Below are 57,671 nucleotides of genomic sequence, written 5' to 3'. Positions count from 1 at the left end.
GCCATACAGTATGCCAAGGCCAAAGGCGCCTATGTATACACAACCACCAGCACCAAAAACGTCCACTGGGTAAAATCACTCGGTGCCGACCGTGTAATCGACTATAAAAAGGAAGACTATAAATCCATCGTTTCAGACCTCGACCTCGTCTTCGACACACTGGGTGGCGACTATACGCTAGATGCCTTTCAGGTGATCAAAGAAGGTGGCAAAGTAACCAGCATTGCGGGGGTTCCAGATGAGGAAACTGCCGCCATGATGGGCATAAAAGGCTACGAATTACCAGAAAACCTCGCTCGTTTGATCAAAGAAAAGTCGGCCAATTACAAACTGACTTGGATGCAGCCCAATGGGGAGCAACTCGATGAAATTTCTGTGATGGTGAAAGAAGGTAGAATCAAACCGATCATCGACAAAGTCTATCCTTTCGCTGAAGGCATTGAAGCCTACTTATACCTGGCCACAGGAAGAGCCAAGGGAAAGGTGATTATAAGCATGTCCTAAGCGCTTGCCCTTGTTGGTGTTGTCACCAACAAGCCTCCTTTCTCTCTATTCTCTAATGTATAATTCAAGATTTCTGGTTCAGAATATGCTTTTCAAATTTATAAAACTCTATGGGGCTGTTTGGATGATTTTTCGATTGAAAAACAACTATGACAGTTTGAATAATCTTAACAGTTTGTTGGTGACAACACCAACAAAGGCAGATTATTAATCTCTAAAGTAAAAATCACATGACTGACAAAAAACAAAACATATTAATAGCCGGAGCAAACGGCACAACAGGTAAAATTATTGTTGAATTACTCCAAGCATCGGACCGCTATCGGCCCATCGCAATGGTTAGAAAAGAAGCGCAAAAAGAAGCTTTTGAGAAAGATGGAGTAGCAGCAGTGCTGGCCGATCTGGAAAAAGATTTGAGCCATGCGGTAACTGGAGTGGATAAAGTAATTTTCGCTGCGGGTTCCAAAGGCAAAAAGGTAATTGCGGTAGACCAAGAGGGAGCCAAAAACTTAACAGATGCCGCTAAAAAAGCAGGAGTCGGAAAGTTTGTAATGCTCAGCTCCATGGGCGCAGATAATCCTTCGGTAAGTGATGACCTTGAAGAGTATTTGAAAGCGAAGCAAAATGCGGACAATCATCTACTTAATAGCGGTTTGGAGTATAGCATTGTACGGCCGGGTGGCCTCACTGATAAAGACGGAACAGGCAAAATTCAGCTCAAAGAAAAATTAGACAAGCAGGGAAGTATTTCAAGGGCCGATGTGGCCAAAACCTTGGTGGAAGTATTGGAAGACGGTGTAAAACAAAACCAGACTTTCGAAATTTTAGCCGGTGAAACGCCTGTTGAAAAAGCAGTGCATTAATATTAATTTAAAACCATGAAGAAACAGGATAACTACCCGAGGTCATTCTCGCACATAGGCATTACGGTGCCAGACATTCATAAAGCAGTCGAATTCTATTCAGAAGTGATGGGTTGGTATATCATAATGAAGCCGTCTAAAGTGAAGAAAGAAAAGGAAACCGCCATTGGTCAAATGTGCATTGACGTTTTTGGCGATGATTGGGAAGAGTTTGAAATTGCGCATTTAGCCACCTCAGATGGAATTGGAATTGAACTGTTCTCTTTCCCTCACGGAGTTAAAGAAGCGCCAGCGTTTAACCCTTTCAATACGGGGCTTTTCCATTTCTGTGTGCAAGATCCCAATATTGAGGAGCTTATTGATAAGATTTTGGCCCACGGTGGTAAGCAGAGAATGCCCATCAGGGAATACTACCCAAAGGACAAACCTTTCAAAATGTGTTATGTAGAAGATCCATTCGGAATTGTGTTTGAAATCTATACGCACAGTTATGAGTTAACCTATTCTTCTGGCGCTTATTCGGAGTAAAAGCGGTTAAATACTCGCCCCTGTTATTGGTGCTACCAACAGGCCCTTTCGGCTTAAAGAAAAGGCTTAGCCCATGAAACAAATCCCGGAGGGATTAAACCTTTATAACTCAAAGTATGAAAAATAAGGTGCGACCCCATCGGGGTCGTATAAAAATCTATCTATACATTTTTGCCCTTGTTGGTGTTGTCACCAACAAGCCACCTTTCGGTTTATTCTCTAATGTATAATTCTAGATTTCTGGTTCAGAATGTGCTTTTCAAACTCCTAAAATACTATACGGAGTTGTTTGGATAACTTTTCGGTTGAAAAATAACTATGACAGTTTGAATAACCTTAACAGTTTGTTGGTGACAACACCTACAAAGGCCGAAAGGGTGAGGATATAGATTTGTTGGTGACAACACCAACAAAGGTAAAACAAGCCACCTTTCGGTTTATTCTCTAATGTATAATTCTAGATTTTGTAGAGAGAATGTGTTTAAACTCACCGGGGGTGATTAATTCATATTCTTTAAATTTCTTAGTGAAGTAACTGGGGTTATTAAAGCCTGATAGGTAGGCTATTTCAGAAATTTGATGATTCGTACTTTTTATAAGCTTCTTAGAAAGCTTAATGCGTTCACAGGTAATATAATCTATGGGGGATATGCCCAATGTGTTTTTGAAAATCTTGAAAAAATGGGACTTGCTCATACAAGCTTTATCCACCAATTTATCAATAGAAATGTTCTCCGTAAGATGCGCCTTGATATAACCAATCGCATAGGCAATTCGATGGTCGCTCAAGAAGTTTTCAGTGCTTTCTAACAAGGAGTTCCTGGCTTTTGATTGCAGTAACCTAATAATCAACTCTTTGATAATGCCATCAATAAAGATATCCTTGGAAGTATGATCTTCAGTAAATGTATACACCAACCTATCTACCAACTGTTGGATTCCCTTATGGTTATCTAAATGAAATGAATTTTCTGTCAGATTCCAGTTGCCATTCTCCTGCAAATCAATAATTGTCATTTCATTAAATGAATCTACCACTTCATTTATTTTGCTCGGATCAATAGTAAGTGCCAAACATTGGGTAGGTGTTTTCCTCGTAGCTTCAGGAAAATCGATCAGCATCTTTTTACCACTCGGAATCACGACAGATTCGCCTGGAAAAAAATCGAAGGACGTCATATCTTCAAGGTGCATTACCTTCTTACCCGTAAGCATACTGGCCAAAACAGGGTAATCAAATGTTAAACTAACCTTTTCAGCCGCTTGGTGGGTTTCAAAAATATTAAGTTCTGAATAGGCCGAATTATATACCGTATAGTTCTCAACCAGAGTGGTCAATTTTCTTTCCCGCTTATGCTTTTGGAGTAGTCTTTCCATGGTTTAAGGTAGAATCAGATTTTCATTTCATTATCTAAGACTATCGTCTTATCAGAGTTTATTGTTTTAAACGAGCTTGGGTTTCTAAACAGTGTTATAAATCTAAAGAAAAACAATATGAGTTACAGTAAACCAAAATTTAAGGAAAAATATGGGAATTTCATTAACGGCAAGTTCGTTGCCCCAGTCGATGGCGAATATTTCGACAACACCTCCCCTGTCGACAACTCCCTAATAGCAAAGTACCCGCGGTCTAAGCAAGCCGATGTAGAAAACGCGGTAGCCGCGGCCAATGCAGCCAAAGAGACATGGGGCAATACCTCAGCAGCCGCTAGGGCAGCATTACTCAACAAAGTAGCCGATATTATTGAAGCCAACCTTGAAGAGTTTGCACTGGTAGAAACTTGCGATAACGGCAAGCCCATCAGAGAAACTCTAAATGCTGATGTCCCCTTGGCTGTTGATCATTGGAGATATTTCGCAGCAGTAATTAGAGCAGAAGAAGGTTCGGCTACGGAGTTAGACGAAAATACGCTTTCAATGAATATCAAGGAGCCGCTGGGCGTTGTAGCGCAAATTATTCCTTGGAATTTCCCACTCCTAATGTTGTCTTGGAAACTTCCTCCTGCACTCGCTGCCGGTAACTGCGTGGTATTAAAACCTGCAGAACAAACACCCTCTACGGCTACGCTATTAATGGAGAAAATTGCCGAGGTATTCCCTCCTGGTGTAGTAAATGTAATTCACGGTTTTGGTCCAGAAGCAGGAAAGCCCTTGGCATCTAGCTCAGAAGTGGACAAAGTAGCTTTTACTGGCGAAACCACTACGGGACAGCTCATAATGCAGTATGCTTCTAAAAACCTCAATCCTGTGACCATGGAGTTGGGTGGCAAGTCGCCTAATATTTTCTTTAATAGTGTAATGGATGAAGATGATGCATTCCTAGACAAAGCCATTGAAGGAGCTGTATTGTTTGCCTTCAACCAAGGAGAAGTTTGTACCTGCCCTTCAAGGTTATTGGTGCAAGAAGACATTTACGATAAATTCATGGAGCGTGTAATCGCCAGAACCGAAGCGATTGTACAATCAAACCCGTATAATACTGCTTGTATGGTGGGTGCTCAGGCCTCCAACGACCAATTCGAGAAAATTTTATCTTATATCAAAATTGGAAAAGAAGAAGGCGCCAAGGTATTGACTGGCGGTGAAGCTTGTAAATTGGATGGAGAACTTGGTAACGGATTCTACGTACAACCTACCATTTTGGAAGGCCACAATAAAATGAGGGTATTCCAAGAGGAGATCTTTGGCCCTGTGGTTTGTGTTACCAAATTCAAAGATGAAGCCGAAGCATTGGAAATCGCAAACGATACGCTCTATGGTTTAGGCGCTGGCGTTTGGACAAGAGATGCACATCAATTGTATCAAATTCCAAGAGCAATTAAAGCGGGTAGAGTTTGGGTGAATTGTTACCATGCATACCCTGCACACGCACCTTTTGGTGGGTATAAAAAATCAGGTTTCGGTAGAGAGAACCATCTAATGATGATGAATTACTATCGTCAAACTAAGAACATGTTGATTTCTTACGACAAGAATAAATTGGGCTTCTTTTAGTAGATCCTCAACATTATAATCTAGGGCAAGCCAAATTTGGCTTGCCTTTTTATTAGCTAAATTGAACATTATGAAACTAGAAAGAGTAGCCATAACAGAAAAAGCCGCAGCACTTGTAAAGCAGCTTCAAGAAAAACACGGTGAACTTATTTTTCATCAAAGCGGAGGTTGTTGCGATGGTTCTTCACCCATGATCTTCGAAAAAGAAGACATGTATCTAGATGATAGTGACGTGCTATTAGGTCAAATCGCTGGCGTAAATTACTACATGAACAAAGACCAATTTGACTATTGGAAGCACACCCACCTCACTGTTGACATTACTGAAGGCAGAGGCTCAAGTTTCTCCTTGGAAATCCCCATGGGTTTCCGTTTCATTATTCAATCGAGATTATTCAGCGATGAAGAAAATGCTGTATTGAATAACTCTTCGGTTGGCGAATAACCATGACAGCTTGTTGGTGACAACACCAACAAAGGCGCTCCCCCTACTCCTTTAACAACTCCAGCACATTCGCGCGGTAAAGTTTGCCAATAGGGACAGTATGGCCTGCTACTTGAATTCTGTTGCCTTCAACACTAACAATATGTGTTTTAGCGACAACAAAGGATTTATGCACTTGGATAAAATCGGAGGAAGCAAGTCGCACTAATAAATCTGAGATCTTCTCTCTAACAAATAAGGTGTTATCTCTTAAAACGACCTTGACATAATTTCCTGCGGCTTCAATATAGAGCACGTCTGCTACCTTCACTTGAACATGCTTTTTGTCACTATAAAGAAAGATATGTTCGGGTTGCGTGTTTTCTGCTCGCGGAGTGATTGGAGGAGCACTTGCTTTCACCTGAGTAGCTTTGTTTACGGCCTTTAAAAAGCGTTCAAAACCAAAAGGCTTTAATAGGTAATCAGCAATTTCTAACTCATAACCTTCCAGCGCATATTCCTTATAAGCAGTCGTAACAATCACTTTGGGTGGATGGGTAAGCGTTTTTAGAAATTCGAAGCCCTTCAATTTGGGCATATTCAAATCCAGAAAAATTAAGTCCACTGTATTTTCCCTCATGCAATCGAGGGCTTCTAAAGCATCATAGCAATGTTTGACCAACTCCATATTCGGCAGCATGTCACAATACCCCTTGATAATTTCATGGGCCATGTGCTCATCGTCTATGATCAGGTATTTAATCATTTTCGCAATTGCAGTTGTGCCTTGAAAACCGAGTTTTCATTGGTAAATATGAGCTCATGCTTTTTAACATAAGCCAATTCGAGTCTGCGTTTTAGGTTTTTCAAACCAATTCCACTTTGCTCCGGAAGTTCGGCAGCATCAAAATTATTCTCTATTTCAAAATCAATCACGTCCCTATTCGAGTTTAACTTAATCTTGATAAAGGCATTCTCTCTGAGGTTTTCCACTCCGTGTTTGAACGCATTCTCTAATAAAATAATGAAGATTAAAGGCATTACTTTGGTCTCTTCGTCATCAATATTGGTATTGAATTGTATGTCAATGCTTTTATGATAACGCATTTTATGAAGTTCAATATAGTTCTTTAAATAAGCTACTTCCTCCTTGAGTGACACCAAACGCTTTTCCCCTTCATAAATGCTGTAACGCATTAAATCGGACAGTTTTAGAATCAGCTGTTTAGATTTATCGATGTCTTTGTCCACCATGCCATAGAGGTTGTTCAACATGTTAAAAAAGAAGTGTGGATTTACCTGACTTTGCAAATGGAGTAACTCGTTTTTTGTGTTTTCATGCTTCAACTTCAATACAGATTTCACCTGCATGATGATCCAAATGATTCCAGCCACGAGCAGAATGGCGTAGTAAATGATCACAATAAGGCTCAAAGCAGGTGGGTAATCACCCAGAAAAATTACCGACTCCTTCCCACCTATTGTCAATTCGTAGGCCGTGATTCCCAAAGGAATGGCCACCGTAATGAAGATTATAATTTTAGCTAAGAGCCAGTTATTCCGTTTCAGCATTGAAATCATTTTGAAAAATAAGCAGGTTAAAAGAAAACCGCGCTAAAATGTGATGAACATTCATTTTTCAGGGGCATACAACCAACGAAGCACAAATAACACCTATGTATCAACCACAGAACATTACATCCCCAAATCCACGACACTGATCACATAAATTTAAGTGTCACACATCTTCAATAGATATTCACCGATCAAAAACTCAATATCTATTAAAACTTACCAAGATGAAAAAAAGAATTTTCCGCTATTTAAAGCACTTATCCCTCACCTTTCTAGTACTCGCACTCCTCGCCATTGCATTTGGCTTATACCATGGCGCAAGTGCTAGTTTTGGCCATAATCCATTGAGCATGTCTTTTGATGGTGAAGGCCCTTATGTTTTTTATAAAAACGATAGTACCCTGAATGTTAAATACATAAAAGGAAATAAAAACGATGGTTTTTATCTAGACCAAGCCGATTACTCAACCGCTGAAGCAATCCCTGTCCGTTCCTTTTTCGCATTGGACGCTACAACATTCAATTTCACGGTCACGGCCGATTTTGCAACCCCAAAAAGCACTTATAACGATGGCAATCCCATTCTGGCTGTCTCAGATCTAGAGAGTGGCTACAAAACCTTTCGCGACTTCCTCATCAACAACAAGGTCATCGACCATAATCTCAACTGGACATTTGGGAAAGGACATTTGGTATTGGTAGGCGATTTTGTAGACAGAGGTTTCTCTACCACGCAGTTACTTTGGTTCATCTATAAACTAGAGCAAGACGCTGAAAAACAGGGTGGCAATGTGCATTTCATTATAGGTAACCATGAGTTAAAAAACATGCATGGCGACTATGAGGCCACAGAACTTAAATACACCTATGTGGCGGCTATGTTAGGGAAAACACAAGCCAATTTATATGATTCAAATTCCGTTTTGGGGAAATGGATGGCCAGTAAAAATGTGATCGAATCGATTAACGGGAACCTCTTTGCGCATGGCGGCTTGCACCCAGACATCGCCAACCTCGACATGTCTTTAGATGAAATCAATGACTTGCTGAGGTCCAATTACTATACCGCCCCTTACCCGAAAGCCAACAAAACTAAAACTGACCTTTTGCTCTCTACAAAAACAGGGGTTTGCTGGTACCGTGGTTACTTCAAAGATGATTTAACGCAAGAAGAAGTCGAAAAACCATTGACTCAATTCAATGCCAAAGCCATTGTCGTTGGCCATACGCTTCAGTCGAAAGTAAAAAGTTTCTATAATGGAAAAGTCATTGGGATTGATGTGAAACACTCCAAAGATTACCATAAAAACTGGCCTGGTAAAGACTCTGAAGGATTACTTATAGAGGGCAATCAGTATTACCGAGTATTTGACAATGGTGAAAAGGAAGGCTTATAAGCCTTCCACTTTCAATCAAATCATAAACTTACTAGATTGGTCTCAAATTATTGGGTGAATAAAAAACCCTTAACTCTGGTCAAGTGATTTAAATGAAAGCATTTACAAAACTCAAATACGGTGGCCCCGAAGTTCTTCAATTAGAGGAAATTGAAAAGCCAACGATTAAAGAGGGTCATATTCTAGTCCGCGTTTTAGCGAATTCTGCTAACCCTGCCGATTGGCATATCTTACGGGGAAAGCCATTTTTTGCACGATTCACATTCGGACTGCTAAAACCAAAAGATAAAGTGTTGGGTGCTGACTTTTCTGGTATTGTAGAAGAAGTGGGCAGTAATGTAAGTCGTTTTAAGGTCGGTGACCATGTATTTGGAGAGAAAACACTAGGAGGTGCATTTGCCGAATACATTTGTGTATCCGATGCTTTTTGTGCAAAAATGCCCAAGGAAATTGGCTTTCCTGAAATGGCTGCCGTGCCAATAGCGGGATTAACGGCTTTGCAAGCCCTTATTACGCATGGTCAACTTAAAGCGGGAGAATCGGTTTTAATCAATGGTTCTTCTGGTGGCGTTGGCCATTTTGCAGTACAAATTGCTAAAGCTAATGGCGCTAAAGTAACAGCAGTTTGCTCAAGTAAAAGTGTCGAATTCGTGAAGTCATTAGGTGCTGATGAAGTCATAGCATATGATCAGGTGGATATTCATCAGTATAAAGGCAAATACGACTTAGTTGTAGATACACACGGCAACCTCACACACAAAGACTATAAACGATTAGGGCAAAGAGGAGTAGTTGTGGGTTTTACCAGTATGAAACATATGATCTCACTTCTTTTGAGTTCAGCATTTAGTAAATTCAACCTAGGCCAATTTACAGCTAGCCCAAACCCAATAGATCTAGAGAAATTAGCTTCTCTAATTCAAACGGGAAGCATTAGGCCACATATCGAGAGGACTTATATGTACCATGAAACTCCTGAGGCCATAGGCTATATTGAAGCCATGCACACCAAAGGAAAAGTGGTCATGGTTTGGCAAGATGGCGGTGATAAATTAAGCTAAAATCGTAAACCACTTACGCTAACCAAAAAAGCTTTTACTTTAAAAAATGAAGAACCTAATTAGCTTCAAAACAGCCACAAAACTAAGTCTGGTAATATTCAGCCTGCTGGCTCTTTTTCATCTCGCCATTATCATTGGTATCGTTCTTTTCGACTACGCACCCATTGAGTATTTATGGGGTGGAAGAATGGAAACAAAGAACCAACTTTTGGGCTTCGAGTTCATTTCCTTTCTCATTACATTTTTATCTATTATCGTAGTACTTATCCATACTGAAAGACTAAATAAGCCTCGGTTTAAAAAGGCCGCCCACATTTTTATTTGGATATTGTCCGTAATATTTGTGTTGAACACGGTCGGAAACATTGTGGCTGAAACAAACTTCGAAAAGTCATTCTCTGTTGTAACACTTATGCTTGCCATACTCTGCTTAAGAATGGCCTTAGAGAAAAAGAAGAATTAAAAAATCAAGAAAATGATAAACTCTGAAGCCTTGCAAGTCCAGTTTATAATTAAATTCAAATGACCGTGCTCGATAATTTTGACGAATACTACCTGAATAAAGAAGAGCCGAACAAAAGCTGTTTATTGGCTTTGCGAAGTCTCATTCTCAACCTGGGCGATGACGTTACAGAAACAAAAAAGTACGGAATGCCTTGTTTCTGCTTCAAAAAGAAAATGTTCTGCTATTTATGGACCGATAAAAAAACGGACGAGCCCTATATTCTCTTTGTAGAAGGGAAACTATTAGATCACCCAAAACTGGAAACCGGCACACGGTCTAGGATGAAAATCTTCAGGGTAAACCCCAATGCAGATTTACCTAAAGACACCATAGAAATGCTTCTTCAGAGTGCATTGGATTTATATAGAAAAGGAATCATCAAGACCAAATAAGTCCTAAATCGATCTTTCAATTCTTTCAACTTTGAAATCATAACAATTTGATAAATAGCACACTTCGAAAACCACACATTATTTACTTAAATTTTAGAGATACTTTATTCTTTCTTGCGTTCAGCACGTATGAAATGAATAGAAGACAATTTTTATCATCTAAAATTTAAGACAATGAAAAAAATATTATTCCTCACCGGAGACTTCACAGAAGATTACGAAACAATGGTCCCTTTTCAGATGCTTGAAATGGTAGGCTACGAAGTGCATACTGTTTGTCCCGATAAGAAAAAAGGAGATATCGTTAAAACAGCCATCCACGATTTTGAAGGAGATCAAACCTATACTGAAAAGCCTGGACACAATTTCGCTTTGAACTATAGCTTTGATGAGGTGAATGTTGAGGACTACCAAGGCTTAGTAATCGCTGGCGGTAGAGCACCTGAGTATTTGAGATTGAATAAGAGAATTATAGAAATCACAAAGTACTTTTTCGCTAATAACAAACCTGTTGCGGCAATTTGCCACGGCATCCAGATTTTAACCGCTGCCGATGTTGTCAAAGGAAGAAAACTCACCGCTTACCCAGCTGTTGGTCCTGAAGTGACTTTAGCGGGAGGAGAGTTTCAATCCATTCCTGCAGACGGTGTTTTTGTAGATGGAAATCTAGTTACCTCTCCAGCCTGGCCTGCACACCCAAGCTTTATCAGAGAATTCCTAAAAGTAATGGGCGCTAAAATCGAAATATAAGCTGGTTTCAAAGTAGGAATCAACTATACATCAAATGTCCGATAATGGCTTAGCCAAGCTGTTATTGGACATTATTTTTTTGAGAACTCAAAAGAGCAACCTCATTATTTACCTCCTCCATTCTTCACTTTAATTACCTCTGCCATTACGCTTAAAGCAATTTCTCTAGGTAATTTGGAACCAATATCGATTCCTATTGGGGCATGAATACTGTTAATTTCTTCAGAACTAAACCCATATTCCTTTAACCTCTCCACCCGCTTAGCATGTGTTTTCCGGCTACCTAAAGCACCAATATAGGCCACCTCAGATTTTAGCAGAATCTTCAAAGCCTCGTCATCTATTTTGGGGTCGTGAGAGAGAATTACGGCATAAGTATCCTTATCCAATTTCAAGTGAGGCAACACTTCCTGAGGCCATTCTACATGGATGGTTTGAGGTTTTACTCTGTATTGGGTTTTGCTGGCAAAAGTAGCCCTTGGGTCAATTAAAATGGTTTCGAAACCAAACATATGCGCCAGCTCCGTCAGCTCTACGGTAATATGTGCAGAACCGACTAGCAGCATGACAGGCTTTTTCGGAAACACCTGCACAAAATGATTTCCTGAGCTTAGTACTTTGCTGTCCCCTTCATGGAAGGCTTGCTCTAATTCAGGCAAAAGTGATTTCTCAAATGTTGCTCCAGTGGTTTTTCCATTGGCTTTTATGATAGAATATTGAGGATTATCTTCCAAAGTAGACAAGAGCATAAAGCCTTCATCTTGATTTAAAAGCTCATCCATAGTAGTCCAGATGGCTTCTGGATAAAATGGCTGTACAAAGACATCCAACGCCCCTCCACAGCTCAACCCTACTTCCCAAGCGTCATCATCGGTAATGCCAAAATGAACTACTTCTGCTTTTCCACTTTTAATAATTTCGACTGCCTTTTTCACTACAGCACCTTCCACACATCCACCGCTCACAGAGCCCGTCATTTCTCCATTTTCAGAAATGATCAATGCAGAACCTATGGGTCTTGGCGAACTTTTCCATGTATTGATTACCGTAGCAATAGCAAGAGTTTGCCCTTCTCTGTTTAATTTGCGTATACTTGAAACTATATCAATCATTACTGCACATTATTCACCCTAAAAACGAAGATACACTTGCTTTACGATAATCACGGTAGACAACTCAGATATTTGAGATTGGGAGTAACCGATAGGTGCAACCTGCGCTGCTTTTATTGTATGCCCGAAGATGGATTGAATTTCAGCCATCGGAGCCAAATTCTTTCTTTTGAAGAAATGGAAAGGCTGACGCGTATTCTGGCAGAAATGGGTATCAATAAGGTGAGAATTACAGGGGGTGAACCTTTCGTACGGAAGAATATTATGGAGTTGATTGAAAACATCAGCACCATTGACGGCATTAATTCCGTCAATATTACCACCAACGGAACCAGCTTGATTGAGCATTTACCCAAACTCAAAGCCATTGGGATTGATGCGATCAACCTTAGCCTTGACTGCTTGGATAGGGAGCGTTTTTTGAAAATCACCAGAAGGGATGAATTTGATCAGGTAATGGATTCGTTTCATGCGCTGATGGACTCGGGAATTACGACCAAAATCAATATGGTGGTAATGGAAGAGCATAATATTGAAGATATCATTCCCATGTGCGAACTTACTTTACAGCATAAAGTCAGCGTTCGTTTTATTGAAGAAATGCCTTTCAACGGGGGTGGCAAGAAGTTCACACCAATCACATGGAATGCCCGACAAATTCTCGCGCATATTCAAGGCCATTACCCTAATGTTGAAAAACTTCCTGACCCAGAAAGTTCTACTTCGCTAAATTATCAATTACCGAATGCCAAAGGAAGTTTCGGAATCATTCCAGCCTATACACGTACCATTTGCCATTCCTGCGACAGAATAAGGTTAACGCCAAAAGGTGAACTAAAAACCTGCCTTTACGATGGTGGCAGCTTCAGTTTTAGAGACTTTATGCGGGCTGGTGCTACGGACGAAGAAATTAGAAATCAGTTCCGAACGCTATTCAATAACAGAGCAAAAGACGGCTTTGAAGCCCAACAAAAATCATCAAATCCTTTTGAATCAATGGCCACCATTGGCGGATAAAATCACCTTATGGAATTCATTCAGTTTACAGAAGCACTTAATATAGTTACAAGCCACCCTTTTATTCCCTTGGTTGAAAAAAGAGAATTGAAGGACTGTGTAGGTCTAATTTTAAACGAAGACCTCAAAGCCGATCGTCCCTTCCCTCCTTTTGACCGGGTGACAATGGACGGAATCACCATTGCATTTTCCGAGTTTGAAAAAGGGCAGCGCAGCTTTAAAATCGAAAAAACTATTCCGGCAGGCACACCACAATACACAGTCAAGAATGTGGCTAAATGTGTACAGATTATGACTGGCGCCATGATGCCCATTGGCATGGATACGGTGATCCGCTATGAAGATTTAACGATTGTGGATGATACTGCAACCGTTAATATTGAAACGGTTCAGGCTCAACAGAACGTCCATTTTAAGGGAATGGATAAACAATTAGGTGATACCCTTCTTAAAAAAGGAATTAAGCTGGGCGCTCCTGAAATGAATATTGCTGCGGCCATTGGAAAGGCCGAGCTTTCTGTGCTTATACCTCCCAAAGCTGTGATAATCACCAATGGCGATGAATTAGTACCCATTGAAACCACGCCTGAAGCACACCAAATCAGAAGGTCAGGGAACTACGGAATCCAGGCCTTGCTCAATCAATATGGAGTAGAAACCTCCATGCATCACATGAATGACAACAAGGCTTTGATGAAAGAAGGTTTGGCAGCGTTAATCGAGACATATCAATGCATTGTGTTAACTGGAGGAGTGTCGAAAGGCAAGTTTGACTACCTCCCTGAAATTTTAGATGAGCTCGGTGTTCAGAAGCATTTTCACAAAGTAAATCAACGGCCAGGAAAGCCCTTTTGGTTTGGTACTGCAACCAATGGAAGTACCATTTTCGCTTTGCCAGGCAATCCAGTTTCTTCCTTTATGTGTGCCTCGGTGTATATTCAAGCCTGGGTAAATACTTCGCTAAAGATTGAACCGAAAACCATCAAAGTAAAACTTGACAAAGAGGTCAGTTTCCCACGGCCACTCACCTACTTTTTAGAATGCGCCATTGCTTTTGACGAAAATGGAACACTAATGGCCTCCCCCTTTATCGGGCATGGATCGGGAGATTTTGCTAATCTTGCTGTGGCCGATGGTTTCGTAATTCTTCCTGCTGAAAAGTCGGTTTTCAAAGCAGGGGAAGTCTATGATTTTGTACCTTTTAGAAATCTGTTTTAAATCATGAGCAAAGAATTCACCCATATAGATCAGAACAAGCCCACCATGGTAGATGTTGGTGACAAGGCCGAAACCAAACGCACCGCCATTGCCCAAAGCATTGTCCAACTTCCAGAAGAAATGAAGGCCCATATTGCTGAAGGTGAAATCAAAACTTTGAAAGGCCCTGTTTTTCAAACGGCCATTATTGCCGGCATTCAAGGAGCCAAAAGAACTTCTGAATTGATTCCACTTTGTCATAACCTGCCTTTGAGCAAAGTTGAAATCGACATCAAACTTCTAGAAAATCTTCGGGTTGAAATTACTTGCGAAGCCAGAACTTTTGGGAAAACAGGCGTTGAAATGGAAGCCTTGACTGGTGCATCGGTGGCCGCCTTAACGGTTTATGATATGTGTAAGGCATTTTCTCAGGACATCGAAATTCAAAACACCCGCTTGATAAAAAAGACAGGTGGAAAAAGTGATTTTAGCCAAGCCTAATACTCGGTTTAATTCCTCCAAATTTTAATAGCTTTGAGCTTATGCCTCATGTAATGTTTACATCTGCCCTCAAAACCTTCTTCCCAAACTTAAAGGAAGAATATATTGAAGCGGACAGCATTGAAGCACTTCTTTCGGAACTCGAGAAAAAACATCATGGAATACAAGGCTATTTGGTTGACGAAAAAGGTCAGATTAGAGAACACGTAAAGTTCTATATTGACAATGAACCTTATGATATTAAGGTGCATACCGAATTGAAGAAATCGGCTCAAATCCACATTATACAAGCCATATCGGGAGGATAATGAGATTAGCAGTAGGCACAGACAAAGGATTGCTTATTTATAAGCAAACAGAACACAACGAGTGGGTATTGGCCGACATTCACTTTATAGGAATGCCTATTGGTGCTTTTCATACCGATAAGAACCAACACTGGTGGGTAGCGATCAACCATAAACATTGGGGGCCAAAGGTTTATGTTTCAGCAAACATGGGCGAAACCTTTACTGAAGTAAGCAGTCCTAAATTCTCTACAGAAAGCCCCTTTACGCTCAAATCCATTTGGACGATTGAATCTCAAAATATTGGCAATATTCAACGTCTCTATATAGGCACCGAACCCGCTGCCCTATTCTACTCTGACGACTTAGGTGAAAGTTGGAATGAAATAAACGGGCTCAGCAACCATCCTTCTCGATCCAGTTGGCAAGGCGGTGGAAAAGGAAGTAATTCTCCATTTTTGCATACCGTTCTTTCCAGTTCAGAAAATGAAAACCATTTAATCGTGGGCATTAGTTGTGCGGGCGTTTTCCAAACTTATGATGGCGGAATAACTTGGCAGCCAACCAATACGGGGCTCAAGGCCTTTTTTTTACCCAATACAGAAAGTGTTGTTGGCCACGATCCACATACGATTTGCCAATCGAAAACAAATCCCAACGTGCTTTGGCAACAGAACCACTGTGGTATCTACCGCTCCGAGGACCTAGGGAAAACATGGCGAGACGTTACTGACAAGAGAGGAAAAGCAGTTTATGGTTTTGCAATGGCCATTGCGGAAGACAATGATTCAGAGGCTTGGGTAATTCCAGCACAAAGCGATCATTTGAGAATTCCCCATCAACAAAAGCTAGCAGTGTATTACACAAAAGATGCAGGGCAAAACTGGGAGTCGCTCGAAAATGGACTTCCAAAACCAGCCTTTGATTTGATACTGCGCGATGCAATGGACATCAAGGGTAATGATTTGGTCTTCGGCACAAACAATGGCAACCTCTATACTTCAATAGACAAAGGCGAGCATTGGACGACAATAAGTCAGAATTTGAGTACGGTACGGTGTGTGACTTTTATTTCTGAATAGAATCCGGTTTAGGCGCCTTGAATTTGGCAATTCTGATCTTTCAACAATTCTTCAATGTGATCTAGGTCTAAACTGTCGACAGTGTTTTTGAAGTTAGCCTTGTACTCTTGCACTAGCTCTTTTCGTTTCATTGCCTCTAAGAACCGCCTCATGTCTTCTCTGGTTTCAAGTGTCAAGCCCGGAACTGGTATTGCTTTTTTAGAAGTCGCATCCAAACGCACCATTGTAAAGTAAGAAGAATTCGTATGTCTAATTTCTCCAGTAATGATACTCTCCGCCTCTACCCTTATCCCTACGGTAACCGAAGAAGTGCCTACGTGATTTACGGAAGCATGTAAATGAACTAGATCACCTACCTCAACGGGTGCTAAAAAATCAACCACATTCATTGAAGCCGTAACGCAATAGCCTCCAGCGTGTTTAGCAGAGCAGGCATAAGCCACTTTATCCATTAAAGACAGAATAGTACCTCCGTGAATTTTACCACCAAAATTGGCATAAGAAGGTATCATTAATTCAGTGATCAGAGTTTTGGAATAATTAACAGAACGGTAAACTGATTCATTCATATGGAGAGTTTCTGGATTAGGCTAAAGATGACAAAACTTTTTAAGTTGACCGATATCTATTTTAATGCTTTTAGGGTTTGAAGCACTAAAGTGAAGCTTATCTATTTTTAAAAAACCTTTCAACATAACAATTTATTTATTCTTAATTAATTCTATTGGGCATTATATTCTGTAAAATGCGATACTCTTCGTATATTGCGGCATATCTGCGCCAATGAAACTCCTAAAATTTATCCCATTCTGTTTTTTCCTAGTCCTGTGTGTTGGCTGTAAGGCTCAAGACAACAAGGCTGATCAAATAAAAATGGCATTACTAGCTGCTCCTGTTGAAGTGAGAGACGGTGCTCATGTTTATGGGTTTGATAATGACGGAAAGTTCATCACACTGCGTGAAGGAACAAACGGTTTTATTGTTCGCTCAGATGACCCAAACCAAGAAGGGTTTGAAGTAGTATGTTACGGAGTCGATGCTGAACCCTTTATGGCCCGTGGACGAGAGTTAAAATCCAAAGGTAAAGGAAGAGCAGATGTACTCACAATGAGAGAAGCCGAAGCTGAAGCTGGCACGTTAAAAATGCCTAACTACGGCTCTGTACTTCATATCTATTATGGCCAAAATGCCAAATACAATCCTGAAACCGAGGAAATTGAAGGAGCAAGTTATAGATATGTGATCTATACACCTCAAGCTACTCAAGCCTCGACAGGATTACCTCTAAGACCAAATGGCCCTGGCCATCCGTGGTTGATGTTTCCTGGAACACACCGGGCTCATATAATGATTACCCCACCGGAGGGAAATTAAAATCTATTAGAATTTACATAAAGTGGGATTCGATCAACAAACATCAATCCTGCCTTTTTGAATATATTGTTTAATTGAACGGATTTCTAATCCAAAAATGAAGTTATGACAGCAGAATCTAAAGGTTCAAAGTACGATGAGAAAATTGAAGAAGTAATTAGTAAGCTTTTGCGTAGAGGTTTTACAGACATAAAAGCAACTATTGAACCTTATGAAGTACCTGCAAGTATCGTAGGCCAAAATCACGAATCTGAATTGATTCCTGACATTACTGCTGAGAAATGGGGCGGAAAAGGATACTTCGAAATCTCTAAGAAAGATGTAGACCCAAGTGAATTGGCCAGTAAATGGAAAGTGCTTGAGCTATTGGCTAAAATGAAAAGTGGTGAATTTCAAATTTATGTTCCCCATGGTAGCATGCAGTTCACACAGCGTATCATAGACAAGTACAGCATTCAAGCAGAGCTTGTTAAAATCTAATTTGAGTTTTCAATCATAACTCAAAAGAGCTTCTGAGGAATCAGGAGCTCTTTTTTTGTGCCTAATGAATCTATGCTCAAGATTTCCCTGCTACAAAACCAGTACTCCAAGCGGCTTGAAAGTTAAAACCTCCCGTGACGCCATCCACATCAATCACTTCTCCCGCAAAGAATAAACCTGAGCATTTCCTGCTTTCCATGGTATTGAAATCAACATCGGCCAAGACCACACCCCCAGAGGTCACAAACTCTTCCTTAAAGGTCGTTTTTCCTTTTACCTCATAGGTATCGTTCAAAAGAAGATTGATTAATCTATTGAGATTCTTCTTACCGATTTCAGCCCAAATGCCTTCACCGTCAACCTCTACTTTCTCCAGAAAGAAGTCCCAAAGTCGATTGGGTAAATCCAACGGATTCTTATTTCTGATTTTCCTTTTCCCAATGGATTGAAGGGAATTGACAAACCAAGTTCTCAGCTCTTCCTCATTCATTGCTCCTAACCAATTCACCTGGATCTTGAAATTGTAACCAAGGTCAGCCAATACCCTAGCCCCCCAAGCGGAAGTTTTTAATATGGCTGGGCCGCTCATTCCCCAGTGAGTAATGAGCAATGGCCCCGATTGCTGAAGTTTAGTGCCCTGAACGCGCACAGTAGCATTTGGAACCGACAGTCCCATTAAGTTCTTGATAGGCTCCTTGGGCATATTGAAAGTGAAGAGAGAAGGCACAGGAGTAATAATCTCGTGCCCCAAATCCTTCAGCCAATCAAAGCCTTGTGCTTTTGGGCTTCCGCCTGAAGCAACAATCACTTTATCGAAGTGCTGAATTTTTTCTCCAATTTGTAAATCAAAACCAGAACCTTTAGGCTGAATGGAATTTACATTAGCGTTGAGTACCACTTGAATTCCTAACTTATCTGTTTCTCTTAAAAAGCAGTCAATAATCGTTTGAGAGCTGTCGGTGGTCGGGAACATTCGGTTATCAGCTTCGGCTTTCAACTCCACTCCTCTTTCTTCAAACCATGCCACGGTATCGGTTGTCGTAAACTGCCCGAACACCTTTTTAAGCTGCTTTCCTCCTCTTGGGTAGAATTTAACTAAGTCATTATTATTAAAGCAAGCATGCGTCACATTACAGCGCCCGCCTCCAGAAACCTTTACTTTAGAAAGTAACTTCCCAGTTTTCTCAAAAATGGTGACACTAGCATCGGGTAAGTGAACTTTACAAGAAAAGGCGGCAAAAAATCCTGCCGCCCCTCCTCCAATAACTGCTATATTTTGGGGCATAGCCCAAAGATAGAAAGACTAATTCAATGCCTTACTCTATCCTTAAAGTTTCAACTGGGTTTGAACTAGCCACGCGATAGGACTGTAGACTCACTGTCAGTAGTGCAATCAGCCAAGAACCAATACCCACCATCAGAAAAATACCGATGCCTATACCAATACTGTTGGCATAACTCGCTAACCATTGGTCCATCATATAATAAGTGATTGGCGCTGAGATGATGAATGCAATTAACACCAAAGCGGTGAATTTCTTGGAAAGGATCATTACTATTTGGCTTACTGAAGCACCCAACACCTTTCTAATTCCCATTTCTTTCAAACGTTGCTTAACAGTAAAGGAAGCCAAGCCGAAGAGTCCAAGGGAAGCAATGATAATGGCCAAAACAGACAGTATACTGATCACCTTTGTCAGCTGTTGCTCCGACTGGTACATCTTATCGATGTGGTCATCCAAAAACTGATACTCAAACGGACGCTGAGGGTATAGTGTAGACCATACTGCTTCAATTTCAGCAAGGCCTTCTTGTAATTTATCTGCTCTAAGTTTCACATCTACTTCGCTCCAACCCCATGGTTGTTGACTCATGAAAAGTGGCTCTACTTTCAAATTGAGCTTATTGTAGCTAAAGTCCTTTACAATCCCAACTATGGCTCCAAGCGTGTCGTTTCCGCCAAAATGGAATGGCATCCCCAGTACTTCTCGATCTCCTGCTCCTAACTCTTTGGCCAAGGTTTCATTCACAACAAAACTCAACCCTGCTTTATCATTAGCATATTGATCACTCAAAGCCCTGCCCTCCAAAATTTCCATTTCAAAGAAGTCCATGAAATTGTTGTCTACCACGACAAACGAACTAGATCCATTAATCAAAGCGGTGTCAGCCCTGTATTGAATGCTTGTCTGGTGTAGGTTATTACCCAATCGTTGCGTAGTAGCGGTTACATCGGTAATGTTAGATTGATTCCTCAATTCCGTTTTGAATAATTCGTATTTCGAATTGGTATCATTATACATGTTGACAGTAACCACCAAGTCCTTTTTGAAGCCCAAATCGAGGTTCTGCATATAATTAAGCTGCTGAGTAGCCAACACAGTACCAATGATAATAGCGATAGCAATAGCATATTGAAACACGACCAACGCATTTCTGAAAAAGGATTTACCAGACTTCATTCCGCTGCCCTTCAAAGCCATTACAGTATTGAAACCAGACATCACCAAAGCGGGATATACCCCAGATAAGAAACCAATGACTATAGCAATAGCCAAAACCAGAATAAGGTGGAGTGGTTGGAAGAAAAACGATAGCTCAAGATTTCTATCTATAATTCCGTTCAGAGGCCCAATGGCGACAAAACTCAATAAAAAAGCAATAATGAGCGCCATGAATGAAAGCATGATCGACTCCATCATAAACTGCCCCGTAATCTGTCCTTTATAGGCCCCTATTGACTTTCTAACACCGACCTCTCTAGATCGAGTAGCTGCTCTTGCAGTAGAAAGGTTCATGAAGTTGATACTGGCAATGAGCAGAACAAAAAATGCCAAAATCAGAAATATGTTTACTGAGCTACGCGCAAATTTCTTGTGGTTATTGTAGTCGTGCGTAATGTCCATGGAGCCCAAATGAACATCGGACAAAGGTTGAAGAAATAGGGAGTAAAACTCCAACACCTCTTCGCCCATATATTTTACTAAAAAGTCATCAAACTTGGCTTCAAGCTTTTCTACATCTGTGTTATTCGCCAGCTGCAAATAGGTATTGAGGTAATTCGATCCCCATCCATTTCTTCTTTGTTCTGAATCCCAAAGTTTAGTGCTCGTCAAAGCATCGAATTGTAAATGAGAATTATCAGGCACATCTGCGAACACGCCTGTGACCTTTATTTGATTCTCATCTCCCTCTCCAGTTCTAATAATTTGGCCAATTGGGTTTTCGTCTCCAAAAATCCGCTTGGCCAATGTTTCGCTTAAAATCAGATTGTTAGGTTCATCAAATACGGAATACCTGTTTCCTTCTATCATCTGAAAATCGAACATCTTCAAAAAGGAAGTATCCACTCGAACAAGGTTTTCGGTATAGTGCGATTGATCTTTGTATTGAACCAATGTCCTGCCCAATGTCCAATAGCGAGTAAAATCCGTGATTTCAGGATAATCAGCTAATAGGTTCGGCCCCATGGGATACATAGATAAGGCTACCTTCTGTTCTGAAACAGCACCAAAGCTCTGCACCTCGTCTAGTCGATAGATATTGTCCTTCTTTTCATGAAAACCATCGAAACTGAGTTCGTTGTTGACAAAAAGAAGAATGAGTAGGCAAGAAGCCATACCCAAAGCAAGCCCGAAAATATTAATGAATGAATAGCCCTTGTATTTGAGCAAATTTCGGAAGGTGATTTTGAAATAGTTTTTGTACATGACCAGTGGATTATAAAATGTGAGTTTTCGTTTTAAACCAAAATTGCGGAGTGAGCAAAGGACATCAATAAAATAGCGCCATTTGGCCCTTTTCATGCTCATTTCATGTAATCGCTCTTGAAAAAGTTCGGCTAAATCTCCCTCTACTTCATCGTAGATTTCCGGAGCTATTATCCGTTTCAGTAATTTCCTTAATAGTACAGGAGGCTGTTGTTGTTTCATTTTTGAGTTGATAACTGTGGAATTACATTCCAAAAGGACTGACGCAATGATTGGGCTTCTCTCAAGGATTTAAAGCCGTAAGCGGTGACCTTAAAAAAACGCTTACTCTTCCCTCCTCTTGTTTTTGTAGCCCCTCCAACGCTGGATTCCAAAAAGCCCTTTTCCTCCAACCTATATAAGGCGGTATGAATGGCACTGATGTTCACTTTACGATCGGCCTTCTCTTCTATTTCGCTTTTCACCACCACAGCATAAGCGTTATCATTAAGTGCGGCAACCGCCAAAAGTACAAGCTCTTCGAATTCTCCTAGGTGTGTCCCTCTCATTGAATTAACATTATCATCACTTTTGTAAACAATATACTCAAGACTCGTTAAAAGGTTACAAAGGTTAGCTTTTATTTATACCCACATGACCAACAACATGTGTAATGAAATCCATGCTTTGTAGAAAAGTCACACGTAAACATAAGTTTCATATTTAGAAAAAAAACACTCAACACTCTATTTAACAGACACTTAAACATAACACATAAATAACGGAATGGCTGTTGCAACTATGGAGGTATCACTAAAATTTAAAAATCATGAGTGCAACAACAGATAAAATCAAAGGAAATTGGAATCAATTAAAAGGTAAAGTGAAGCAAAAGTATGGCAGCCTTACCGATGACGATTTAACTTATGCTGAAGGTCAGGAAGATGAACTTCTTGGTAGAATTCAGGAAAAAACGGGTGAATCTAAAGAAGCAGTGAAGAAATTCATTGATTCCCTATAAAAACCCAAAATCATAAAGGGTGGCTTGATGAGGAATAATCTTGACGGCATGTTTTGGTTGAAAACCTACTTTGGGTCACCTTTTTGTCTATACTTCGCAAAGTATAACCATCCTTGATTCGCTTTCTTGAATCAAATTGATCAATAGGTCCCTCAGCCGACCTCCTTATGCTCATCTACTTGGCTTATTCTAACGAATAAGCTTAAACTGTTTACAAAAACATAAATACATTATGAACAAAATAGATTTCAAATCGCTAAAGGCATTGTTTATCAATTGTACCCTTAAAAAATCACCAGAGGTAAGCCATACCCATGGACTCATGAAAGTCTCCATGGACATTATGGAAAAGGAAGGAGTCATTGTTGACCATATGCGATTGGTTGACCATGAAGTGGCTTTGGGTGTTTATCCTGATATGACCGAGCATGGTTGGGAAAAAGACGAATGGCCTGAACTGGTGAAGCGAGTTTTAGACGCTGATATTCTTATTGTGGGTACACCTATTTGGTTAGGTGAAAAATCATCGGTAGCTCAAAAGCTGATTGAACGACTTTATGCCATGAGTGGCATGCAAAACGACAAAGGTCAATACCTCTTCTATGGCAAAGTGGGTGGCTGCGTAATTACCGGAAATGAAGATGGTGTGAAACATAATGCCATGTCAATTCTTTACGCTCTACAACACATTGGATACTCGGTAGCTCCTCAATCTGATTGTGGATGGCTAGGCGAAATAGGTCCTGGACCAAGTTATTTAGACAAAGAGTCTAATGCCAGCCAAAATGACTTCACTAATAGAAACACCACCTTTATGACTTACAACCTAATGCATTTGGGCAAAATGTTAAAAGAAGCGGGGGGGTATTCAGCTTATGGAAATTCCAGAAAAGATTGGGATAATGGTAACAGATGGAGCTTTGAAAACCCAGAATATAGATAAAAACTTCGCTAAATAGTGAGCCAAAAAATGATGTCTACCCTCCTATTCATGCGCCTTCCGTAATTAGTGGAGTTGTCGTAGGTAGGGTTAAAGAGTCCAAAATCCTTGATTTCAATGGACTCTTTTTTAATGTCTTCCTTTTTTAAAAGCAACTTAATCACCGATTGACTTCGCGCTTCGGAAAGTAACTCATTGTATTCGCTTCCGCCTACATCATCTGTGTGGCTATGTACGGTAATCAGGAAATTATGTACGTTTGGAATGGAATCAAGAAAAGCCAGTAACTGTTTAGATTCCTGAGAACTAACATAAGAACTTCCTCCTCTAAAAAAGACACTCCGAATATAAGAGGGGTCTCCAACACCTTGGGCATTGGTAGACAGACAACCGAAAATCAATATGGCGACAAAGAGGCTCTTCACTACCCTTAATTTATAGCATAAAAATGATTTATACATCTTTAATAAAACCAAAGGTAACGCGCAACCCATATTTTTCTGATATTCGGTAATTTTAGAAAGCAAAATGAAGAGATTAATCGTGATCATGGGTATTTCAGGGGCAGGAAAAACCATTGTTGGAGAAGCCATTTCCAAATCTTTACATATCCCATTTCTCGATGCTGATGACTTTCAACCCAAGGGGAATATCAGAAAAATAAGCAGTGGAATTTCATTGAATGATGACGACCATTGGACTTGGTTAGCTTCAATAGTAGAACATATACTTAATGCTCACAGGTCTGAATTTATTTTGTCTTGCTCAGCTTTAAAACAATCGTATCGCGATTACTTATCTCAGCGCTTAACCATTGACTTGGTCTACTTAAAGACTTCAGAAGAAGAGGCCTTAAGACATTTGGCAGATAGAAAACCTCAAACATTACAGCAACTCCTAGTTCAATCACAGTTGGCTATTTTGGAAGAACCAAAAGATGCAATAATTGTAAATACTGAAAACAGTGTAGATAAGATCTTAGAAGAAATTGAAGGTCGGCTAAAGAGTAGATGATATGAATTTATGGTTAAAGGATTTTAGTCAAAACCATCATTATTCGCAGACTTTAGGTATTTTCACAAAGCACAAATGAGTCCTTATGGAAGAGAGTATTAAAGAAATCATGAATAACCCCACCATTAGTAATTTGGTGCTCATTTTTTTAGGCATTACGGTCATTTGGATCCTTATCAAGTTTATCCAAAACAAGTTCATAGGAAAAATCAAAGCAGCCGATAATCGACACAGAACTAAAAAACTAACGAGTTTCATAGGCTATTTCCTGACTGTTATTCTTATTATCACAGTGTACAGCGATAGTTTAGGCGGTTTTGGTGTTGCCCTAGGTGTGGCGGGTGCGGGTATTGCTTTTGCCTTGCAAGAAGTAATCACCAGCGTAGCGGGTTGGCTGGCCATCGTATTTGGCAATTTCTATAAAACTGGCGACCGTGTTCAGTTGGGTGGAATTAAAGGTGATGTAATGGACATTGGCGTTTTACGCACCACCCTAATGGAAGTAGGGCAATGGGTAAATGGCGATCTTTACAATGGTAGAATCGTAAGAATTTCGAACAGCTTTGTATTTAAAGAGCCTGTTTTTAACTATTCCGCTGACTTTCCCTTTTTATGGGATGAAATGAGAATCCCTCTTAAAACCGAATCGGATTATAAATACGCTAAAGATACTTTTCTCACCATTATGGAGGAATCTTTGGGTGATTTTACTAAAAATTCTCAAAACGCTTGGAATAAAATGACCCAAAGTCTCTACGTAGAAAATGCACAAATCACCCCCATGGTAAGTATGTCGTTTGATGAAAGTTGGATGACCTTTACCCTACGATACATTGTAAACTATAAAATGCGTAGAACAACAAAAGACATGCTCTACATTAAGATTTTGGAAGCCATTAAGGCTAGCAATGGCAAATTAAAAATAGCTTCAGCTGCAATAGAAGTCACCAATATGAATAAAAATTAAGATTTTGATTCAATGGAAATAAGCATCTTCAAAAACCCTGAAACTACCGCAAAAGCCTTTGCCGATCACCTGTGTAAAAAACAGCACGATGTCAATCGCTTGAATATTGGGCTTTCTGGAGGGTCAACACCTAAGCTATTATTCGAGATTCTTGTTCAGAAATATTCAGACAAAATTGACTGGTCTAAACTTCATTTCTATTGGGGAGATGAACGCTGTGTGCCTCCTACCTCTGGGGAGAGTACCTACGGCATGACACATGAATACCTTTTTCAACATTTAGAGATTCCTGAAGAAAATATTCATCGTGTTTTAGGTGAAAACAACCCAGATAAAGAAGCCATACGTTACAGCCGATTGATCACAGAAAACTTGCCTTCAATCAACGGCCTTCCACAATTCGATTTGATAATGCTTGGTTTGGGTGAAGATGGTCACACCGCTTCAATTTTTCCTCATCAAATGGAGTTGCTTACTTCAAAGCAAATTTGTTCTGTAGCGGAACATCCAACCTCTGGTCAGAAAAGAATTACGCTCACGGGTTCCGTAATTAACAATGCCAAGGAAGTTTGCTTTTTGGTGGTAGGTGAAGCCAAAGCTGAAAAAGTAAATGAGATTATAAATATCACTGGCCATTGTGAACTTTACCCGGCCTCCTACATCAAGCCAACGCATGGTGAACTAATTCGGTTTTTAGATAAAGCAGCCGCTGGAAAATTACAGCTTTAGTCTTCGTATTCTCCATTCAGCCCAAAGCAAATTAGGTACCCAGCAAAGCCAAGCGATGATCACATAAGCGGAGATAAAGTCCATTCCAAAACCTACTTGAAACATTGGCAACCAAATGCGAAGCGTAACTGCCGCAAAAGTAACTGCATAGCTCCTGATCATCCATTTCTCATGAAGGGAAACCTCCCCTTTTCGTATCGTCCTATACCCCTGAACAGTAGTGTACAACCAAGCACAAGCCAAGCCGAGAAAGCCCAGTTTCGAAACCCATCCCCCTTCAGCATAGAAAGCGATATAAAGCCCTGTTAAACCACTTATCAATACAGCGATCACATATACTTTACCCAGATTTCTATGAAAATTGAGGTACTTATTTCTGAATTTCTTCATGAATTGAGACCAGCCTATCAACAAAGAAAATCCCCCAAGATAAATGTGGATATTGAACAACACCCTCCATAATTGACCGGATTTAACAGCTTCTGACTTTTGGGAAAGCAGACCGAATTGCTCTAGATTTTCTGTGAATATGTAGCCCAAAGGGTACAAGCCAACACCTATGGCAAAAAAGACTATAATAAACCAGCCAAACTTTTTCATCATAAATCATTTAAAAAATATCTTCCCACAATTATTGGGCAGACCTAATGTCAGTCAAAAAATAGGCTTGCTCACGCTACAAGATAAGACCTCTAGAATGAAAATAAAAGTGACATTCAAAAGGGAAATCTACTGTAATCAAGATGATATATTGAATTCATCAATCTCTCAATCGAGCCTTAATCCACATCTCCCACTTTAGATTTAAGAGCAATGCCAAACCGATTTGTGACCAACAAGATATTGACAAGAAATACAAAATTAAATCTTATCAACCCTACATAAATAGAAAGGTAATAATTACATTTATACCCAATAAAAACACACTCCATGAAAAAGCTAACTTCTTTGATTTTTGTACTTCTCGTTTTCAGTGCATGCACGGACACATCTCCTGATATAGAGTACACCGATCAGAGTGCATACATCGAGAATGAAACTTCCGACACTATATACATCTCTTACTCTACTGAAAACCAAGTATTTGAAGACAGCAATAGTAATCAATTAAAGATCTTGAGTTCCATAAAAAGCGATTCCGTTTCACTAGGAAAACATAATAATGATTGGTATGGTGGGCCTGACCATAAGATTCTAGACCACGTTTCTTTGGGTAGTCAAATAGCAATGACCAGCGATGAACTCAACTCAAAGATTCACTATTTGAATATCTACAAAATAGTGGATGGAAATATTTTGAAAGCCAATATTGATTTAACTGCCTACAAGGCTTGGAACAAAACGAGGCCATGGGATGACAATAGAAGAGCACGTACACGTAAGTTCTATTTTTATGTAACCGATGAGCTCTTTGAATAGAGACCTTGAACTCACCACATTTTAGATCAACTCTTTCCCGCAAAAAAAACCAAGCGTAAATACAAAATTAATATCTCAGACCTTAGTTATTCCTAAAATCTGAGATGAAAACCAATGTTACTCGCTCCTTAATGTGTCTACTGGATTTTTATGGGCAGCCCTAAGCGACTGATAACTAATCGTTGCAATGGCAATGGCCAAGGTGCCTAATGTAGACACCGCAAACACCCAAATATGGATAGGTGTACGGTTAGCAAAATCACTCAACCACTGATCAACTAAGAAGTAAGCAATGGGTGATGCCAGTACCATGGCAATCAAAAATAGTTTGGTGAACTCAGAAGAGAACAGCAGCACCAGTTCCGAAACTCTGGCTCCCAAAACTTTGCGGATGCCCAGTTCCTTCAGTCTTTGTTCGGCAGAGAAAGCTGCTAAACCGAATAGGCCCAAACAGGCAATGATTAAGGCCATTACAGTGAAAATATTGAGTACTAAACTCATTCGGCTTTCTTCTTGAAATGTATTTTTAAAGTCATCATCCAGGAAACTGTATTCGAAAGGAATGGTAGCATCCACTGCCTTAATACTTGCTTCGACTCGATCTAGTACAGCCTGTAAATCTTCTGAATTAGCTACAACTTGAGGGTTCAAACGCATGGAATAGAAAGAAAGGCCAGCGCCATAATCCCACACCTTGTCGTTATCAACATTAATGAAAATCAGGGGAGCAATTGCTTCGCGTACACTCGTAAAATTAAAATCCTTCACCACGCCAATGACTTCGAATTTATCCTCGCTGCCCGATGCCAAAGCCACAAATTGACCTACGGCACTAGTCGGATCATCTCCTCCCCAACCCAATACCTTCACAGCTTCTTCATTTAGAATCACTTTGTATTGATCGGTAGTCAGTGCTTGATCGAAGTTACGACCTGCCAAAAACTCTAATCCCAATACATCCAGGTAATCCGCTTCTACACGTAAGTTGCTCAAAGCCACCACAGGCGCCTCTGGCTCCGTAGATCTATACCGATCACCCGAGTCAACATAAGGCGGTACACCAAAGGATTTTCCTACTTTGGTAAAGGCTGGCATAGTGGCCAACTCAGTCTTTAGGCGTTCGGTATCGAAGCCCATTTGCTCAATATTGCCGATTTGTAAAACATTCTCTTTGGCAAAACCCAAATCTAAATTGGAAGTATAGTTCAGCTGTTTCTGAACAAAGAAGGTGCAAATAATCAGCGTCATGGAAATGGTGAATTGAAAAACCACCAAACCATTTCGTATGCCTTTCCCTTTAAAGCCTGCACTCATTTTACCTTTCAATACCTGAATCGGTTTGAAGGAAGACAGGTAGAAAGCTGGGTAACTTCCTGAGATAAAACCCAAGAGTAAAACGAAAACCAGTAGCACCGCAATAAAAGTTGGTTGGCTTAAATAAGGCGTAAGTAATAACTCTTTCCCCGAAATGGCATTGAACCAGCCCAAAGATGAATTGACAATAAAGAGTGCCGCCACTGTGCTTACCGCCACAAACAAGGTAGACTCAAAGATGAATTGCTTAATCAAAGTACCTCTTTCGGAACCTAGCACTTTTCTGATGCCCACCTCCTTGGCGCGATTGGAAGAACGGGCTGTAGAAAGGTTCATAAAGTTGATGCAGGAAAGCACCAAGACCAGAATCCCAATGGCCATAAACACCTTGACAAACTGCGGATTACCCACTGGGCCAAAAGCATTATAAGGAGGTTCTTCCGACAAATAAATCTCTTTCACAGGCTGTAAGGTCAATTTCCAAGGATTACCAGCCGTGAACTCTTCAAAACTCTGGTTGAAAATTCGTTCCGTGGTTGCAGGGGCATATTTAGGGGGAATGGCCTGAATCTTATCGCTCAAGGCAGCCATATTATTACCGCCATTCACCTTTGCATAAGTAGCAAAAGCCGTCCAGATCCATTTCCAACCGTCACGGTCCATTTGGGCCTGGTAGCTGTTCAGCGACACTAAAACATCAAACTGTAGGTGAGATTTACTTGGTACATCCACCAAAACACCCGTCACCACAAAGCTTTGCCAGGTATTATCCCATTGTTTTACTTCAAGCGTTTTTCCTATGGCGCTTTCATAACCAAAATAGCGCTCGGCAGTGCTTTGAGTTATTACCATACTATTGGGTGCTTCAATGGCTGTTTTTGGGTTTCCTTCAGAAAACTCAAAAGGAAAAACTTCGAAAAAGTTGTTTTCCACAGCGAAAAAGGCGCTTTCTTCAAAGGACTTGTCCTTTTTAGCCTCGGCTTTATAATTGGTGATTTGTGAGCCTAGGAACATCATTCGTGTGACTTCCTCGAATTCTGGTACTTCTTCTCGCAAAGCCACGGCCACATTTGGCCCAGTGTTCGACATTTGGGTGGTCCAATCAGACCATATGTTGGGCTGGTTAACACGGTACACCCGATCTACCTCGGGTAGAAACGTATCGTAGGTAGTTTCATGGTGAATGAAAAGACCAATCGTAAGCGAAATGCTAATTCCAATCATTAAACCGAGCAGATTGAGCACGGTAAATTGCTTTTGCCTGATGGCATTCCGCCAGGCAATTTTGAACATGTTTTTGATCATCATGGTGTTATTACTTTGAGTTTTGAAAAGTGAAAAAGAAGAGAATCCTATAAGCAAATGGAGGGCATCGATCCAATACATGAACCGCGCATACCGCTTGCCTTTGACCAGCATTCTGTCTTCGTAAATTTCTTGTAAGTCCCCTAAAAACTCTTCCAAGTACATTTTATTGATGCACTTAGCCGCCAACCAATTGGCGAGTTTAGGCGTATTGAATTTCTTCTTAGGCATTAGTGACCTGCATTAAGTTGCGGAATCAATTGCCACATTTTTTGGCGAACATCTTGAGCGGCTTCTAATTGGCGCATGCCCGAAGGAGTGACTTCAAATAGGCGTTTGCGTCTATCGCCTCGTTTTTCGGTGTTGCCGCCCATTTCAGATTTGAGCAAACCTTTATCTTGCAAACGGTAGAGAGTAATGTGTACCGCGCCTAAAAGTATGGAGCGACCGCTATGCTTTTCTACTTCCTGTTTTACATTAATGCCATAAGCCTCCCCTTTTAAAATACAGACTGCCAAAAGCACCAACTCTTCGAACTCACCAAGCCCCTTGTTTTTCATTAGTTATACATTGTATGTTATACAAAGTTATAAGTAATAGATTGATTTTGCAATAGCGACTATGAAATTGACTGATAGTTCTAACCACAAAGGACGCGGAGCTTCGCAAAGATTACAAAATGTATACACTGCGAATTGAACTGCGTACATATAGCTTATTAAAGAGATTGCTTCTGAATTCTTGCCTAGCGGCTGCTAATTCATCGCAATGACGGTGACCGATGGTTTACTGCAAAACTCAACCCTAAACAGAACAAATACCTACTCAACGTCATTGCGAACCTTATACAGTTTATTGGAGTGAATAGGCTTACGTGAAGCAATCTCAATGATGGATTAACCGCAAAGGGCGCGGAGTTGTGCAAAGATTACAAAATGTATACGCTGCGAATTGAGCTGCGTACATATAGCTTATTAAAGAGATTGCTTCTGAATTCTTGCCTAGCGGCTGCTAATTCATCGCAATGACGGTGACCGATGCCTCACCGCAAAACCCTAACATTCGCGCCACAAACGCCAACTGAACCATCATTGCGAACCTGCCAATGCTTATCGAAGTGAAAGAGCATACGTGAAGCAATCTCACAGTTTACTTAACCGCAAAGGGCACGGAGTTTCGCAAAAGCACAGTAGTTAAATGACACTTAGGAGTTTAACTCTAAACTTGTTTTGGCACCCTTTAATCTACCCTCCCTAAATCCTGGTATTTAATGTTATTTCATAAGTCATTCCGTAGGAATCTTTTCACGTGATTTAAGTCAATCACTTCTGTGTTTCTAAAATCAATATTTAGCACAAGTCCCCCACCTACTGCCCCACCTCGCTTTGCCGTAGCCTCGCAAAGGTAAGAAGGGCGGACATCCGTGCGAGTTTTAAAGTTCTGATGTTTTCAATAGTAGCAAACGGGCCCTGAAACGAGTTCAGGATGACTGTCCAAAAAAGCTTATTCGGAGCGTCATGCCGAACTTGTTTCGGTATCCCTCAAAGAACGCCTCAAGTCACCTCAAGTCACCTCTACGTTACTTAACGTTCATTGCGGTTTAATAAAAGTCGTTAATACCCCCAAGGGGCACTTGGAGTACTCACCTCTTTAGTAAGGCCAAACTTTACTGAGAATACGCGATCACTTCCTATTCTTTTTAGGTTGTAGGTAAAGCTTTTGTCATCTACTGTCACCCACCAAACATTGTTAGAGGCATAAGGTATTAGGTCTGAAGTTTCTTGATCTGCAGGGAAAAACTGAATGTTATCCAAACCTGTATTGGAGCTTAGACCACCATATTGTGTGACTTCATCTTCGGTACCGTCTTCATGTCTATGGTCGTGTTTTAAACGAATGAGCTTATCTTCTGTCATCGTAAAAACCCAAGTACGAGATTTATCTTCGCCCACAAAAAATGGAATTCTGATTTTGTTTTCTTCGCAAGAACGCACATGCATCACGAGTTTCTCTCCCATAAAACCATCGCCTTCTACTCCTCCGGCAGTGATTTCACCTTCATAGGATTTTCCGCAATGCGTTTGTAATGTATTCCAAAACTTTACAGAACCTGGGAGATCTTGTGCCATGATCTGGATAGGCAACAAGATTAAAATCAACAACTTTTTCATGCGCTATGGTTTATATATTAAACAATGATATGGGTATTATTTGAATTTAAGGCATGTCTTCTTTTTAAATTAGACAATGTCATTGCGAAGCTATAAATGTATATCGAAGCGAAAGAGCATACCTGAAGCAATCTCACGGATTACTTAACCGCAAAGCGCGCAGAGTTTCGCAAAGAGCTAGTAATGAAAAACGCGAGAAATAGCGTTAACTAGTCCCTTAGGAATGACCTATTTGTAGCAATAAAGTTTCGTTGAATATTAAGCTTCGTAGGTACGGCATCTTGATATCCTTTTCAGATAAGATTGCTTCTGAATTCTTGCCTAGCGGCTGCTAATTCATCGCAATGACAGTGACCGATTGCTCACCATAAAACCTATACACTTGTACCACAAACGCCAACTGAACCGTCATTGCGAACCTGTAAATGCATATCGAAGTGAAAGAGCATACGTGAAGCAATCTCACTGATTACTTAACCGCAATCTCGTACAGACTCTCACGGTTTCGCTCTTCAAGCGCAACCTCAGAGTGACGGTGAATTGTACTCTCTGCGTTACTTAGCGTTCTTTGCGGTTTAATAACGGTTACACAATCCCATCCAAAGCCTGATTCAAATCCTCAATGAGGTCTTGAGCATTTTCGAGGCCAACAGAAATCCGCATATCTCCCAAAGAGATCCCGAGGGCTTCAAACTGATCGGGACTGAGTTCTTTTAAATAACTGATGGCAGGCGCATAAATCAAGCTCTCATGTCCGCCCCAACTTACCCCTATTTGAAATAACTCAAGTGAATTCACAAATTTTTTAATGCTCGGCAGGTCGGTAGTTTTCAACTGAAAGCCCATCAATCCTGTAAAGCCTGTCATTTGCTGATGCGCCAACTCCTTCTGATCGAAATGATCGAGCCCGGGATAGCGCACCAATTCTATTTTTGGATGTTGGTCTAAAAATTCGGCTACCACTTTTGCGTTGGCTTGGTGCTGCTTTACTCTAACAGTGAACGTGCGTAAACTGCGCAGCAACAACCATGCTTCGAAAGGCGCCATTTTAGCCCCAATCCATTCGTATTCTCGCAGTGAAATGGAATCAATCAATTCGGCCTTGCCAATCAATACGCCCGCCACCACATCGCTATGGCCGCCAATGTATTTGGAGCAAGAGTGCATTTCCAGGTCGATGCCCATGGCCAAAGGCTTTTGGAACAATGGCGTGGCCCAAGTATTGTCGATTATGGTTTTAATGCCTTTCGACTTGGCCAATGCTGCCACAGCTGAAATATTCTGCAATGAAAAAACTGCAGAAGAAGGGCTTTCAAGAAAAATGAGACTGGTATTACTTTGAATTGCGTTTTCAAACTCAGCCACTGCCTTGCCTTCAACAAAAGTGATTTCGAGATTGAACTTGGGTTTCAAATATGCCGTGAGGAAGTTATTGGCTGGTCCGTACAAGTTCTTCACCGCCACCACATGATCTCCAGCCTTAATGCAGTGCATTACCGCAGCCGAAATGGCCCCCATTCCCGAAGGAAACAGTTGCGCCTTCTCCCCTCCTGCCAGTGCAGCCAGTTTCTCCTCCACCATTTTCACCGTTGGGTTTTTACCACGCGTATAGATAAAACTATCCAATCGATGATCGAAGGCATGATCGATATCGTCCCAGCTTTCGAAAGTAAAAAGTGAGTTTTGAAAAATTGGAGGCACAACAGCTCCATTGGGATGCCTTTCCGCATCGTGTGCCAATAATGTTTCGGGTTGAATGGGTTGTTTATTTTTCATCTGATTTACCTTCTTTCACTTCATTATAAAAGCATCCTTTTCCTGTAATGGCGAGCAATGGCGCTATGATTAAATTGATCAACGTCATGAGTTGCCAATGCCAATAATCGCCCACAGCCACGCCTAAGGTAGCGGCTAAAAACACGCCCGTGGTCGTCCAAGGAATAATATTTTCGAGCATGGTGCCGTAATCTTCAATCGAACGAGAAAGCACCTTTCGAGGGATTTTATACTGGTCGTATTTCTTACCAAAAGCATCGCCAATAATAAAGCTGGTCGCACTTTGGTTAGAGGTGGTCGCGTTCGTAAAGCCAGCCGCAAATAAGGACGAAATAATGACCGAAGACCTTGTTTTAGCAAAGGAGAAAATACGGTTGACCAGACGTGGCATGGCATCAATCATATCGATAGAGCCCACATAAGTAAAAATGACAAAGGAGAGCATTATGGCAAAACTCAGTTCGTACAGTCCACCTCGGGTAAAGAGCGTCACAATGTTTTCGGGCACTGTGGTCATCCAAGTCGCCATCGAAGTATCAAAACCCTTGTTGAGCGTATTGATCACATCGTCCATAGTATACTGTTGGAAGATGAGCGCCAAAATTGCGGCCACCATAGAAGAAGCCAATAGCGTGGGCAAGGTGCCCTTTTTGGTGATAGAACCGTAAAGCACAATCAACGGAGGAATAAACAAGAACACATTAAAATTGAACATGGATTCAATGGCAACAAGGGTAGCTGTGATTTGCACCGTATCCACTTGACCATCGCCCACAGGCTTTACAAAGCCCATCACAAAGTAGATGATTGCGGCAATAAGTGCAGAGGGCAATGTCGTGTACATCATGGATCGAATGTGATCATACAAATCCGTTTCGGCTGCCATGGCCGCCAAATTGGTGGTATCGGAAAGCGGAGAGATTTTATCGCCAAAATAAGCGCCCCCTACTATCGCGCCAGCCGTAATGGCTAAATCGGCATTGACAGCGCCTGCCATTCCAATCAGCACCACGCCAATTGTACCCACCGAGCCCCAAGAGGTTCCCGTAAGGGTGGAGAAAATAATGGGAATCAGAAAGGACAGCACATAGATGTAATCGGTATTGATCATTTTAATGCCGTAATAAATCAGCATTGGAATGGTGCCACTAATGATCCACGAGCCGATGATTACCCCAATGGCAAAAAGGATAAGGATGGCAGGTAAGCCTTTGGCAAGTTTCTTCACAATCGCCTTGAGAATATCATCCCAAGCAAAACCCATAATGAGCAATTGGGAAATGGAAAAAACCGAAGCCAATAAGAACACGATTTCAAGCGGAAAAGCTTCTTGATTTAGGAATTGTGGCCGAAGAATCAAGCCGTAGCCAATCATGATGGACAGAAAGGCCACCGGCAATACGGCATGGTAAAATTTTACTTCAACATTCTTTTGCTCCTTCATAGTCTAAAAAATATGGATAAGATAAGGAGGCTCTTTTGATGCGCAATGATCAATGCGGAAAAATCTCCTTACTACTGTTGAGCCATTTGTAAAATTCGCTTCAATTCCCTCACCATTTCTATGCTGGTAGTGCTCTCGTTTTTCGGAATGGCTGCACTGTGATATTCCGTAGCGCCCGTCTCAAATAAGCGTTCCAAATTGTTAGGCCTCACGCCTCCGCCCGGCATAATAATCATTTCACCTTCGGCTTCTTCAATCAACTCACCTATCATGTCAAGCCCTTCTAAAGCGTTTGGGGCGGTTCCCGAAGTCAATATACGCTGAATCCCGATTTCCTTCAATGTTTCCAGCGCCTCGAAAGGGTTGGGAACTTGGTCGAAAGCCTTGTGGAAAGTAACGTCTAGAAAACTGGCACATTCCAGCAGTTCTGCCGTCTGATAATCATTAATAGTTCTATCCTCATTGAGGCAACCAATCACCACGCCATCGCAGCGCATTTCGGCACAATGGCGAATGTCTTCTTTCATGAGTTCCATTTCCATATTGGAGTACACAAAATTTCCAGCACGTGGCCTGATCAATACAAATACAGGAATTTGAAGCAGTTCTCTGGTCAGTTTAATCAAACCGTGGCTGGGCGTGAGTCCATCGGCTTCTAGGTGCGAACAGAGTTCGATTCTATCGGCTCCACCGTTTTGGGCGTTGAGGGCAGATTCTATGGAATTGGCACAAATTTCAAGTAGCATAGGGCAAATATGGAAATAGCTTTGGCAATAAACCCGCTGATGAAACAATTTTCTTAAACACCCTTTTATATTTGTGCTTAGGATAGAAAAATCAAACATAGGTTATGAAAAATATATCAGTAATTGGTTCAGGTACAATGGGCAACGGAATCGCTCATGTTTATGCGCAAAGCGGCTTTGCTGTAAATTTGGTAGACATTTCTGCTGACGCTTTGGCAAGGGCCGTAAAGACCATTGAAAAGAATTTAGATCGAATGGTGGCCAAAGAAAGAATTGACGAAGCCACTAAAAATTCGACTTTAGCGAATATTACCACCCACACCGACCTTAAAACTGGCGTAGCTAATGCAGATTTGGTGATTGAAGCGGCTACCGAAAACGTAGACATCAAACTTAAAATCTTCCGTGATTTAGACGCCTTCACCAAGCCTGAATGTATTTTGGCTTCCAACACTTCTTCTATTCCAATTACTAAAATTGGTGCGGCCACCAACAGACCTGACAAGGTGATTGGAATGCACTTTATGAATCCTGTTCCGGTAATGAAATTGGTAGAGGTCATCAATGGTTATGCTACTTCGGCTGAAGTAACGGCTTTGGTGATGGAAACTTCAAAGAAATTGGGCAAAGTGCCTGTGGAAGTAAATGATTACCCTGGCTTTGTGGCCAACCGTATTTTGATGCCGATGATCAATGAAGCCATCATTTCTTTGTTTGAAGGCGTGGCGGGTGTTGAAGAAATTGACACGGTAATGAAACTAGGCATGGCGCATCCGATGGGGCCATTGCAACTGGCTGACTTTATTGGGCTAGACGTTTGCCTTTCTATTATGAATGTGCTTTACGAAGGCTTCGGTAACCCGAAATACGCTCCTTGTCCGCTATTGGTGAACATGGTAACCGCTGGTTATTTAGGCGTAAAATCTGGCGAAGGTTTCTATTCTTGGAACCACGGCACCAAAGAGCTGATTGTTTCAAAGCAGTTTAAGAAATAAGGAAATCACTTTCCAACATTAGAAATTGAGAGTGTCTGAAAAGGCACTCTTTTTTTTTGTTTCAATAGTACTGCTTTCCGCTAGGCAGGCAAGCACCAGTTACCGCTGTGGGCAAGTGAGCGCTAGGGGCTAATCCTCGTTTGCAACGAGGATTAGCGTGGGAATTTACTTTTTTGACAATAACACTTCTGGCTTAAAATCACGCCACTTTAAAGGTAATCTATCAATAAGTCCAAAAGCTTCCGCCTGATTTAGTATCAGTGATATTGCCTGATAATAACCAAACAATTTACCCTTTTCAAATTCATCGTTACTATTTGCCTTGATCTCATAGGCTTCTTCGACTAATTGATTTATTAAATCCTCTAAATAGTTCTCCATAATAAATTAATTACTCACTAGTTCGCACTTGTAGTACAGACTGATCTTATGCCTCTTCTCAACGCTTAATATATAAAAAACCAGCCTTGTTTCTAAAGCTGGTCTTTCGGTTTTGTTCTAAATTATGCACTCAAATTGCATAACAAAATAGGTACTCGCCAAAGGCAAGCACCAGTTACCGAAGTGGGTAAGTGAGCGTGAGAGGGTAGATTGTATAATATTTCTTCCCCATTCACCTGAATTGAATGCATAAGACTCAAAAACCTCATTTTCCATATGGTTCCCTTCTTAGATAATGAAGGTAAGCAAGTGGATCATCGGGCATTGAGGGATCAAATTCTTTGAGAGCCATTTCATCTCTAGAAATAGAGCTTATTAGATAATATCTGTTGCCCAACAACAAAGCATCTCCATTCTGGGAGTATTTAAATTCCCTGACAGGGTCATTAAGGTCCGTTCCTCTACCATTTGTTTCGAGACTAAAATACATCGATGAACTATACTTTTTACCAAGAAAATTAAGTGAATCTCCTTCAACGGTGGTCTTTCTGTATGCTTTCCAAGTCCCCACAATATCGGTGGAAATTTCGTTTTTAGAATTAATTTGACAACTAGCTGTTAAGCCAATTATTAATCCAACAAGTATGTAGTACTTAGTCATCTTTATTATCTTCAACAATACCATTATAAATAATCTTATAGAGTTTGAAAACTCTCACTAGTTCGCATTTGTAGTACGGACTGGACTTTCTAAGATAATACACTTTAGTTATGAACTAACAAAGTGAGCGCCATAGATGGGAACATTTCAGGTTTTTGTTTCTAGTTAAAAAATTTGATCTTAAATCTCGAATCTATGATATACCAAACTAAGTAGAAAGACAAATTGACCCCATGAGCAAAAGAGATGATTTTGGACTTCTATTACTGTTTTCTTAGGAGCTATTTCGTTTACTTCCTATGGTCTCTGGATGATAATTAATAATAAAGTCGGAATTGGCACTCATCGATTGACCCAACAGCAGACTGGCTCGGGTGGAGAGTTACTCATTTTGATTGGTATATTATTTTTGGTGGTGACATACTTCACTTTACCCCCTTTCAGCCTGATTCGCAAATTCATTGATAAGCTATTTTCCCGAAAGAAACGAAAGGCAAAAAAGTGAGTACCGAAAGGCTCTAAATAGTAAACGGATCCTGAAACTTGTTCAGGATGACTGTCTAAAATAAGCCTATTCGGAGGGTCATGCCGAACTAGTTTCGGTATCCCTCGAATTAACCTGTGCATTATTTTCTCTCATTGTTCACCACCGTAGTGCGGACTGATCTTTCTAAGTTAATACACTTTAATTATGGTCTAACTATAAAATGATAGCCCGAAAAAAAACAAAGCGATTGAGGCTAAAGATCGATATCGTCTGGGTTTTTATAGGTATTCCTGAAGCGAACCAAGGTGATTGTTCCTTCTTCCACTTGATAGAAAAGTGTGATTTGCTTTCTGATCACTGCCCTTCTAATATTCTTATAGTTACTTAATGGAAAAGCTTCAGGATTTAATTTTAAAAGGTCGATTATTGTATCTACCTCGTCAATGAAGTTAGTAGCTGAATGTTCAGACCACCGTCTGATTAGAAATTTGATATTCTCTAAATAGTCTTCAAAAGCATCATCTGACCAAATGATTTCCATGGTAACTACTCAAAAAGGTTTGGGAATTCTTTCTTTGTGAGTTCCATAACATCATCATGAGATTTAACTTTCCCTTCTTTTATGGATCGCAAACCTTGATCAATTGCAGCTATTTCAGCTTTGGTGAGTTTTGAACCTGAATCTGCTTCAGATGCCTTTCTCAGTGTCCCGACAAGTTTGATCATTCGAAGATCATTAAGTCCTGACAACCACTGAATTAAATCTCGCTTCTCTGCTTGAATGTCCATACTTCAAATTAACGAATTATTTGAGTAAAAGTATAGCCTCAACTGAAAGGGCTCGCATTTTTCAAACTACAGATTTCTACATTTTTATCACATAGGAAGATAAGCATACACCACCTTTCGTGGGAGTCTTGGTGTCATACCCACTAATTAAACCTTATTCACCCACTTCGATCTGAATGTATATGACAATAGCAAAAGCATTTAACATTCTAATTGTTAGCTTAAGCCTTATCGCTTGCAAATCGGAGCCTGCACCAGAGGTAGATGAGATTAGTACTTCCCCCAATATTTTGCTCATTATAGCCGATGATATGGGTTTAGATGCTACGCCTGGTTTTTCTGAAGGAAGTATAAAGCCTTATATGCCCAACCTAGAAGCATTAATGAACTCAGGTGTTTCGTTTATGAATTTTTGGTCAGCGCCAGTTTGTACCCCCACCCGAGCGACCATCTTAACAGGGAAATATGGGGTGAATACCGGAATTTTAGGGGTCGGTGATGAAATTACTACCAGCGAAACCTCTCTGCAAAAGTACATTGATAACAATGCGTCAACCGACTATAGTCATGCCGTCATAGGCAAGTGGCATTTGTCGAATAGCATGTCAAACCCCACAGATATGGGCGTAGGCTACTATGCTGGAATTCTAAGTGGGACGGTTCAATCTTACACCAACTGGTCGTTAACCGAAAACGGTAACACTTCGACCAACACAGAATACTCTACGACCAAACTCACCGACTTGGCCATTGATTGGCTAGGAGTACAAAGCCAGCCTTGGTTTTTGTGGATGGCCTACAATGCTCCGCATACCCCCTTCCATTTACCGCCTTCTGATTTGCATCATCAAGGAGATTTGGCCTCGGACAGTGGCTCAATTGACGCTAACCCAACTCCTTATTATATGGCGGCCTTAGAAGCCATGGATACTGAGATAGGACGTTTGTTGACTTCAATACCAGAAGACGAAAGAAGTAATACGATCGTGATTTTCATTGGCGATAACGGAACTCCGAACCGTGTTGCTCAAGCACCTTATGGACGCCAAAAAGCAAAAGGAACATTATACCAAGGCGGTATAAATGTACCCATGGTTGTGTCAGGAAAAGGCATAACCAGGGCTGGAGCAACCGAAGTGGCTTTGGTTAATTCTACTGATTTGTTTACTACCATCGCCAATCTGACGGGCATTGAAAACACGATAATCAATGACAGTCAAAGTTTTGTGGCTATGTTCTCTCAGGCCAATCAAGAAGGAAGGGATGTAATTTATACTGAATCTATTGAAGCTAACTCGGCTGGTTATGCGATTAGAAACAATCAATTCAAATTGATCGTTTTCACCAATGGAAATGAAGAATTCTATGACTTAGAAAGCGATCCTTATGAATCCGAAAACCTATTAAACGGAACGCTGAGCACAACAGAAGCCAGTGCAAAAACTGAATTGAAGAATAAAGCACTAGAGATTAGAGGGTGATTCTATAAAATTTCACCCTCCCCTTTTCTTCAATTAAATCGAGGCGCCACTGTTTTTCAGCAACGGCTTTTTTAAAGGCGGTAAAGTTTGCCGTATCGTTATACTCCTCATTGAAGTAGGCTTCATTCAGCAGAACGTAATCACCAATTTCGATTTGAGAAAAATCCATTTCTGAAAACCAGAGATACTTATCCTCTACTTTGTTGAAATTGTAGAAGTAAGGATAGCCGTACGAATTTAATCCATCAGTGATCACGGTTTGGGCTGCTTGATCTTCCACCAAATATTGCTGTACAATGCTTTGCTCTGCCTTAAAACCTCGGTTGCTCGATTTGTAAATGGTGTAAGCGGGAATCATTAAAAAGCCAAGTATTGCTGCAATTAGAACCGCTTTGTTTTTCAATAATTCAAACCACCGATGCTGAGGCCAAAAAGTAACGGCCGTCATTATAAAAGCAGGAATGAAAAAAGCGATATGTCGTGTTTCCAGCGGCAGCGGACTATAATACCGCCAGTTAGTGGAAAAGAACCAATAGCTCAGCATTAAGATTAGACTCGCAATAGGCCAAAATTTATCGGCTTGTTTGAGGTTGAAATCCTTTCGCTTTAAGCCAATCATTGCAGGCAAAGCCAATAGCAGTGGAATAAAATAACCGCCCTTGGTGAAGGTAATCACCGGCAAATAAGTCAAGCGTTTCCAAAGCAGAGATTCCTTATCGAAGAAAGTTTTTACGGTGGCCACATGGTTGTTGGCTATATTTTCGAAGCGATACATAAAGCTGCCTTTGGTTTCTAAGTACCAAAAACCGTTGATCAGAAAATAGAAAATACCTAAACTGATGAAGATGCGCCAAAAGCCTTTGTTCCTTCTATTAATTCTGTCAGTAATAAAGAGATAGGTCAGCAGCGGCAACAACAGAAACACCGTGGTTTTGATTAGAAATGCACCCAATAAGGCTGTGGCCGTAATAAATCCAGTCAACCGATAATCCGCTTCATTTTTCAGTACCAAATAATAGCCCACCAGAAATATAAAAATGCAGAGCGTTAATGGCAGTTCTGGAAAAAGATGAATGGCAAAATTGATCATATGGTAATCACAGAGTATGAGCATTCCGCCCAAAAGTCCGATCCAGTAATTCACCCTATTCCCCAAAAAGAAAAAAAGGTTGATCAGGCCCAAACCACAGAGCATGGGGAAAATCACCATGCTGTATTCGTTAATCCCAAACAGGTTAATAAACCAAGCAGTGGGGTAAATAAGGGCCAACCTACTTGTGAAATGGTTGGTGGTTACTTCAAAAGTGCCTTGATTGATTTCATTGGCAAAATTGAGATAGGTGTAGTCATCCCAAAACGAAAGCCCTTCATTAGCGAAGAACCAAACCGCTATAAAAAGCAGATTGATGGCCAACTGAATCCAGCGGTATTGTTGGGGTGAAAAATTTCTCTCTGCCTTCATTCGCAACGAATATAATTGAAATCAAGGCATCTATTCCTATTTTAGTGACCAAACCCGTTATGCACTTATTCTATCAACCCGATATTCCCGCAGGCACTTTGCATTTAGATGACGAAGAGTCGAGACATGCCGTTAAAGTTATGCGCTTAAAATCAGGCGATAGCATTCAATTTACCGATGGCAAAGGCAGCTTTTATACCGCCAACATTACCGAAGCACATCATAAAAAGTGCGCTTTCGAAATTACAAGCAAAGAAGACGTCAAGCCACATTCCACTTTCAGACACTTGGCCATTGCCCCTACCAAAAACTTAGACCGCACCGAGTGGTTCGTGGAAAAAGCGGTAGAGTTGGGTGTAGACCGAATCTCCTTCCTTTTAGGCGATCATTCTGAAAGGAAAGTGTTGAAGCTGGATAGAATTATAAAAAAGGCCATTGGCGCCATGAAGCAATCGGGTCAGGCTTTTATGCCGCAACTCGATGAACTGACTTCCGTCAAAAACTTCATCAAAGAGGTTCAAGCCGACCATAAGTTTATGGCTTATGTAGATTTTGAAAATGAAGCTTTGTTGAAAGACAGACTCGTCAGCTCGGCTTCAAACTTAGTGATGATTGGCCCTGAAGGAGATTTCAGCGAACGCGAAGTAGAAATGGCCTTGGCCGCGGGATTTGTAAAAGTGAGTTTGGGCGCCAACCGTTTACGTACCGAAACGGCTGGTATGGCGGCAGTTCATTTGATGAATTTGGTTTGAAACACCTCATTAGAAATAGCATCCCACCCAACAAAATTGTAAATCGTCAATCTTAATTCTAAATTCACCCATGGCTTTAAATTACATCTGGGTTGCCTTTTTCCTAATCGCCTTTGTGGTCGCGCTCATCAAACTGATCTTCTTTGGTGATACCGAAGTTTTTCCGGCCATGATCCAAAGTACTTTCGATATGGCGAAAACAGGTTTTGAGCTTTCATTGGCCTTAACTGGAGTTTTAACCTTGTGGATGGGTATTATGCGCGTGGGTGAAAAAGGTGGAGTTGTAGCCATTATTGCTCGATTTATCAGTCCGCTGTTCACCAAGATTTTCCCAGACATCCCAAAAGACCATCCCGTGTTTGGTCCTATGGTCATGAATTTTTCGATGAACTTTTTAGGCCTCGATAATGCCGCCACTCCCCTAGGCTTAAAGGCCATGAGTGGTTTGCAAGAACTCAACACCAACAAAGACACTGCCTCCAATGCTCAGATTATGTTCTTGGTATTGAACACTTCGGGCTTAACGCTAATTCCTGTTTCTATTATGGCTTACAGGGCTACGGAAGGTGCAGCCAACCCAGCAGATATTTTCATTCCTATTTTATTGGCCACCTTCTTTTCCACTTTGGCTGGACTGATTACGGTATCTATTTATCAGAAAATCAACCTTCTGAATAAAACCATTCTGCTCTATTTGGGCTCGCTCACTGCCTTTATCGTCTTAGCGATTTATTACTTCCAAAGCATTCCTCAAGAAGAGGTTCAGGTCATTTCTTCGGTGGCCAGTAGTCTTATTCTCTTTACTGTGATCGCCTCCTTTATTGGGCTTGCGCTTAAAAACAAGATCAATGTTTATGAAGCATTTATTGAAGGTGCGAAAGACGGTTTCAATGTCGCCATAAAGATTATCCCTTATTTAGTGGCCATTTTGGTGGCCATCGGTGTGTTTCGTCAATCGGGCACTTTAGATATTCTTGTGAACGGGCTTCGCGAAGTATTTGCCCTTACCGGAATGAACACGGATTTTGTGGACGCCCTCCCCACTGCCCTGATGAAACCACTAAGTGGCGGTGGCGCCAGAGGAATGATGGTAGAATCAATGCGTACTTATGGAGCCGACTCTTTTGTTGGCCGTCTCTCCAGCGTGTTCCAAGGTTCTACCGAAACCACCTTCTATGTACTGGCCGTGTATTTCGGTTCGGTGAATATTAAAAACTCTAGGTATGCAGTTACCGCTGGTCTTATAGCCGACTTTGTGGGTGTAATTGCCGCTATATTTATCGCTTATCTATTTTTCTATTGAGCAGTTCAAAACCTATTGTGTTAAATAGGAGTTGAAAGCAAAAACAAAACAAACAAAACCACAAACATGAAAAAATCAATCATTACGCTTTTTGCTATTGCGGCCTTATTGGTCACTTTTAACGCACAAGCACAGAAATTCCCAGGCCCAGACGCAAGCCCAATGGATGCTGCTTACTTCCCAGACCAACAGCCACTGGATGAAGTAATGGGCAGACCCGTGAAAGAACTTAAAATAAAAATTTACTATGGCCGTCCTCAGCTAAAAGGCAGAGTGATGCTAGGAGAAAAACCAGCTCCGTTTGGGGAAATTTGGAGATTGGGTGCTAATGAAGCCAATGAAATCACTTTTTACCAAGATGTAACCGTAGGTACTACAAGAGTAAAAGCAGGTACTTATACCCTATTTTCAATTCCCAACACCGACAAATGGACGTTTGTATTGCATAGCAAATTAGGCACTTGGGGAAGTTACACCTTACAAGACAGCAAAGAAATTGCAAGGGTAGATGGCCCAGTAAGCAAATCTGACGAGCCAATTGAATACCTTTCTATGGTGTTTAAAGAAGTGGAAGGCGGTACTCACCTTATGGTAGGCTGGGAAAACACCATTGCCGAGATGCCTATTAAGTGGTAAAACGAACTTAAAGGAAGAATTGAAAGGCACCGAGAGGTGCTTTTTTTTGTGGGGTTTTAACGACCAGCTATGATGAGTGGGGATTAGACAGCACTAACCTTTCCATTCGCTCACAGCCACGCCATATAAATTTATTAATTGTGGCGGACCTTTCCAATCCCCACCAAAATATCCTGACCGATGAAACCCCATTCAATCATAGCATTTGTTATATGCTTTTTTCGAAAACTAAATTGAGGAAAAAACTATTTAATTCTTCACTTTTTCCATTTGTAAAAAGTTCAAAAATAGCTTCGTCATCAAGAATCCTTTTTAAGGATTGCCTAAAGTATTCATCACAGTTTAATGCCGTTTCCTTTAATAATTGAAAATTATTTTTTGAGTATTTTGTTGAAACATGACTACCATGCACAATTGAAGATCTTAAGTCGTATGCCAGCTGCATATTTTTGTATTGTTCTAGTGGGTTATTACCACCAAGAAATAATGCCACAGTTTCAGATAATCTATGTTTCAATTCAGAATTAGAAGTTGAAAACAGACATTCAAAAGCGGTGCAATATTGTGATATTTTAGTACCAAGGTCGTTACTCGCTCTAGCTGCTTGGAGAAAAAAATATGCTCTTGTTATTCGGCTGGTATCTTTTCTTAGATTGGTTATTGGGGATAATTCGATATATGAGATTTTATATAGAAGCTTATAGTAATGAACTGCTTTTTCTAGTTCACCAATCTTAAACTCCGTTGTTGCTGATTGAGCTAAAGCATTGTTAAAAAGCGAGGATAAATAATTGGAATGAAGAATATTGCCATCTTGTGTGGTGTAAATTAAATGTCCTAATTCAGTTCTAATAGAATTGTCCTTTAAAAGCCACAAAGCTTGACAAAATAGAACTGCTTTCTTTAAAGCCACTATAAGATTTTGTCTTTCATCAAAATTGGATTCATGATGTTTTTCACTATCAGTCAGGTATGTTCTTGATTGATAAGTGTGATGTACTTCATTTATGCCTGCAATTGGAATTGCTTCTTCATTAAAAAAGTCCTCAATAGTTTTTGGGTTGTTAGAAAGATAAAGGTTTCCCTCGATATTAAGGTTGACTGGTTCATTAGGCAGTTTAAGCTCATAAAGATTGATCAAATATTTTGCTTGAATACCTCGAACTTTGCTCATAATTTATTGCATATAACAATGGCTATCGCTCACTATAGTGAGCGATATATTTCGTGTAATTTATAATTAATGAGCGATAGCCAGCCAATACGGTGTGCTATACGCACCTTTTAACAAGTGCTATTTTAGTGAAATTAACTGATAAAACAGTAATATCCATTGGGCACTTAGTATTTAACAGCCAAGAGAGTCTGCGTTCAGCGTCATTGCGAGAAATAAGCCTTGCCATAGCAAAGGCTTATGACGAAGCAATCTCTAGCACTACAATTTAGCGGTGAGATTGCTTCACGCAAGCAGCACTACTTCGAAAAACTTTGGCAGGTTCGCAATGACGTAGCATTTAGCCTTTGCGCTACTTTGAGGCCTTTGCGGTTAATTTGACGAACTTATATAGCTTATCCTTAGATCATTTCTCCGCTTATCCCTTCTATAGTTAGCGTAAAATAAAGCCGTTGTATTTCAGACGCTTTGGGGTTATTATTGGTGCAAACAACCTTACATGCATGAAAAAGATTTTAACACTCCTGCTGACCTTCGCTGTGATACAGCTTTCGGCACAGCAGCACAAAGCTGACTTTAAGGCAGCTCAGAAATTTAGCTCAAGTAATCTGAGCAAAATGCTGAAAAGCACGCGCGTATCTCCGCAGTGGTTTAAAGACAGCGACAAATTTTGGTACACTTACACCACTACTTCTGGAAAGAAATTCTATGTAGTAGACCCGGTAAAGAAAACCAAAAATCAAATATTCGATAACAAGGACTTTGCAGCGCAATTGAGCGAGCTTACCCGCAAGCCTTGGAACCACAATGACCTTGATTTAAAAGGCTTGAAATTAGAAGATGACAATACCACACTTAAGTTTATGGTGGACAGCATCGACTACCATTTCAACCTAAACTCAAAGCGTATTACCAAAGGTGACTCTACTGAGAAAAGACCTAAGAGAAACAACTGGGCTTCTTATTCTCCAGACAGTACCTACATCACGTTTGCTAAAAATCATAACCTATATATGATGATGGCAGACGATGCGGATTCAACTGAAATTCAGTTGACTGAAGACGGTGAGAAATGGTTTAGCTATGCTGGTGATGCTGGCGATACTACCACAGACAAAAGGTCTAGAGCAAGAGTGAGATGGTTTAAAGACGAAGCTAAATTCTTTGTTAACCGTTCTGATTCAAGAAAAGTAGAAGAGCTTTTTGTAATTAACGAGTTAACGCTTCCGCGACCAAAGTTGGAAGTCTACAAATATGCCATGCCGGGCGACCAAAATGTTCCTCAGGAACATTTAGAAATCTTCGACCCAAAAACAAGAACACATATTGAAGTAGATGTCGAAAAATTCACTGACCAAACCATCAGTGCTTACTTACCAGGTGAAACTTCTGACAAGCTTTTCTTGACCAGAATGAACCGAACTAGCGACACCCTAGACGTAAGTGTAATCAATACCGCCAATGGTGACTTGAAAGTGCTTTTCCAAGATGTTGACCACCCTTATTTCAACTGGGATTATCAGCAATTATTGATCATGGAAGAAGGAAAAGAATTGATCTGGTGGTCGGAAAGAACTGGCTTTGGACAGCTTTACCTTTATGATGGCCAAACAGGTGCTTTGAAAAACAAAATCACCAACAGCGGTCATTTCGTGACTGGCCAAGTACAAAGTGTTGACACTGTGGGAAGAAAAATCTATTTCGAAGCTTTCGGGAAAGAAGACGGCATTGATCCTTACTACGCATTAATGTACAAAGCCAATTTTGATGGTTCTGGCTTCAAAGCCATTTCTACTGAAAACGGCAACCACAGAATCAGCATGTCGAAGTCGAATAAATTCTATGTAGACAATAACTCTGCGGTAGACGTTACGCCAACGGCCTCATTAAAAGACAATAACGGAAACGTAATTATGCAGTTAGAAACTGCTGATTTGAGTTTATTAGAGCAAGCAGGTTGGGAAAAACCTGAGCGTTTTACCATGAAAGCAGATGACGGCATTACCGACCTTTACGGTGTAATGTTCAAGCCATTCGATTTTGATTCTACACGTCAGTACCCAATCATTTCTTATGTATATCCTGGCCCACAAGTAGAGTCATTCACCAATGATTTCACCATTACTGGTGGTTACCAAACTGCCATGGCGCAATTGGGCTTTATTGTAGTGAGTATGGGCCACCGAGGTGGTTCTCCAATACGTTCTAAATACTACCACACTTACGGATGGCAGAATTTAAGGGACTATGCTTTGGCTGATGACAAGCGTGCTTTGGAGCAATTGGCTGAAAGACACGAGTGGATAGATCTTGACAATGTAGGTATTTTCGGTCACTCAGGTGGTGGATTTATGTCTACTGCGGCTTTGCTTACCTATCCTAACTTCTATACTGCAGCGGCTTCTTCTGCGGGTAACCACGACAACAACATTTATAACAAATGGTGGGGCGAAACGCACAATGGTGTAATCAAAAAGGAGAAAACGAAAAAAGACAAAGACGGTAACGAAACCACCGAGGTAACTTGGGATGGAAAAGTAAAAACCAACCAGTCTTTGGCCAGCAACTTGAAAGGACATCTTTTACTTACGCACGGTACAATCGATAACAACGTACACCCAAGCAATAGTATGCGTGTAGCAGACGAGTTGATGAAAGCGGGCAAACGTTTCGATTATATGCCAATTCCAGGTTCTAGACATGGCTATGGCAGCAAGAGAGATTACTACGAGCAATTGATGTGGTATTTCTTTGCTGAGCATTTGCTAGGCGACTACAGAAACAATGTAGATATGGATTTACCTGACGGTAATTAATTAGAAATTACACCAACCAAATTGAAAGACCTGTAAGCAATTGCAGGTCTTTTTTTTATTAATGAAAATCCTCAAGACAATTAAATAGTGTTACTCAAAAAAATAGAGTAGGTTAACTTTAAAATTTTGAGCAATTTCCTGTGCTAAACGCATTGGAGTCAATTTTAAAGATGACTCTTCCTCAGTTATTAAAAGATATAACATGACTCCTATTGAAGAACCAGAAGAGTTAAGGCTTGCAAAAAAAACACTCTCATTTCAACAAATCGAAATACAAACACTTGTTAATGAGATAACTACCCTTAATCAAGATTTTATTTTCCAGAATGAGGAGAAACAAAAAAGAGCAGAGGAGTTAATTTTAGCAAACAAGGAGCTTGCTTTTCAAAATGAAGAAAAACAAAGCAGAGCGGACGAGTTACTGATTGCAAACAAGGAACTTGCTTTTCAAAATAGAGAAAAACAAAGTAGGGCAGACGAATTATTTCTTGCAAACAAAGAACTCGCTTTTCAAAATGAAGAAAAGCAAAACAGAGCGGATGAGTTGTTCATAGCAAACAAGGAGCTTGCCTTTCAAAAGGAGGAAAAGGTAAAACGTGCGGATGAATTAGCAATTGCCAATAAAGAACTCAAAAAGACAGAAGAGGATTTAAAGGAATATATAAAAGGCCTTGAAGAAATGATCTTTATTACTTCACATAAAGTAAGACAACCCGTTGCCTATATTTTAGGTGTGTCAAGCCTCCTGAACATGAAAACAAATTATTCACTTGATGAAGTAAAAAAAATAGTGGATCACATAAAAAAATCGGCAATCACTCTTGATAATTTCACGAGAGAACTCACGACTTTCATGACTGACTTAAAAATTAAAATTAAAAGTTAAAACTGCGGATAACAGTATCTCCTGTAACAGCTACCCCAAAACTTATAACGATTTATAAGCTGGAATTATGTCATCCCCCCTCTTACTGTCACTAGCGCATCCTTTCGTACAAATCCCCTACAGACCACAGGAGCGAAAATTCGCGCTGGCTTAAGGTTCTGCTACTTGCTTAAATCGTCATCCTAAAAAAGAGCTCTCTACAAGGTGACCAACTGTAACCATTCCAAAAGTCTGGTTGTCTCATGGTTACTCCCTTTCCAAAAAACACCCCAAATGAACCTGCAAATACCCAATTCAAAATCAACGAATTATAAAAGCTTTCTTTTCGACTTGATTATTTACATCTCGATCATGTTCTTGATTAGAGAAGTGTATTTCCCTCAATTCGGTTTTATGGTCAATGGCCTTTTTTGGTCGCTTACCACTTTAGTGGTCGCAACATGGAGAATGCGAGTGCGAAACGTCACTTGGAAAGAGCTGGGACTAAGAAAACCCAAAAGCTTAGGCAAAACATTAGGTATTTCTGTTCTAATACTTATCGCTGTTGTGATATCCATAATGGCTTTCGAAATTATCAAAGACGCATTACCATTTACAATTGCCCCAGATACATCGCCTGAAACTGCCGCTTCCAAATTTGGAAACTTAGAAGGAAATTGGTGGCTATTTTTCTCCATCATGCCAATGGTGCTATTGGAGTCTGCTTTGGAAGAAGTACTCGATAGAGGCTTCTTAATGAACTGGATTGAACGTCTTTTTTCTTCAACAACTTTCGCTACGATCATTGCTGTCCTATTACAAGCTGCAATTTTCGGGTTTAGACACTCAAACGATTTTTCTGCACGGTCAATCACCGCTGGGCTTATTGGCTTAGTTATGGGAATCGCATATATCAAATTCGGTCGGAATTTATGGCCATTAATCATAGCGCACTGTATACTGAATACAATGTCTATGATGGATAGAGTTTAGCAATCCAATACACCAAGGGCATAAAAAAACTGGTGAAGCAGATGCCTCACCAGTTTAAAACCTGATTAGTTAATTGCTTATCTAGTTATTTCCTTTTGTTTTCTCTTTCATTAAGCTCGCGCCCTCTCCCTCAACAGTGCTGTTCGTTTCGTCTACTAATTCGTAACCTAAAGTTCTTCCTTTAAGTGTTGCTGGTAGTCCGTTGGCCATCCACTCCGGCATTGGTGCACCTTTCAAGTAATGATCGAAGAACTGACCCATTCTGATAGAAAGGTCTTTTCTGTTTTTACGCTGAACAAGGTTATGGTCTTCACCATTGTATACGACTAACCAAGAAGGCTTTTGCAAACGTCTAAGTGCCATATAATACTCAATTCCTTGGTACCACGGCACAGATCCGTCTTCATCATTGTGCATAATAAACAATGGCGTATTCACTTCATCCATTCTAAACAATGGTGAGTTGTCAATATAACGTGATGGCGTTTCCCATAATGTTCCACCCAAACGGCTTTGAGTTTTCTCATATTGGAACATACGGCTCATTCCGCTCCCCCATCTCACACCACCGTAAGCTGAAGTCATGTTCACCACTGGAGCTCCTGCGCCACCTGCAGCAAACATATTAGTTTTCGTTACCAAGTAAGCCACTTGGTAGCCTCCCCAACTTTGGCCTTGAATTGCCATTTTGCTTTTGTCAACAAAGCCCATATTCACAACCGCATTTGCAGCTGGAACAACGTGGTTATAAGCACTTGGCCCAGGGTATCCTAATTGGTACTTAATGTCTGGCACTAGCACTAAGTAATCATTACTCACATAATATGGAATATTGATGGTACTTGCGCTTGGCGCTGGGCTTGGGTGGCTATGCAAACTGTTGGTTCTTCTTTCGTAGAAATACACAATCATTGGGTATTTCTTATTCGGATCGAAGTTTTCAGGCTTGTAAAGAATAGCTTGCATCTCTTCTCCATCTTCCAATGAATTGAATTGGATAAGCTCTGCAGTGCCCCAATTGTATGGGTCTTCTTGCGCGCCAACATTTGTCAATTTTTTAAGCCCATCCATTTTGTAGCTATTGGCCACATATAATTCACCAAAATCTTCATAAGTAGATTTAGTGAAGATAACACGATCAGAATCCTCAGCCTTAATCAACCTACCGAAGCTCACATCTTCCATTACCACTTTGGTTGGATTAGCAGCTTTTGAAAGATTGGCAGTATAAAAACCATCTTGCATTGTCCACTCGTGTGTTGCAGAAAGCAATACTGGTGCTTTCATAGAAATGAATTTATCATCTCTGTTTAACGACTGGTATCTGAAACTGATATTGCTCTTACGACCAAAACCATTGGTTACATTTTCTGGTGCTACTTTTCCTTTTGGATCAACTTTCCAGATATCGAAACGATCGTTGACAAAGAATGCTGCATCCTTTTCGCTCCATCCAGCGCTTCCGTAAGAACCCGCCATAGAAGGAGAATCGTGCAACTCATTGGCAAAGCTCACATCAATACCTTCAGTTAGGTTTCTTGTGGTTTCCGTAGCAACGTCCATTACAAACCAATTTTCTACTTCTGGATCATACCAAGTAAGGTAGTTACCTTCAGGTGACAATGACATAAAGCCTCTACCTGCTTGCATCAATAACTTGGCTTTACCTGTGTTCACGTCAACTTTATAGTAGTCGCGAGGTTGTTGTGTATCCCAAGTAGACTGAACTCTATATGATTGGTCATCTGTGGCCAATACAAAGTCACGGTCGTTTTCAGCGTCAATATAAATGTTCTCGAGGTACGGAGTACCCAGCTGAACCATTTTCATTGACTTCAAATCCATCATTACATCGTAAGTCTTATTCTTATCTCTGTTGGCTCTTAATTTCTGCATTGGTTGGATATACGGGTCATTATAAGACCATACATCTACCGCAGGACGTTCAGAATCCAACATTGTGGAATCTTCTTCATAAGCATACTTCACTGGACGTGGAGCAGTTCCGAAGTAAAGTCTCTTGCCGCTTTCTGAGAAACGAAGATTGCTATTATCACTCACCATCCAGTTATTAGGCACACCAGCAGTTGTAGTGTCGGCAATAATTTTAGCTTCATTACTTCCCGCTTTCCAATGCATTAAACTGAAATACTGATCATCTTTTTTGTCAGAATTAGTAGCAAAAAACACAAGTTGCTCACCATCTTCGGTAGTCGTTAATTTCTTGTAGTCCTTCAAACCTGAGTTTAAAGTAACCTCTTTACCCGACTTTGTGTTGAAGGCAAATACGCCAGCAGGATTCAATGAATCCGCCTCATCTTTTTCAAAATATAAGTAGTTACCTTTTTCGGTCAACTCATATTCCACTACGCCTTCAAAACGGCTTTCATTACCTGAAACCATATTGTAAAGCACCAACTCAGTACCTTTAGATTTTGATTTTGGTTTCTTGGCTTCTTCAGATTTTTCGCCTTCCTCTTTCTTGGCTTTTTCCTCTTCAGGGGTTTCGTGCGACCAAGCAATCCATTCCGTAGATTCGCTTGATAGTTGATAGTTTTTCACCCTAGCAATTTTCTTAATCTCACCGCTCTTAAGGTTCACAATGAAAAGAGAATCTTTTGGCATTTTTGCACTGGCTGTTTTCTTAAGTTTCAGTGCATGTTCCTTTTCATATTCAGGACTAACGGTAGCCACCACAAAATCACTGTTCTTAGAAAAAGAATACCTACCCACTCTATCAATAGTATAGGTTTTGTTATTGGTTAAGCTCTTAATCTCAAGGATTCCATCTCCTACCTGAGGGCTAATTCTATAAGCGGTCCAATTACCATCATTGCTTATAGTCGTGGATTGCAGGCTTTTCCAGTCATCATAAACATCATGTGTTAGTGGTTTCTTTTGGGCGGTTGCCTGAAAGAACATAAACAGCATGAAAATTGAAAATAAGCTGATTTTCGTTTTCATAGGTTTTCTTTTCTAAAGGTTATTAATCCATACAAATATAAAAGTTAGGCGCTACATAGAAACAGTTCTTATATTGACGGAATCAACTTGAATTAAAACATAAAACATCATGCTCAAAAAGACACTCTTATTTTCTTTTTTGATGGTGCTTTCTCTGCAAACTTTTGCGCAAAAAACACCTGTGGAAAAAACAATTGCAGAGATTACTAAAGACGCCATTAAGAAAGAAGGATTTTTCAATTATTACTGGGATGAAGATGCCGGTAAGGTCTATTTAGAAATCAAAAAATTTGACGAAGAATTCCTCTACATCAACTCGCTATCCGCTGGTATTGGCTCTAACGATATTGGCCTTGACCGTGGTAAATTAGGCGGCACTAGTGTTGTTGAATTCAGAAGAGTGGGTTCAAAAATCCTTTTGGTTGAACCCAATTATAGTTATCGTGCCGTTTCCAACAATGCCGATGAAGTTGAAGCCGTAAAGCAAGCCTTTGCCGAATCGGTACTCCAAGGCTTTAAAGTAGAAGCCGAGGAAAATGGCGTGGTATTAATCGATATCACCCCAATGATTCTCACTGATTCTTACGGAGTGGCGAATACGCTTAATCGTTCTCGACAAGGTACCTTCCGTTTCGATGCCAGCCGCTCGGCCATCTACCCTCCAATGCTGAAGAACTTCCCAAAAAACTCGGAATTTGAAGCAACCATTACATTGGTTGGCAGTGCAACTGGTGGTGCGCTTAGAAGTGTGACTCCTAGTTCAGACGCGGTAACCGTTCGAATGCACTATTCTTTTGTTGAATTGCCAGATGCAGGTTACAAACCAAGAAAGCTTGATCCGAGATCAGGATTCTTCGGGACTTCGTACATGGATTATGCTACACCAATTCAAGAAGACATTAGAAAAAGATTTATCAACCGACATAGATTGGCCAAAAAAGACCCGAATGCAAAAGTAAGCGAGGCTGTTGAGCCCATCATTTATTACGTAGACAGAGGTGCTCCAGAGCCAATTAAATCTGCCTTAATCGAAGGGGGGCAATGGTGGAACCAGGCTTTCGAAGCTGCAGGTTACAAAAATGCTTTTCAAGTGCGCGAAATGCCTGCTGATGCCGATCCAATGGACGTTCGCTATAACTTGGTGCAGTGGGTACACCGTTCCACTCGTGGTTGGTCATACGGTTCATCAGTTTCAGATCCACGAACTGGCGAAATCATCAAAGGACATGTCAGTTTAGGCTCTTTAAGGGTTCGTCAGGATTTTTTGATCGCTCAAGGTTTAATCAATCCATATGAAAATGGGACTACACCTGACCCAATCATGCTCAAATTGGCCATTGCTCGTTTAAGGCAACTTTCTGCACATGAAATTGGACATACGATCGGTTTGTCACACAGTTATGCTTCTAGTGCCGATGGAGATGCTTCTGTAATGGATTATCCACATCCTCAAATTGGGCTTAAAAATGGAAAAATTACATTAGATGCTCCTTACGATATTGGTATTGGCGAATGGGATAAAGTAGCCGTTACTTATGGCTACCAAGACTTTCCGAAAGGAACGGACGAAGACAAAGCTTTGAACGATATTATTGAAAAAGGCTTGAAAGAAGGCTTGCACTTTCTTACTGATTCAGATTCTAGATCTCCTGGAAGCGCGCATCCTTTCTCTCACCTTTGGGACAATGGAAAAAGTCCTGTGGATGAGTTGAACAGGTTAATGGAAGTAAGAACAATCGCTTTGAAAAATTTCTCTGAGCAAAACATCCCTATGGGTGCTCCAATGACTACTCTTGAGGAAGTATTTGTGCCTGTATACATGTTACACCGCTACCAGTTGGAAGCTGCTTCTAAAGTAATTGGAGGAGCATATTACAACTACAAACTAAGAGGTGACTCTCAGCCATTACAGCAAACAGTACCTGTTGGAGAGCAAAAAGCAGCACTCGCTTCCTTAATGAATGTGTTGAAGCCTGAGAATTTAGAGGTGCCTGAGCATATTCTTAAAATCATCCCTCCAAGAACACCTGGTTACGGAAGATCGAGAGAAACCTTTAATGTAAGAACGGGAGTGCTTTTCGATCCTGTTTCTCCTGGAGAAGCAGTTGCAGCAACCACCATGAGTTTCTTGTTCAACTCGCAACGAGCAACGCGTTTGGTTCAGCAGAAAGCTATGGATAGCAATCAGGTCGGACTTCAGGATGTCATTAACGCGATGGCTAATCTTGCTTTCGATGCAAATTATAGCGGTTACCGTGCAGAACTCCAGAAAGTAATTGCTGACAGCTTTATCAGCGAATTGATGTCCTTGAGCATGAGTTCTCAAGCATCAGTTTCTACCCAAGCCGAGGCGATGGCAGCACTTAGAAATTTTTCTAAAAAGCTAGCCAGTGGCAATGACACTTTCCAGAACGAGTTAGCGTTTAGACTAGCTCGCTTTTTAGAAAACCCGAAAGAAGTAGCACCTACAACTTCACTGACTCCTCCAGATGGTTCGCCAATTGGAATGGATGCGCAATTTTGGTGTACTTTTGAAGGAAACTAATTAAAGAAAAACACATTGAAAGAATGAAAAAGAGCCAGAATATCATGGCTCTTTTTCATTTCTGATTACTTTTATAATTACTGTTCGTCTTAGCCATAACTGAATTAACTATGAACAAAAGGAACGCTGTAGCACTCGTATTAATCATTGTATCATTGGCGTGCCTCTACCCCGGACTCACAAAGCCCATCATTCAAATTAATATTGGAGCACAACTACCTTTAATCGGTGAATTCAAACTTTTTGAAAGGACACAAAGCGTGGTGGAAAGTATCCAATCACTTTTCGAAACCAATAATGATTTGGTGGCTTGGTTGATTCTAATTTTCTCTATTATAGTCCCCATCACAAAAGCGGTGATTCTTTTGGCCGTTTTGGGCTTTAAAAAATTACCTGGTCGCAAAGCCCTTTATCGCTTCGTGGGTCTTATTGGAAAATGGTCTATGGCAGATGTATTTGTAGTTGGTATTTTGCTGGCTTTTCTAGCCACTGGTGAAAATGAAAGTATTCGTGCCGAACTGTATGAGGGCTTTAATTACTTCTTGGCCTATTGTATTATCTCCATTCTTGCCATTCAGGTAATGGATGTTAAAACCGATGATTTAGTACAATAATGAATTGAGACAGATCCACTAATTTATTTTCTGTACTTAAACGAATCTAGAAACTTCTTTCCAGCTTCATCAAGTTCTGCACCTTCGGTAACCACTACCATCTGAAACTGATATTGGTCTATCAGTATGACTCGAAAAAACAGAAATAGGATATTGAAAATAATATCTTTCAATC

Annotated in this window: 56 protein-coding genes (1 of these 56 running past the window's edge); 33 read left to right on the top strand and 23 right to left on the bottom strand. The window is 40.6% G+C overall.

Annotated elements, in window-relative coordinates:
• The 3 genes from AWN68_RS07740 to AWN68_RS07730 all read left to right on the top strand — a co-directional run.
• On the top strand, window positions 1–504 hold the 3' portion of the coding sequence (locus tag AWN68_RS07740; RefSeq protein ID WP_068413670.1) for an NADP-dependent oxidoreductase. It extends 480 nt beyond the left edge of the window; 504 of the gene's 984 nt are visible here — the last part of the coding sequence; its start codon lies beyond the left edge, outside the window; the stop codon is at window positions 502–504.
• 230 nt (window positions 505–734) lie between these two features.
• A complete protein-coding gene (locus tag AWN68_RS07735) occupies window positions 735–1,367 on the top strand; it encodes an SDR family oxidoreductase (protein WP_068413667.1) in 633 nt (210 codons plus the stop codon).
• 15 nt (window positions 1,368–1,382) lie between these two features.
• Window positions 1,383–1,895, top strand: a complete 513-nt coding sequence (locus AWN68_RS07730; protein WP_068413664.1) for a VOC family protein — start codon at window positions 1,383–1,385, stop codon at window positions 1,893–1,895.
• Window positions 1,896–2,339: 444 nt separating this feature from the next.
• Here the strand turns inward: AWN68_RS07730 and AWN68_RS07725 are convergent, their stop codons facing one another.
• Entirely contained in the window at window positions 2,340–3,272 is a 933-nt protein-coding gene (locus AWN68_RS07725; protein ID WP_068413661.1) for an AraC family transcriptional regulator, read from the bottom strand.
• A gap of 117 nt (window positions 3,273–3,389) precedes the next feature.
• Here AWN68_RS07725 and AWN68_RS07720 point away from each other — a divergent pair, with 117 nt between their 5' ends.
• Complete coding sequence (locus AWN68_RS07720; protein ID WP_068413658.1) at window positions 3,390–4,889, top strand: aldehyde dehydrogenase family protein; 1,500 nt, start codon at window positions 3,390–3,392, stop codon at window positions 4,887–4,889.
• A gap of 70 nt (window positions 4,890–4,959) precedes the next feature.
• Window positions 4,960–5,334, top strand: a complete 375-nt coding sequence (locus tag AWN68_RS07715) for a DUF779 domain-containing protein (RefSeq protein WP_068413655.1) — start codon at window positions 4,960–4,962, stop codon at window positions 5,332–5,334.
• Window positions 5,335–5,377: 43 nt separating this feature from the next.
• Here the strand turns inward: AWN68_RS07715 and AWN68_RS07710 are convergent, their stop codons facing one another.
• Together AWN68_RS07710 and AWN68_RS07705 are read right to left on the bottom strand one after the other, a co-directional pair.
• Window positions 5,378–6,079, bottom strand: a complete 702-nt coding sequence (locus AWN68_RS07710; RefSeq protein ID WP_068413652.1) for a LytR/AlgR family response regulator transcription factor — start codon at window positions 6,077–6,079, stop codon at window positions 5,378–5,380.
• Window positions 6,076–6,885, bottom strand: coding sequence for a sensor histidine kinase (locus tag AWN68_RS07705; protein WP_221405714.1), 810 nt, complete (start codon window positions 6,883–6,885; stop codon window positions 6,076–6,078). The genes AWN68_RS07710 and AWN68_RS07705 overlap by 4 nt, the downstream gene beginning before the upstream one ends.
• A 227-nt stretch (window positions 6,886–7,112) precedes the next feature.
• On the opposite strand from AWN68_RS07705, the gene AWN68_RS07700 reads away from it, so the two are divergent.
• From AWN68_RS07700 to AWN68_RS07680, 5 genes are all read left to right on the top strand, one after another.
• On the top strand, window positions 7,113–8,285 hold the full coding sequence (locus tag AWN68_RS07700) for a metallophosphoesterase (RefSeq protein ID WP_068413647.1): 1,173 nt from the start codon (window positions 7,113–7,115) through the stop codon (window positions 8,283–8,285).
• A gap of 92 nt (window positions 8,286–8,377) precedes the next feature.
• The gene (locus AWN68_RS07695) at window positions 8,378–9,346 is read left to right on the top strand and encodes an NAD(P)-dependent alcohol dehydrogenase (RefSeq protein WP_068413644.1); all 969 of its coding nucleotides are present in this window, start codon (window positions 8,378–8,380) and stop codon (window positions 9,344–9,346) included.
• Between the two features lie 46 nt (window positions 9,347–9,392).
• The gene (locus AWN68_RS07690) at window positions 9,393–9,809 is read left to right on the top strand and encodes a hypothetical protein (protein WP_068413641.1); all 417 of its coding nucleotides are present in this window, start codon (window positions 9,393–9,395) and stop codon (window positions 9,807–9,809) included.
• A gap of 59 nt (window positions 9,810–9,868) precedes the next feature.
• The gene (locus AWN68_RS07685) at window positions 9,869–10,243 is read left to right on the top strand and encodes a DUF1801 domain-containing protein (protein WP_068413639.1); all 375 of its coding nucleotides are present in this window, start codon (window positions 9,869–9,871) and stop codon (window positions 10,241–10,243) included.
• A 174-nt stretch (window positions 10,244–10,417) separates the two neighbouring features.
• A complete protein-coding gene (locus AWN68_RS07680; RefSeq protein ID WP_068413636.1) occupies window positions 10,418–10,993 on the top strand; it encodes a DJ-1/PfpI family protein in 576 nt (191 codons plus the stop codon).
• Between the two features lie 104 nt (window positions 10,994–11,097).
• Here AWN68_RS07680 and AWN68_RS07675 read toward each other — a convergent pair whose 3' ends face one another.
• The gene (locus AWN68_RS07675) at window positions 11,098–12,105 is read right to left on the bottom strand and encodes an XdhC family protein (RefSeq protein ID WP_068413633.1); all 1,008 of its coding nucleotides are present in this window, start codon (window positions 12,103–12,105) and stop codon (window positions 11,098–11,100) included.
• 36 nt (window positions 12,106–12,141) lie between these two features.
• Between AWN68_RS07675 and moaA the strand changes: the two genes are divergently transcribed.
• The 5 genes from moaA to AWN68_RS07650 are packed head-to-tail and all read left to right on the top strand — an operon-like array spanning window position 12,142 to window position 16,189.
• Entirely contained in the window at window positions 12,142–13,122 is a 981-nt protein-coding gene (gene moaA, locus AWN68_RS07670; RefSeq protein ID WP_068413630.1) for a GTP 3',8-cyclase MoaA, read from the top strand.
• Between the two features lie 9 nt (window positions 13,123–13,131).
• Window positions 13,132–14,340, top strand: a complete 1,209-nt coding sequence (locus tag AWN68_RS07665; protein ID WP_068413627.1) for a molybdopterin molybdotransferase MoeA — start codon at window positions 13,132–13,134, stop codon at window positions 14,338–14,340.
• Window positions 14,341–14,343: 3 nt separating this feature from the next.
• Window positions 14,344–14,820, top strand: a complete 477-nt coding sequence (gene moaC / locus AWN68_RS07660) for a cyclic pyranopterin monophosphate synthase MoaC (protein WP_068413624.1) — start codon at window positions 14,344–14,346, stop codon at window positions 14,818–14,820.
• Window positions 14,821–14,873: 53 nt separating this feature from the next.
• Window positions 14,874–15,128: a MoaD/ThiS family protein gene (locus AWN68_RS07655; RefSeq protein WP_157716126.1), complete on the top strand. Its 255-nt coding sequence runs from the start codon at window positions 14,874–14,876 to the stop codon at window positions 15,126–15,128.
• Complete coding sequence (locus tag AWN68_RS07650; RefSeq protein WP_068413619.1) at window positions 15,128–16,189, top strand: WD40/YVTN/BNR-like repeat-containing protein; 1,062 nt, start codon at window positions 15,128–15,130, stop codon at window positions 16,187–16,189. Before AWN68_RS07655 ends, AWN68_RS07650 begins: the two co-directional genes overlap by 1 nt.
• Window positions 16,190–16,197: 8 nt before the next feature.
• Here the strand turns inward: AWN68_RS07650 and AWN68_RS07645 are convergent, their stop codons facing one another.
• Window positions 16,198–16,758, bottom strand: a complete 561-nt coding sequence (locus AWN68_RS07645) for an acyl-CoA thioesterase (protein WP_068413617.1) — start codon at window positions 16,756–16,758, stop codon at window positions 16,198–16,200.
• Window positions 16,759–17,062: 304 nt separating this feature from the next.
• Between AWN68_RS07645 and AWN68_RS07640 the strand changes: the two genes are divergently transcribed.
• Together AWN68_RS07640 and AWN68_RS07635 are read left to right on the top strand one after the other, a co-directional pair.
• On the top strand, window positions 17,063–17,563 hold the full coding sequence (locus tag AWN68_RS07640; RefSeq protein ID WP_245657983.1) for a hypothetical protein: 501 nt from the start codon (window positions 17,063–17,065) through the stop codon (window positions 17,561–17,563).
• Between the two features lie 105 nt (window positions 17,564–17,668).
• Window positions 17,669–18,043: a hypothetical protein gene (locus AWN68_RS07635; RefSeq protein ID WP_068413612.1), complete on the top strand. Its 375-nt coding sequence runs from the start codon at window positions 17,669–17,671 to the stop codon at window positions 18,041–18,043.
• A 76-nt stretch (window positions 18,044–18,119) separates the two neighbouring features.
• Here the strand turns inward: AWN68_RS07635 and AWN68_RS07630 are convergent, their stop codons facing one another.
• Genes AWN68_RS07630 through AWN68_RS07620 form a run of 3 tightly spaced genes read right to left on the bottom strand, consistent with a single transcriptional unit; the run spans window position 18,120 to window position 22,301 of the window.
• Entirely contained in the window at window positions 18,120–19,328 is a 1,209-nt protein-coding gene (locus AWN68_RS07630; RefSeq protein ID WP_068413609.1) for a BaiN/RdsA family NAD(P)/FAD-dependent oxidoreductase, read from the bottom strand.
• 31 nt (window positions 19,329–19,359) lie between these two features.
• A complete protein-coding gene (locus tag AWN68_RS07625; RefSeq protein ID WP_068413606.1) occupies window positions 19,360–21,975 on the bottom strand; it encodes an ABC transporter permease in 2,616 nt (871 codons plus the stop codon).
• On the bottom strand, window positions 21,972–22,301 hold the full coding sequence (locus AWN68_RS07620) for a PadR family transcriptional regulator (RefSeq protein ID WP_068413603.1): 330 nt from the start codon (window positions 22,299–22,301) through the stop codon (window positions 21,972–21,974). Before AWN68_RS07620 ends, AWN68_RS07625 begins: the two co-directional genes overlap by 4 nt.
• A gap of 260 nt (window positions 22,302–22,561) precedes the next feature.
• Between AWN68_RS07620 and AWN68_RS07615 the strand changes: the two genes are divergently transcribed.
• Window positions 22,562–22,753 (top strand): CsbD family protein, encoded by a 192-nt coding sequence (locus tag AWN68_RS07615; protein WP_068413601.1) that lies wholly within the window; start codon window positions 22,562–22,564, stop codon window positions 22,751–22,753.
• Between the two features lie 232 nt (window positions 22,754–22,985).
• On the top strand, window positions 22,986–23,696 hold the full coding sequence (locus AWN68_RS07610; protein WP_068413598.1) for a flavodoxin family protein: 711 nt from the start codon (window positions 22,986–22,988) through the stop codon (window positions 23,694–23,696).
• Between the two features lie 8 nt (window positions 23,697–23,704).
• Here AWN68_RS07610 and AWN68_RS07605 read toward each other — a convergent pair whose 3' ends face one another.
• Window positions 23,705–24,118, bottom strand: coding sequence for an OmpA family protein (locus tag AWN68_RS07605; protein WP_157716125.1), 414 nt, complete (start codon window positions 24,116–24,118; stop codon window positions 23,705–23,707).
• 103 nt (window positions 24,119–24,221) lie between these two features.
• Between AWN68_RS07605 and AWN68_RS07600 the strand changes: the two genes are divergently transcribed.
• From AWN68_RS07600 to pgl, 3 genes are all read left to right on the top strand, one after another.
• A complete protein-coding gene (locus AWN68_RS07600) occupies window positions 24,222–24,707 on the top strand; it encodes a gluconokinase (protein WP_084362799.1) in 486 nt (161 codons plus the stop codon).
• A gap of 85 nt (window positions 24,708–24,792) precedes the next feature.
• On the top strand, window positions 24,793–25,674 hold the full coding sequence (locus AWN68_RS07595; RefSeq protein ID WP_068413588.1) for a mechanosensitive ion channel family protein: 882 nt from the start codon (window positions 24,793–24,795) through the stop codon (window positions 25,672–25,674).
• 12 nt (window positions 25,675–25,686) lie between these two features.
• Window positions 25,687–26,403 carry a 6-phosphogluconolactonase gene (gene pgl, locus AWN68_RS07590; RefSeq protein ID WP_068413585.1) on the top strand — a complete coding sequence of 239 codons (717 nt, stop codon included), beginning with the start codon at window positions 25,687–25,689 and terminating at the stop codon, window positions 26,401–26,403.
• On the opposite strand, the gene AWN68_RS07585 is transcribed toward pgl, so the two are convergent.
• Entirely contained in the window at window positions 26,392–27,006 is a 615-nt protein-coding gene (locus AWN68_RS07585) for a DUF2306 domain-containing protein (RefSeq protein WP_068413582.1), read from the bottom strand. The two genes, pgl and AWN68_RS07585, sit on opposite strands and share 12 nt — an antisense overlap.
• 327 nt (window positions 27,007–27,333) lie before the next feature.
• Between AWN68_RS07585 and AWN68_RS07580 the strand changes: the two genes are divergently transcribed.
• Window positions 27,334–27,822, top strand: coding sequence for a hypothetical protein (locus tag AWN68_RS07580; RefSeq protein ID WP_068413579.1), 489 nt, complete (start codon window positions 27,334–27,336; stop codon window positions 27,820–27,822).
• A 117-nt stretch (window positions 27,823–27,939) separates the two neighbouring features.
• On the opposite strand, the gene AWN68_RS07575 is transcribed toward AWN68_RS07580, so the two are convergent.
• The 6 genes from AWN68_RS07575 to AWN68_RS07550 form a co-directional block, all read right to left on the bottom strand.
• Window positions 27,940–30,672 carry an ABC transporter permease gene (locus AWN68_RS07575; RefSeq protein ID WP_068413576.1) on the bottom strand — a complete coding sequence of 911 codons (2,733 nt, stop codon included), beginning with the start codon at window positions 30,670–30,672 and terminating at the stop codon, window positions 27,940–27,942.
• The gene (locus AWN68_RS07570; RefSeq protein ID WP_053224537.1) at window positions 30,672–31,001 is read right to left on the bottom strand and encodes a PadR family transcriptional regulator; all 330 of its coding nucleotides are present in this window, start codon (window positions 30,999–31,001) and stop codon (window positions 30,672–30,674) included. Before AWN68_RS07570 ends, AWN68_RS07575 begins: the two co-directional genes overlap by 1 nt.
• Before the next feature lie 1,053 nt (window positions 31,002–32,054).
• On the bottom strand, window positions 32,055–32,612 hold the full coding sequence (locus tag AWN68_RS07565; protein ID WP_068413573.1) for a hypothetical protein: 558 nt from the start codon (window positions 32,610–32,612) through the stop codon (window positions 32,055–32,057).
• A gap of 585 nt (window positions 32,613–33,197) precedes the next feature.
• On the bottom strand, window positions 33,198–34,388 hold the full coding sequence (locus tag AWN68_RS07560) for a trans-sulfuration enzyme family protein (protein ID WP_084362798.1): 1,191 nt from the start codon (window positions 34,386–34,388) through the stop codon (window positions 33,198–33,200).
• The gene (nhaC, locus tag AWN68_RS07555) at window positions 34,378–35,832 is read right to left on the bottom strand and encodes a Na+/H+ antiporter NhaC (RefSeq protein ID WP_068413571.1); all 1,455 of its coding nucleotides are present in this window, start codon (window positions 35,830–35,832) and stop codon (window positions 34,378–34,380) included. The genes AWN68_RS07560 and nhaC overlap by 11 nt, the downstream gene beginning before the upstream one ends.
• A 71-nt stretch (window positions 35,833–35,903) precedes the next feature.
• Window positions 35,904–36,578, bottom strand: coding sequence for a copper homeostasis protein CutC (locus AWN68_RS07550; protein WP_068413568.1), 675 nt, complete (start codon window positions 36,576–36,578; stop codon window positions 35,904–35,906).
• A gap of 104 nt (window positions 36,579–36,682) precedes the next feature.
• On the opposite strand from AWN68_RS07550, the gene AWN68_RS07545 reads away from it, so the two are divergent.
• A complete protein-coding gene (locus AWN68_RS07545) occupies window positions 36,683–37,573 on the top strand; it encodes a 3-hydroxybutyryl-CoA dehydrogenase (protein ID WP_068413565.1) in 891 nt (296 codons plus the stop codon).
• 165 nt (window positions 37,574–37,738) lie between these two features.
• Here the strand turns inward: AWN68_RS07545 and AWN68_RS07540 are convergent, their stop codons facing one another.
• The 4 genes from AWN68_RS07540 to AWN68_RS07520 form a co-directional block, all read right to left on the bottom strand.
• Window positions 37,739–37,954 carry a hypothetical protein gene (locus tag AWN68_RS07540; protein WP_068413562.1) on the bottom strand — a complete coding sequence of 72 codons (216 nt, stop codon included), beginning with the start codon at window positions 37,952–37,954 and terminating at the stop codon, window positions 37,739–37,741.
• A gap of 265 nt (window positions 37,955–38,219) precedes the next feature.
• Window positions 38,220–38,615: a hypothetical protein gene (locus AWN68_RS07535; RefSeq protein WP_157716124.1), complete on the bottom strand. Its 396-nt coding sequence runs from the start codon at window positions 38,613–38,615 to the stop codon at window positions 38,220–38,222.
• A 740-nt stretch (window positions 38,616–39,355) separates the two neighbouring features.
• Window positions 39,356–39,643 carry a type II toxin-antitoxin system RelE/ParE family toxin gene (locus tag AWN68_RS07525; protein WP_068413552.1) on the bottom strand — a complete coding sequence of 96 codons (288 nt, stop codon included), beginning with the start codon at window positions 39,641–39,643 and terminating at the stop codon, window positions 39,356–39,358.
• Between the two features lie 5 nt (window positions 39,644–39,648).
• Window positions 39,649–39,891: a hypothetical protein gene (locus AWN68_RS07520; RefSeq protein WP_062591588.1), complete on the bottom strand. Its 243-nt coding sequence runs from the start codon at window positions 39,889–39,891 to the stop codon at window positions 39,649–39,651.
• Between the two features lie 182 nt (window positions 39,892–40,073).
• Here AWN68_RS07520 and AWN68_RS07515 point away from each other — a divergent pair, with 182 nt between their 5' ends.
• Window positions 40,074–41,372, top strand: a complete 1,299-nt coding sequence (locus AWN68_RS07515) for a sulfatase-like hydrolase/transferase (RefSeq protein WP_068413549.1) — start codon at window positions 40,074–40,076, stop codon at window positions 41,370–41,372.
• Here the strand turns inward: AWN68_RS07515 and AWN68_RS07510 are convergent.
• Window positions 41,362–42,834, bottom strand: a complete 1,473-nt coding sequence (locus AWN68_RS07510; protein ID WP_084362796.1) for an ArnT family glycosyltransferase — start codon at window positions 42,832–42,834, stop codon at window positions 41,362–41,364. The two genes, AWN68_RS07515 and AWN68_RS07510, sit on opposite strands and share 11 nt — an antisense overlap.
• Before the next feature lie 59 nt (window positions 42,835–42,893).
• Between AWN68_RS07510 and AWN68_RS07500 the strand changes: the two genes are divergently transcribed.
• From AWN68_RS07500 to AWN68_RS07490, 3 genes are all read left to right on the top strand, one after another.
• Complete coding sequence (locus AWN68_RS07500; protein WP_068413539.1) at window positions 42,894–43,586, top strand: 16S rRNA (uracil(1498)-N(3))-methyltransferase; 693 nt, start codon at window positions 42,894–42,896, stop codon at window positions 43,584–43,586.
• A 70-nt stretch (window positions 43,587–43,656) separates the two neighbouring features.
• Window positions 43,657–44,889: a nucleoside recognition domain-containing protein gene (locus AWN68_RS07495; protein ID WP_068413536.1), complete on the top strand. Its 1,233-nt coding sequence runs from the start codon at window positions 43,657–43,659 to the stop codon at window positions 44,887–44,889.
• A gap of 66 nt (window positions 44,890–44,955) precedes the next feature.
• Complete coding sequence (locus AWN68_RS07490) at window positions 44,956–45,525, top strand: DUF2911 domain-containing protein (protein WP_068413533.1); 570 nt, start codon at window positions 44,956–44,958, stop codon at window positions 45,523–45,525.
• A 208-nt stretch (window positions 45,526–45,733) separates the two neighbouring features.
• Here AWN68_RS07490 and AWN68_RS07485 read toward each other — a convergent pair whose 3' ends face one another.
• On the bottom strand, window positions 45,734–46,699 hold the full coding sequence (locus AWN68_RS07485) for a HEPN domain-containing protein (RefSeq protein ID WP_068413530.1): 966 nt from the start codon (window positions 46,697–46,699) through the stop codon (window positions 45,734–45,736).
• A gap of 503 nt (window positions 46,700–47,202) precedes the next feature.
• Here AWN68_RS07485 and AWN68_RS07480 point away from each other — a divergent pair.
• The 3 genes from AWN68_RS07480 to AWN68_RS07470 all read left to right on the top strand — a co-directional run bounded on the left by AWN68_RS07480 (window position 47,203) and on the right by AWN68_RS07470 (window position 51,373).
• Complete coding sequence (locus tag AWN68_RS07480) at window positions 47,203–49,515, top strand: S9 family peptidase (RefSeq protein ID WP_068413527.1); 2,313 nt, start codon at window positions 47,203–47,205, stop codon at window positions 49,513–49,515.
• A gap of 202 nt (window positions 49,516–49,717) precedes the next feature.
• A complete protein-coding gene (locus tag AWN68_RS19130; RefSeq protein ID WP_068413524.1) occupies window positions 49,718–50,401 on the top strand; it encodes a phytochrome family protein in 684 nt (227 codons plus the stop codon).
• A gap of 273 nt (window positions 50,402–50,674) precedes the next feature.
• Window positions 50,675–51,373 (top strand): CPBP family intramembrane glutamic endopeptidase, encoded by a 699-nt coding sequence (locus AWN68_RS07470; protein ID WP_068413521.1) that lies wholly within the window; start codon window positions 50,675–50,677, stop codon window positions 51,371–51,373.
• Between the two features lie 81 nt (window positions 51,374–51,454).
• Here AWN68_RS07470 and AWN68_RS07465 read toward each other — a convergent pair whose 3' ends face one another.
• Window positions 51,455–54,337, bottom strand: a complete 2,883-nt coding sequence (locus tag AWN68_RS07465; RefSeq protein ID WP_068413518.1) for a S9 family peptidase — start codon at window positions 54,335–54,337, stop codon at window positions 51,455–51,457.
• 109 nt (window positions 54,338–54,446) lie between these two features.
• On the opposite strand from AWN68_RS07465, the gene AWN68_RS07460 reads away from it, so the two are divergent.
• Window positions 54,447–56,882, top strand: a complete 2,436-nt coding sequence (locus AWN68_RS07460) for a zinc-dependent metalloprotease (RefSeq protein ID WP_068413515.1) — start codon at window positions 54,447–54,449, stop codon at window positions 56,880–56,882.
• 110 nt (window positions 56,883–56,992) lie between these two features.
• Window positions 56,993–57,496 (top strand): paraquat-inducible protein A, encoded by a 504-nt coding sequence (locus tag AWN68_RS07455; RefSeq protein WP_068413512.1) that lies wholly within the window; start codon window positions 56,993–56,995, stop codon window positions 57,494–57,496.
• The last annotated feature ends 175 nt before the right edge of the window (window positions 57,497–57,671 follow it).

Source organism: Roseivirga echinicomitans, assembly GCF_001592935.1.
Classification (GTDB): domain Bacteria; phylum Bacteroidota; class Bacteroidia; order Cytophagales; family Cyclobacteriaceae; genus Roseivirga; species Roseivirga echinicomitans.
Note: the sequence above shows the minus strand (reverse complement) of the source record. Positions and strands in the feature narration are given on the sequence as shown.

Coding starts and splice junctions, on each gene's coding strand:
- AWN68_RS07480 (WP_068413527.1), top strand. CDS start 47,203: ATGAAAAAGATTTTAACACTCCTGCTGACCTTCGCTGTGATACAGCTT.
- AWN68_RS07720 (WP_068413658.1), top strand. CDS start 3,390: ATGAGTTACAGTAAACCAAAATTTAAGGAAAAATATGGGAATTTCATT.
- AWN68_RS07705 (WP_221405714.1), bottom strand. CDS start 6,885: ATGCTGAAACGGAATAACTGGCTCTTAGCTAAAATTATAATCTTCATT.
- AWN68_RS07620 (WP_068413603.1), bottom strand. CDS start 22,301: ATGAGAGGGACACACCTAGGAGAATTCGAAGAGCTTGTACTTTTGGCG.
- AWN68_RS07725 (WP_068413661.1), bottom strand. CDS start 3,272: ATGGAAAGACTACTCCAAAAGCATAAGCGGGAAAGAAAATTGACCACT.
- AWN68_RS07730 (WP_068413664.1), top strand. CDS start 1,383: ATGAAGAAACAGGATAACTACCCGAGGTCATTCTCGCACATAGGCATT.
- AWN68_RS07640 (WP_245657983.1), top strand. CDS start 17,063: ATGGCATTACTAGCTGCTCCTGTTGAAGTGAGAGACGGTGCTCATGTT.
- AWN68_RS07650 (WP_068413619.1), top strand. CDS start 15,128: ATGAGATTAGCAGTAGGCACAGACAAAGGATTGCTTATTTATAAGCAA.
- AWN68_RS07540 (WP_068413562.1), bottom strand. CDS start 37,954: ATGGAGAACTATTTAGAGGATTTAATAAATCAATTAGTCGAAGAAGCC.
- AWN68_RS07710 (WP_068413652.1), bottom strand. CDS start 6,079: ATGATTAAATACCTGATCATAGACGATGAGCACATGGCCCATGAAATT.
- AWN68_RS07485 (WP_068413530.1), bottom strand. CDS start 46,699: ATGAGCAAAGTTCGAGGTATTCAAGCAAAATATTTGATCAATCTTTAT.
- AWN68_RS07630 (WP_068413609.1), bottom strand. CDS start 19,328: ATGCCCCAAAATATAGCAGTTATTGGAGGAGGGGCGGCAGGATTTTTT.
- AWN68_RS07570 (WP_053224537.1), bottom strand. CDS start 31,001: ATGAAAAACAAGGGGCTTGGTGAGTTCGAAGAGTTGGTGCTTTTGGCA.
- AWN68_RS07515 (WP_068413549.1), top strand. CDS start 40,074: ATGACAATAGCAAAAGCATTTAACATTCTAATTGTTAGCTTAAGCCTT.
- AWN68_RS07585 (WP_068413582.1), bottom strand. CDS start 27,006: ATGATGAAAAAGTTTGGCTGGTTTATTATAGTCTTTTTTGCCATAGGT.
- moaC (WP_068413624.1), top strand. CDS start 14,344: ATGAGCAAAGAATTCACCCATATAGATCAGAACAAGCCCACCATGGTA.
- AWN68_RS07595 (WP_068413588.1), top strand. CDS start 24,793: ATGGAAGAGAGTATTAAAGAAATCATGAATAACCCCACCATTAGTAAT.
- AWN68_RS07690 (WP_068413641.1), top strand. CDS start 9,393: ATGAAGAACCTAATTAGCTTCAAAACAGCCACAAAACTAAGTCTGGTA.
- AWN68_RS07500 (WP_068413539.1), top strand. CDS start 42,894: ATGCACTTATTCTATCAACCCGATATTCCCGCAGGCACTTTGCATTTA.
- AWN68_RS07525 (WP_068413552.1), bottom strand. CDS start 39,643: ATGGAAATCATTTGGTCAGATGATGCTTTTGAAGACTATTTAGAGAAT.
- AWN68_RS07550 (WP_068413568.1), bottom strand. CDS start 36,578: ATGCTACTTGAAATTTGTGCCAATTCCATAGAATCTGCCCTCAACGCC.
- AWN68_RS07665 (WP_068413627.1), top strand. CDS start 13,132: ATGGAATTCATTCAGTTTACAGAAGCACTTAATATAGTTACAAGCCAC.
- nhaC (WP_068413571.1), bottom strand. CDS start 35,832: ATGAAGGAGCAAAAGAATGTTGAAGTAAAATTTTACCATGCCGTATTG.
- AWN68_RS07685 (WP_068413639.1), top strand. CDS start 9,869: ATGACCGTGCTCGATAATTTTGACGAATACTACCTGAATAAAGAAGAG.
- AWN68_RS07455 (WP_068413512.1), top strand. CDS start 56,993: ATGAACAAAAGGAACGCTGTAGCACTCGTATTAATCATTGTATCATTG.
- AWN68_RS07675 (WP_068413633.1), bottom strand. CDS start 12,105: ATGATTGATATAGTTTCAAGTATACGCAAATTAAACAGAGAAGGGCAA.
- AWN68_RS07565 (WP_068413573.1), bottom strand. CDS start 32,612: ATGAAAAAGTTGTTGATTTTAATCTTGTTGCCTATCCAGATCATGGCA.
- AWN68_RS07535 (WP_157716124.1), bottom strand. CDS start 38,615: ATGACTAAGTACTACATACTTGTTGGATTAATAATTGGCTTAACAGCT.
- AWN68_RS07470 (WP_068413521.1), top strand. CDS start 50,675: ATGAACCTGCAAATACCCAATTCAAAATCAACGAATTATAAAAGCTTT.
- AWN68_RS07560 (WP_084362798.1), bottom strand. CDS start 34,388: ATGAAAAATAAACAACCCATTCAACCCGAAACATTATTGGCACACGAT.
- AWN68_RS07700 (WP_068413647.1), top strand. CDS start 7,113: ATGAAAAAAAGAATTTTCCGCTATTTAAAGCACTTATCCCTCACCTTT.
- AWN68_RS07615 (WP_068413601.1), top strand. CDS start 22,562: ATGAGTGCAACAACAGATAAAATCAAAGGAAATTGGAATCAATTAAAA.
- AWN68_RS07715 (WP_068413655.1), top strand. CDS start 4,960: ATGAAACTAGAAAGAGTAGCCATAACAGAAAAAGCCGCAGCACTTGTA.
- pgl (WP_068413585.1), top strand. CDS start 25,687: ATGGAAATAAGCATCTTCAAAAACCCTGAAACTACCGCAAAAGCCTTT.
- AWN68_RS07465 (WP_068413518.1), bottom strand. CDS start 54,337: ATGAAAACGAAAATCAGCTTATTTTCAATTTTCATGCTGTTTATGTTC.
- AWN68_RS07600 (WP_084362799.1), top strand. CDS start 24,222: ATGAAGAGATTAATCGTGATCATGGGTATTTCAGGGGCAGGAAAAACC.
- AWN68_RS07490 (WP_068413533.1), top strand. CDS start 44,956: ATGAAAAAATCAATCATTACGCTTTTTGCTATTGCGGCCTTATTGGTC.
- AWN68_RS07580 (WP_068413579.1), top strand. CDS start 27,334: ATGAAAAAGCTAACTTCTTTGATTTTTGTACTTCTCGTTTTCAGTGCA.
- AWN68_RS07460 (WP_068413515.1), top strand. CDS start 54,447: ATGCTCAAAAAGACACTCTTATTTTCTTTTTTGATGGTGCTTTCTCTG.
- AWN68_RS19130 (WP_068413524.1), top strand. CDS start 49,718: ATGACTCCTATTGAAGAACCAGAAGAGTTAAGGCTTGCAAAAAAAACA.
- AWN68_RS07735 (WP_068413667.1), top strand. CDS start 735: ATGACTGACAAAAAACAAAACATATTAATAGCCGGAGCAAACGGCACA.
- AWN68_RS07510 (WP_084362796.1), bottom strand. CDS start 42,834: ATGAAGGCAGAGAGAAATTTTTCACCCCAACAATACCGCTGGATTCAG.
- AWN68_RS07520 (WP_062591588.1), bottom strand. CDS start 39,891: ATGGACATTCAAGCAGAGAAGCGAGATTTAATTCAGTGGTTGTCAGGA.
- AWN68_RS07495 (WP_068413536.1), top strand. CDS start 43,657: ATGGCTTTAAATTACATCTGGGTTGCCTTTTTCCTAATCGCCTTTGTG.
- AWN68_RS07645 (WP_068413617.1), bottom strand. CDS start 16,758: ATGAATGAATCAGTTTACCGTTCTGTTAATTATTCCAAAACTCTGATC.
- AWN68_RS07655 (WP_157716126.1), top strand. CDS start 14,874: ATGTTTACATCTGCCCTCAAAACCTTCTTCCCAAACTTAAAGGAAGAA.
- AWN68_RS07545 (WP_068413565.1), top strand. CDS start 36,683: ATGAAAAATATATCAGTAATTGGTTCAGGTACAATGGGCAACGGAATC.
- AWN68_RS07575 (WP_068413576.1), bottom strand. CDS start 30,672: ATGCCTAAGAAGAAATTCAATACGCCTAAACTCGCCAATTGGTTGGCG.
- AWN68_RS07610 (WP_068413598.1), top strand. CDS start 22,986: ATGAACAAAATAGATTTCAAATCGCTAAAGGCATTGTTTATCAATTGT.
- AWN68_RS07625 (WP_068413606.1), bottom strand. CDS start 21,975: ATGAAACAACAACAGCCTCCTGTACTATTAAGGAAATTACTGAAACGG.
- AWN68_RS07680 (WP_068413636.1), top strand. CDS start 10,418: ATGAAAAAAATATTATTCCTCACCGGAGACTTCACAGAAGATTACGAA.
- AWN68_RS07635 (WP_068413612.1), top strand. CDS start 17,669: ATGACAGCAGAATCTAAAGGTTCAAAGTACGATGAGAAAATTGAAGAA.
- AWN68_RS07695 (WP_068413644.1), top strand. CDS start 8,378: ATGAAAGCATTTACAAAACTCAAATACGGTGGCCCCGAAGTTCTTCAA.